Here is a 57,671-nt window from a genome sequence, read left to right on the forward strand (position 1 = left end):
AACAGATCTGCAGCGGCACTGATCACCAGCGCCACGTTCTCGTCGGTGGTTAAGCCATCATCCACCGCATCTGGCGGTGAGTTGGGCGGCAGAATTGTGCCATCTTCGTTTTCCAGCGGGCTGGCGGCGTTCTGGAAGTAATCCACCTGCGCGGTATAGCCCTCTGTGTCACCGGTGTTGCCTGCGAAGACCCCGACCTCTGTAACGGTCAAAGAATGGTCAAAGGTCCCTGCGGTTTTCCAGTTGATCCCGTCAGTGGAATATTTGAAAGTCCAGGTATCGCCCGTACGGTCGACCTGAAGATAAGGCGCGGTCCCACCCTTGATTTTGACCCGAATGGCCTGCGTCGACACACCGTCCACAGTGATCGCGGCATAAGCATAGAGCCGACTGCCGTTTGAATAAGTATCGAACCGCAGCCAGTTATCCGCGTCCTGTTCAACCAGCAGGCCCTGCAACTGATACTGCTCGGTTGGGGTGGTCAGGAACTTGGTTTCGATCTGAAAATCTTCATCGGTCGCGTTTTGCATGGCGCGCGCGGCATTGTTTTGCTGCCAGGCGTCATAATCGCCATCCGGCGTTACAAGCTCCAGATAAGCATCCGTCCCCGTCGTCCCAAGACTGGAAGATACCCCGGTCGGGCCCTCAATGCTCCACACCGAATCCAAACCGCCAGACGCAAAATCGTCGGAAATCGTCATTTATAACCACCAAAACATCGCTACTTGCTAAACTCGGCTAGTTTACACCATCTCGACCGGATAAACAAAGTCATATCACTCCAAAATTGAAGACTTGGACTCTAATTAGGACCCCACGCTTCAACTATCTCCCTTTAGCGGGCTTCCTCACCATCTCAGTAAAGCCGCTTTGTGGATGCGAAAGATTTCTGCGGTCGCAATTCTGTTTCTAAGCGGCCTAATTTGCTGAGGGCGTAGCGTGAACCAGGCTGTCCACAAAGGAGGCATGGTTCAACAACTCTAACGATCCCTGCAGCGACAAATGCCCCCCAATGCCATAAAAGACCGTTGTTTCAGCACCAACCCGACAACGCTCAGATTTGCAAAAGATTTTTTGCAAATTTACCACATCCACTCCTTTGAGCGCCTTGGCACCCTCAAGAAATTGTTGGACCTTCAACGATTCTAGGGAAAGTGCAGACGTATCATAATTGCATAAATCCATGTTTTTATAAAAGAACATTGACTTTCGGGCGCAATCCCCCGCATGCCCGTAGCTGGGCCAAGGGGGCGGAGAAATGATGAGAACCCCCACCCCTCGGGATGTGAGCATGGATAGGCTGTCAAAAAAGTAAGCGTCTACAGTAGACAGGCTGTGATGCGGTAGAATTTCCCCATCCTTTGTGAACAATTTCGATTCCATTAAATTAATAAAGGGTGACGAGATAATGACAGTCTCAATCGATGGGTTGGTGTCCAACACCGACAGCACACGGGCGTTGAAGTTCATGCAATCCTCGACCCAGCTATCATCATATCTCGGGTCTAACCTCACAATCCCGATTACCGGATTGCAGGCGCTTTTGGTGTATTGGGCAATTCCCGCCTCGGAAAATACTTCGGAGATAGCAGGCACAACCTGCATGGCGTAGCTGTCCCCCCAGACCAGAACTTGCGGCGTCTTCGTTGTTTTGCAATTGGTAAGTATGGGCGATTCACAATTTGTGGCCAGCCCTCTTACACGAACATCCGCTGCCTGTTGATCGGTCCGCGAATCGCTACCCACCGGAAACACCAACATAATAGCGGCAATTGCAACAATACCTGCACCCGCAGCTCCGCTTAGTCCGAAAATTTTATTTCTTGATCGGATGAAAGAGCGATTGCGGAAGGGCTGTTCTACAAATTTCCAACTCAGGCCCGCCAGCATCAGAGCGGTTGTCGCCAAGCCCATCATGAGTACAGGCGAGGGCTCAAACACACTGCGGATGCGTGCAAAAGCGAATAGAGGCTGATGCCAAAGATAAGCGCTGTAGCTAATGAGACCGATGGCAACAAAGGGCTTGGTGGACAGCAATGAAGTAACCCATGTCCCCGGTCCACTAAACAATATTATCAGCACCGCCCCCAGAACCGGAATCGAAGTATAAACAGAAGGGAACGGCGTTTCGTCGTCGAACATGAAAATGGCGTATGTTATTAGTAACAGGCCTATAGCTGCTAAAACGTCTGATTTTTTCTGCCCATGTTGGGTAATAATGAGCGCGCAGATTGATCCGCACAGCAACTCCCACACCCGGCTTGGTGCGAGATAAAAGTTGGCAATTGGGCTGTTCCGGGCACCCCACTCGCTCAGCAGAAAGCTCAGAATGGTACCGATCATCACTAGATACAGGGTCGGGCGTCGCCCAAACCGCCAGACTACGATCACAAACAGGGGAAATAGCAAATAATACTGTTCCTCCACCGCTAAACTCCAGGTGTGGAGCAACGGTTTTTCCTCGGCAGTTTCGGCAAAATACCCGCTTTCGCGCCAGAACAGGAAGTTCGAAACAAAGAAAATGACTGCAACCACACTTTGGGCAAAATCTACCAGCTGCACCGGTTGCATCCACATTACAGCGAAGGGGAAGCAGCAGAGCATAACCAAAAACAAGGCTGGCAGAATCCGCCGTGCCCGGCGTTCATAGAACCGGAGAATAGAAAACTCACCACGCTGCATTTCGATAACTATTAGAGACGTAATCAGGTATCCGCTGATAACGAAAAAGACGTCGACGCCGACATATCCGCCGCTGAACACATCAAGACCGGCGTGGAAAAGGATTACTGGCATTACGGCGATAGTGCGCAATCCATCGATCTCAGCGCGGTATTGCATCCGGTTTCCTGTAAACTCATTACGTTTCTTGTAAAAAAACACGCGGGCCGGTCATGTAAATTATTAACTCACTTTCAGCCGCATTAAAACATATTACAGCTATACTGACACTCAAAAAGCTACTTGCATTAGATGGGGCCGCCCCGAATATTGGTCCCAAAACTTTTAATTGGTATAATGAGAGAGAGAGTCCTTAAATGCTTTTCGATGCCCTTTCTGTCGGGCACCCCTCCGACCTTTCTTATGATATTTGCATCGTCGGCGCTGGAGCTGCCGGGATCGCGCTGGCGCTTGAATTTCTAAACACTCCAAATATTCGGGTTTGTTTACTCGAAGGCGGAGGGTTGGATTACGATGATGAGAGTCAGGATCTGTACCGTGGCGAAATCGTGGGGCGCGATTATGCAGATCTCGACACCTCCCGGCTACGCTATTTTGGTGGCACGACCAACCACTGGGCCGGGTATTGCCTTCCTTTTTCCGAAAATTCATTCGAGGCGCGCGCTTGGGTGCCACACAGCGGCTGGCCTATTACACGGCAGGATCTGACGCCGTATTATGAGCGGGCACACACCCTGTTGGGATTGCCGCGGGACGGGGATTGGTCCGCCGATGTAGGATGGACTTCCGAAGGTTTACAACGGTACTATGGGTTTCCTCGCCTGGAACAAAACTTTGAGTATTTTCAAGAAAATGCGCTCATGATCCACCCCTTGCGCATGGGCGAACATTTTCTGGAACCGCTTACCAATGCCAAGAATATTGATGTCATTCTGAATGCCAATGCGACTGAGGTTGAAACAAACGATCTTGGTGTACAGGCACGAGGGGTTCGGGTCAAAACTCTGGATGGCAAAGCCTTTATGCTGCAGGCTAATCTGGTTGTTCTGGCTGCTGGGGGGCTTGAAAATGTCCGGCTGCTACTGTCCTCGACTGCTGTACATGCTGATGGGATCGGCAATAGGAACGGTCTTGTAGGGCGTTATTTCTCGGATCACATCAACCTGGTTCCTGGCGAGATGACCGCAGTCAATCCCCGGCTTGATTTGGCCCTCTATCAACGTCGCAGTATTTCGGGCGAAACTGAATCCGTAGTCTGGCACGAACTCACGCCCGAGGCGCAAGAAACGTTTGAATTGATTCCGTGCTCGGTGCGTTTGATGAGCCGCAAAGAAGCCCTGAGTACGCAAGGCGGTCGGTCGCTCAAAGCGGTGTCCCGCAACTTGTCGCGCGGCAAGATTCCGGATGGGATCGGCGACCATGTGGCAAACATCATGATGGATATCGAACAGATCGGCTCATATTCCGCCACTTATCTTTGGCATGGGAACGCTCCCATCTCAAAAGTCGTCTACGAAATGTCGCTCGCACCCGCGCCGAACCCGGACAGCCGCGTTACTTTGGGGGCCGAGAGGGACAGGTTGGGTTTGCGTCGTCTCGAGCTCGATTGGCGGCTGAGTGATATTGATTTTAGGACTATACGCTGGGCCTCTTCGGCCTTCGCTGACACTGCTGCTGCCTACGGTATGGGCCGTTCAATGCTGGAATTGGACGACGCAGAATTGTCGGAGAATGTTCGTTGGACCTGGCATCACATGTGCACAACTCGCATGTCCGATAGCGCCACTCAGGGTGTGGTGGATAGCAATTGTCGTATTCACGACATGCAGAACCTCTATGTTGCCGGTAGTTCCGTCTTTTCGACTGCAGGATGGGGAACACCTACCTTTCTTATCATCGCACTGGCAATGCGATTAGGAGATCACCTAAAAGGACAGTTAGCTGCATGACACGGCCACGCATTCACCGCCGCTTTGTTCTCAGAGGCCTTGCCATTCTGGTTGCCGCGATATCGGCAAAACCTACGTTCGCCTTGGGCCGGTCGACCCAAGCCTGGGATTTGGCGCGACGTCTGACCGACTTGCTGCCGCATAGTGACAGCGCGGCAATCCTTGGTGCCAAGCTGGTAATGGACGGCACTGTTCCCGCAAGCTTGCCCAGCCTGGCGCAGGAGTTGCTGCGGGACGAAGAATACTCGATTATCCTCCCTCTCGGGGACGAAGAATTGCTTCGCCGCATGGCCCTCTTGTCACGCCGGGATTTTCTCGATGGCCGCACCGTTTCGGTTGCGGGCTGGCGTATTTCATGGACCGAAGCAACCTTGTCCGGACTAGTTTACCTGACCCTGCAGGAGCATGATCAGAGCGGGCTTCATTTATGACACTAGCTTCTGCCTTTACAGGGTTTTTTGGTGAAATCCTGGATGGACGTCTTGGGCGGTTGGGATTTTTGTGGCGATTTGCCGCCCTTCTCGGTATCTTCTTGGCTATATCTGTCGGGCTGGGGATGACCGGGGGAATTGCTCGGTTTGCCGGGGCCTACTTCGTTATTGTAGCCATCTTGGGCTTTACCATGGCCAACATATTTGCCAAGCGATTGCGTACCTTTGGCCTGTGGGGCTGGAGCACCCTGCTCTTGTTCATCGCGGCCGGCGCGTTGTTGGCCTCTTTTGTTCCCGGCCCTTTCGAAATTTACTATGCGTTGATCCTAGTCTTCTTGCTGGCATTTGTTCCGGGCAAATCCGGCAATCGGAGCGGAGCGTGAGCATTCCGCACGCCTTGAGTGTCAGCGTAATAATTCCGACCTACAATCGATGCGATCTTGTCTGCTGTGCGGTGGAGAGTGCGTTGGCCCAGACGCTTGCACCAACAGAAATCATCGTCGTGGACGACGGATCAATTGATGACACACGCGACACATTGCAGGCTCGGTTCGGTGGCCGTATTGAATATGTTGCTCAGCCCAATCAAGGGGTGGCGGCGGCACGCAATACTGGGATTGACCACGCATCCAGCGCTCTGATCGCCTTTCTCGATAGTGATGATGTCTGGACGCCCACAAAGTTGGAACAGCAGGTGCCACTGATGGCAGACGAAGAAATCGTACTGTCAGCGACGAATTGGGCGTGGCAGGGGGATGAACTCAGGGACCAGTACGGCAAGATCGGTCTGGCTTGCGGCGAGCCCGTCAAGGTCGAGCACGATCCGATTGTCAGGCTGTGCTCCAGAGGCGGGCACGGGCTTAACATCCAAACCTGTATTTGCCGCCGCGCTGATCTGCTGCGCTTCGGTGCCTTCAACACGAACTTGCGGATCAGCGAGGACATGGACTTGATCTTTCGCCTGGCTGACGAGGGCGCATTTGCAATCCGATCGGAAATTCTCCTCATCCGCGGTTCTGCCACCGGCGGTAACAATTTGACCAAACCGAAATCGGATGCCTGGTATGAGGAAAATATAGATAACATCTTGACCATTCTGGAAAACCGCAGATCTGCGCCAAAGAAGCGATCTCAACAATCCCGTAAGGCCTTGCGCCGCCGGATGACTCAACTCTGTGCGTTCCGTGCTAAGCTTTACGCGAAACGTAGAGATTATCGCCAAGCCCGACGTGTCAGCCGACAAGGCCTTTCCGGCATGGTTCCGTCAAAACACATGCTGGTCTGCGCAGCAGGAATACTCTGCCCACAACTCCTGCTTTTGAAGAGGCGCAAACCGTAGCGGAGTGACTATTTTCTGTTCGCTCCCAGCATCTTTCTACGCTGATGCGGATTTGACTCCCCGAACACAACAGTTTCCGCTGCAACCCGCACATTCTGCAGCAGTCGTCGTCGGCGTTTATAAGTTTCACGTAGCAGCGCCGAGTAACATTGCATTCGTGTAGAGAATTCGAGTTCAAGGCCGCGGGGCGTCTGCCAAGCCTCACGCATGAAATACCAATCGGGGAAAGTGATCTTTTGGGGCTGGCCAGTGAACCATTGTTGGTAGGCTTGGCTGTTCGATACCAACGCCGTTGACTGCTTGGCATGGCGTCGCAGCACAAATAGAGGTTCGGACACGATGCCAAAGGCACCCAACAGAGCGAGACGAAACAAAAGAACGTTATCCCCGCCACGATGGTTGCCGATCAACCGGGTTCGTTCCAGCGCATCCCGGCGGATCAAACCGAACACTTCGTAGCAGCGATGCCCTTTTTGCACAACCTGTCGGAACCGATCAGCAGCGCCCTTGCCCAACATGTCAATTTCTGGAACAAACAATTCCTCCTCACCGGTTTCGTCGTGCAGGATTTTTGTTTGCGAATGGCAAAGGACTAGATCGGGATTGCGTTCTAACTCTTCAAACGTTTTTTGCAGGAATTCTGGTTCTAACAGGTCGTCACAAGCGCACCATTTAAAATAGTCGCTGCTCGTGTCATAGAAGGAAAAATTGAAGTTGTTAGCCGCACCCACGTTTTCTTCCTGTACAAAGACCCGCACCCTCGAATCTTGCGCGGCATAATCCTGACATATTTCAGTCGTTCGGTCGGTTGAGGCATTATCTGAAATGGCGAGCTCGAAATCCCCGAAGGTCTGAGCCAGAATAGAATTTATGCACTCTTCAATGTACGCTTCCCCGTTGAAGACCGGAAGCCCAAGACACACTCTCTTCATTTACCGGAAAACCTTTCGTTGATCTGCGCTCGACATCTGCCGACCACGCAAACATCTCTTTTCCTCAATACCTGCAATCGCGTTCAAAACAGTTTCACCCCCGCACGTCAGACGTATTTGTGGACAAAAGAAGTATCCGCCGGGAAGCGCTCATAATCCTCACGCGTCTTAAGGGATGGGCAATATATATCATTTTTCCACTCATGTTCCGCGACGCCAAGACCGTTCAGGGTCGCCGCAATCATATCCGGGTTTTTTAAAGCTTTAGTCGCTATTGGATTGCGGTTTGCATGCGGCTTACTGACATGCGCTTCGCTTCCTAGAAAATCGGCAATCCGGGATGCGGCATCCGGGTCTCGGATAAAATTTATCAGCAATAAATCGTCAGGCCTATTCCTAAAATAGGACAGAACATCCAGATGGTATTCATCGCGACGACGCAGCCAAATACGGGCGGAACTCTCTTTGGCTGACCATAGCGGGTGCCGTTTCTTTTTCTTAGGTAAGCGCTTGATATGCTCTATTCTGCTATCAAGCCAAGCATCAAGATCGCGCACCTGCAAAATAAATTTCGAATTTGGAAACAATCGGTCAAGTTTGCGGATATCGTCAGGAGGGCCATCGGTAAAACAATCATAGCGATAAAAGATCGCCTGATGTGACGTATCGCGCCACTTTATCCCATGGTAAGAGCGATATCCAAGATCCTGAAAGATTTTATGGATCGAGGTTGTGCCGGTCTTGTTCTCACCTATTGCAAAGATTTTTCGGGCTTTTCGCCCCGCCAAGATACTTCGCAGTTGCATCGTCTGGTCCGCAATAAATCCAGTCAAATCTAGCATCACGCCAACCTTTCAATTCATAAAATCCAATCCGACGCAAATCTATGAAGACTCTTGCATGGTGCGCGCAGCATTCCAACCGCAATTCAAATGATGTACCGATACTCGATCGCATGGGATCGCCAGCTTGCCGTCATGATAGACAAACTATATGAAGTCTCATACTGCCTGCATCATACAAAAATCAGGACATTATTTTGGTAAAGTGGACAGACATTTCCTGTATTTCATGGCAGGAGTAAACGTTTACATGCGGACCAGAGGGCCATGAACGTGCCGCGCAACAACAGCGTAAGCCGTTTTGTAGTAAACGCAACCAGTTCGGTGCTAACTGTAATTCTTCGACTGACCGCCTTAGTCTGGGTCAACCAATATCTACTGCAGCGTATTGAGCCGTCAGAATATGCACTACTCCCAGTCATAACCTCACTGCTGATCATTGCTGAGTTGTTTCCCAATGTTTTTCTGCGGGGGCTATCACGCTTCATGGTCGAGGCCGACGCGCGTAGAGACGGCGACGCTTTAACAACTATTGTTTCTTCGATGTTTCCGGTGTTGGTCACTGTGGCGCTAGCGCTATTTTCCGCAGGCCTCTATTTGGCAATGCATATTGACTGGGTGATCAATGTTGATCCTCAATACCGAACCGAAGCACAAATGATGCTGTTGATGCTGGTCAGCATCCTGTGTCTGAGGGTCGCCACCACACCTTTTCGGGTCGGACTGCATGTGCGCATGCGCTTTGTCGAGCAGAACATTATTCTGCTGGGATCGGAAATTCTGCGGATCGCCATTCTTGTAAGCCTTTTATTCGGGATCAGCGCCCAAGTCTTGTGGGTTGTGGTGTCTACCACCATCGGGGGACTCGCCAATATGCTTGTGCTGATCCTCTACACCCTATCGATATTGCCGGAAGCCCGCTTCCGCCTGTCTCACATTTCGGGAGCAATAGTTCGGCGTCTGCTGAACTTTAGTCTTTGGACCCTGTTTGAAGGTCTTAACAAGATGGTTCTGCAAGCTGCACCTGCATTGCTGCTCAATCGCTACAGCAGTGCTATAGACGTGTCTTCGTTTCACGTTGGAAATCTGGCAAACACACAAATCCGCAAACTGATCCTCGCCGCTGAAACACCGGCCAAACCAGCGCTTACCACCATATACGCAACCGAGGGTGAAGACGCTCTACAGAGTTTCTACTATCGTGGCGGGCGTTACTATCTTTGGGCTGCGCTGTTCCTATTACCGCCCCTGTGTGTTTTCGCCACACCTCTGATCGAGCTTTATGCAAGCAAAAAATACATCTCGGCAGCAGGTGCAATGACACTTCTGCTTGCCACGTATCCGTTCATCTGGGCCAGTGCAATGTTTTATCAGGTTGCATATTCCATCGGTCGTATCCGTGCTTTCAACCTGTGCATGATGGCGCTCAGCCTGACAGCCCTCGTCGGAATGTGGTATTTCGTGGTGGTCCGGGACATGGGCGCGATTGGTGCGGCGCTGGGGCTTGGTGGTGCCTACGCACTTGTCCACCTTCTGATCATGTGGCCCTTTGGCCTAAAGTTGATAAAAGGCAAATGGTCGATATTTTTGCGCAAAACGCTTCTGCCCGGGCTGACCCCTTTTGCGCTAGCGACTGGAGCCTGTTATGGCTATCTACAGATTTCCCCGCTTGCTACCTGGCTGCAGTTCTTTGGCGGTTGCGCGGTCTCTGCCATTATCTATGCCCTAGTACTCTTCGGCACCTGTATCGATCATGAGGACCGAAAGCTTCTTCGGCGCGCACGCAACAAGATCGCCAGCCGCCTGAACCGTGACAAATAGGATGATCGGGAAACTGCCCTACCCGTCGTTCTGTAATTCCATTAGTCGGGTATGCGCGCCATAGCTTTCCGCCGGGCTGCCTTGCACGGGCCGCAGGTTGTAGATGGTGATAGGCTGGCCCTCCTGAAGCCCGGTGAACAAATCTGAATAGTAGAACCTGCCCTGTGGTTCGAGATGCTGCATGACGATGTTTTCATATTTCAGCGCTCCTTTTTTCCCGGATACGATATTAGATTGCACAATCGCACCGGAAGGCACCGAAATCCGTGTTGCTGGTCTTTTGGCGCTAAATGCGTTGATCAGCGTATTGTCCTGAACAGAAATATTCTTGCCATCTTTGACCCTGATCCCGTTGGCCATCCGTGTGTAGATGATGTTCTGCCGGATGCTGAGAGTGCTGTGTCCGCCTTCGCCCCCAAAAAAAATCCCTTGCATGTCGAACCGGTTCTGCAACAGCAGGATATTTCCGGTAATTTCGAGATTTTTGGACGGCGTTCCCTGGAATTGCATGAAGTCTGCATGCGTATCTTCGCTCGGGTAGAAATGCGTCGGCCCAATATTGTTGCGGATTATGCCATCGGAAACGGCCCCAAATTTGAACGCATCTGCTCCGATATAATCTATTCTGTTGTCAGCCAATGTGAAACGGGCCGTACCAAAGTTTCCGATCCCGTTCAGAACATCATGGATATAGCTGTTCGCAACTGTGATTTCTTCACTCTGGTCGCGGATTTCGATGCCAAACTTGACTGCATTCACCGGCGCAACACGATTAAGCGGGCCGCTAATGTCTGCGTCAACGATTTCTACATTCTGGCTTTGCATGATCCGCACGGCCGACCGCCCTCCTATGGCTTCGACCCGGATGCCGCTCAGCCGCAGGTTGCGGACCTCCGAAATATACAGCTGATCAAAACGGGCTTCGCCGTGGGCATTGAGGGTCACCATTTTATCAAAGGACAAACCATGCAAATGAACGCTGCCATAGTCACCGGGGGCCAAATCGATACGGTCTCCGGCCGCGGCTTGAGCCAGATCGTCCTGCAGGATAGTGGCTAGATCCTCAGCGCGCCCTAATCCTGCCCACACACTGATCATCATTAAAAAGCCTGGCAGCAGCAAAATACTCTGTCGCATTCCTCCCCCTCTTTCCTAAGTGCAATCAGTTCCAGACACGGTGGTGACAGGCCGAGCATGAAAGCGTCGTTCCATGCGCCGCCCAAAGCGCATCAATGGGCCTTCGAAGAGTCGAAACGACAACACAGCTTGGGCCTGTGTCATAATCAGTGCAACCGTTACAACCCCCCAAAACGACAGCACTGAAGCTGGCTGAAACACACCCGGTACTCTTAGTAGAAGTTCAATATTGAACAAGTGAAATAGGTAGGTGAAATAGGAATAGAATCCAATCGCCGAAAACCATGACAGCGCCTGACCTCCAGCGTCTTTATAATAAGTCTCACACACCACTATTAAAAGGCAGGTGATCAAAGCGATGAATGTGTACTTCAACGAACTCCAAAGCGCGACATCCCAGAATACGAAAAGGTATGATAGCCCTGCGAGCAAGGCCAGTGTCCAAATCAGCGGTGTGCTCGCCGCGCGGCGCTGCATGCAGACCGCGACAATCCCACCTATGGCGATAGAATCGATCCGGGCCGGCGGGAAGTTATAAACAGCTTCGAAGCCGGAAAGATTGAGGTGCAGCCGCAATGCCATTGAGGCGATGCTGATCAGAACCAAGAACGCGGTGAAATTCCGACGCAAAGTCCAGGCTGCCAACCCGAAGAGAATATAGGCGAACTCCTCTACCGAAAGTGACCATGTGATGGTGTAGGGAACGGCCTCAGGACCGTCGAAAAAGATCATCCACCCTGTAAGGAACAGATAGTTGATCCAGACCCGACCGACATTCTCCTGTTCGAACCCTAGAACCAAACTCGAGCACAGAAACAATGTCACCGCGACCATGTAGAGAGGCACAATCCGGAACACGCGACGCAAAAAGAAAACCTTAATACTCTCCGTATCCGACCGTCGCAGCAGGAAACCGGTGATCAGATAGCCGCTGAGTGGAAAGAATACATCCACCCCAAGTAGGCCGTAGCGCCGGGCAAACTGGGCTACTGGATCCAGATTGGCAGCGTCATAACGCGTGGCAACATGGTAGGCGAGAACGGCCAAGATAGCGAACGCACGAATGCTGTCCAACGGCATTGAGCGTTTTTTTCTGAATACGGCTTCGGGGGCAGAAGATGGCGGATTATTCGACATGCAGCCACCGCATCACTTCTGCACGATCATAGGCGCAGAACGCGTATACCGCACGGCTTGGGCAGGAAAACGGGAATAGCGCAGTGGTCGCTCTTCTTCGGCAAGGGCTGTTTCGATATGTGGATCCTGCTTCGGGTTGGCCGTTAAGAACCATAATCCACTTCCTAACATGAAAAGGACCATTGAATACACTTCGCCCCAGATTGCGACCGTGCCCAACACCAGCATGACACTGATAAGCGTGAATATCCATGACCGCCGCAACGCGACCAACTCAGGGTCTGCACTGAAATCGCGACGCCCAGCAAGAATCATAGCCACCACAAAGGCACCTGCCAGCAACAGAAATGCCGGCATCCCAAAACGAACTGCAACAAAGAGCCAAAAATTGTCGACACTGCCCGTCATCCATGCAGGCAGGGGCCAAGAATTGTACCCAACACCAAAAACCGGCGCGCGTTGAATCTGCTCAACGCCATAATTAAACAATATCCGTCGGGAGAAAGCAGTGGAGGGATTGAACGATATTCGCGTCACTATCGCATAGATAGCCGAGCGTGTTGAGGCCAATTCAGCCACCACATATGCGGAGATCGAAATTACCCAGAAAACGGTCCAACGATTGGAAACCCGCTTAAAAAGGATCGACCAACCGATCAGCCCGACTTGGGCCATCACGGCCAATACTGGCCCACTGGAAACCGAGAAAAAACAGCACACTCCAACGATACCAGTCAGTGCGGTACGACGAAACCAACCCAAGCGCTCCGTTAGCCCGACATATACTAGCGAAAACATCAGAGAGCAGTAGATTCCATAATGAATCGGGTGTGGGAATACAAATTGCGCACGCCACAGCCCGAACCGCGGGTCATGGTTGATATCTCCATGAGACCGAAGCCCGGGAAGCTGCGCAACCCAGCGCGGAATGGTGGTCTTGCTAGTAATCACCTCATAAAACACAAAAGGCAAAGATAGAACAACAATCCAGGCCAGAAAGCGGATCATGGCAACAAAAGTAGCCTTGTCCCGGATCGTCGCCCGCGCGGTCAGGTATCCGCCCAGCAAGATCACAGTATTCGAGCCGGTATACTCGATTGCCACACGGGGCGTGTGATTGACCAGCATGGCCAATGTCATCCATGCCGCATAGCCAAAAATCAGGAAATCCGGTGCCGACAACCGCCCATACTTACCGCGCAGCAGATTCACGGTCAGGACCGGGACAATAAAAAGGAACAACAACTTGGATGGTGTAAGAACGACCGAGCCCACCGAAAAAAAAGCGGGGAAAAGCAACGCGATCAGAACGAGTTTGGTCAGAAACGGCAGCCTTGCTTTTTCCCCCGCGCCCGACTGACCCGTCGCATCGTTGTGCGCTGGTGCTGCGCCTCTTTGGCTGCCGGTCACGGTCTGCATTACAAACCGCCCCGCAAAAACAGTTCCCGTTGAACTCCCATAGCTCCATGCCTAGCATTGCCTGTGACAGAATACAGGGCCGCGCAAGCAAATTTGATGGCCGATATCGACTGGAGATTATGTTTATGCCGATTACCCGCATCGGGCCCAAGCTGGTCTATTTTGCCCATATCCCCAAATGCGCTGGCAGTTCGGTCGAAGATTACATGAGCGAACGGTTCGGACCTCTGGCTTTTCTGGACCGGAAATATTTGTCCGTGGACCCGGACGGGCGCTGGTCCAATACCTCGCCACAGCATGTGGACTGGGCCATGCTGGAACGTCTCTTTCCCGTGGGCTTTTTCAGCGACATCTTCACCGTGGTGCGACACCCGCTGGATCGGGCCGTCAGCGCCTATCGCTTCCAATCCGAAGTTGAAGGAACTGTCGATCAGGGCACAAGCTTTGGTGAGTGGCTGCAATCCGAAGCCGATCTTTGGGCGACAAGCCCGTACAGGCATGACAATCACAGCCGTCCGCAAGCCGATTTCCTGCCACCGTCCGGAGGGCCTGATTGCGCCATTTTCCATCTCGAACACGGGCTGGATGCGCTTATTCCCTATTTTGACGCGTTGGCCGGAACGCAAGCCAAGCCGCGTGCCATGGGGCATGCCCTGCGCGCCAGCGCTCCAAAGAGCGGTGCGTTCAAACCGGACGCGGCCGACCGCGCGCTTGTCGCCAGGATTTATGCCGCCGATTTCGAGCGATTTGGATACGTGCCGGCCACCCGGATGCCACTGGCCCTTGCACCGGAGCTTTCCGCTGACTTCCTTGCGGAAAACGCGGCGGCGCAGGCGCAGGCGAAACGGCCGCTGTATCAGCTGGTAGCACGCGCGCGGCGCCGGGTTCGGAGATGGCAGGGGTGAAAAGAACCCGTTCCTGTGTTCAGGTATTCCCGGCATGGGATCAGCTTATCTTGCTCTTCACAAGCCGCCACAGAAATCCGGGGTTGTGCCGCAACCCTGTCAGATAAAAGCGACGCGCCATTTTGCTTTTGCCGTGCCGGGCCAGAATACGGCCAATGCGCCACATCATTATCCCATAGGCATCAGGATAACGCGCATAGGCCTCTCGGTTTCGCTTCACAATCCGGATCAACCCGATCGCCTTGGCACGTTTCAGTTTCGAGATGCCGTCGGGCGAGGAAAACGCCATGACCACCGGTTCGGGGTATTCCGCGATTTTCGTGTGTTGCGCCAGCGACGAACTGAACGCCCAGTCGGCGTTCGATCGGGTGACATCATCGAACCACAACGGCTCCGGATAACAATCGCGTCGAAACAAAGCGTTTTGCAGACTGATGCGGTTTTCGATCAGATATTTGCGAACCTGATCCTCATGCGGCTTCATGATGCGATGTGGCGGTGGCCGCATCGAAACCAGACCGACCCCATAGGAACCATCTGGCCCGCTGCCGTAAAGCACCTTGGAATGGATGACGGCCCCTACCTCGCGCGGGGCCGCTTCCAACAAATCCACCTGCATTTGAAGTTTGCCGGGCAGCCACAAATCATCGCTGTCCTGAAAGGCTATATAGCGCCCCTTGGCCGCAGTCAGGCCGGTATTGCGCGCGGCGGAGGCGCCACCATTCTTCTCGCGCTTGATGTAGCGAACCCGTGAATCCCCGATTCCATCTACAATAGGCTGCAAATCCTCGGTCGAGGCGTCATCGACGACAATCAATTCGAGATCACGGTATGATTGGTTAAGAACACTGCGCATCGAATCTTCAAGACTGGCGCTGCGATTATAAACCGGCAGAATAACCGAAACGGCTGCACTCATAGACTGCCTCACTTAAAAAATAACTGCGGTGCAGCATAACATGCTGCTGCGGCACGCACCATCAGCAACACCGCTCAATCCCGGAGGGGTGGACGTTCGCACAACAATACCTCACTTTTTCCAAAAATTTACATCACGAAGCAACAATGCCGCCATTTCAATACGGACCGCTAGGTTTGTTCTTGGGGGGGTTATAATATCATTTACAGGACCAGAGACATTAGATCATGCCCGACATCTTCCAGCTGAGCGTTATCATTCCACACCTCAATGCACCGGATGCCTTGCACAGATGTCTGACGGCGCTGGCGCAACAGGCAGATGACGGGGTTTCTTTTGAGGTCATCGTTGTCGACAACGGCTCGGCTGAAACGCCGGACGAGATCTGCGCCGCTTTCCCCTTTGTCCGCCTCGCCCATGAACCGACCCCAGGACCCGGTCCCGCGCGCAGTCGCGGGGCTGCGCTGGCCAGGGCTGAACTGCTGGCCTTCATCGATTGCGACTGCATTGCGCAGCCCGGCTGGATTAGCGGCATCGTCGATTATTTCAGCCACCAACCCGACACGGGCGTGATTGGCGGCGATGTCAGGATTTCACGCGTTAACCCTGATGCAGCCAACGCAATCGAGGCTTATGAAAGTGTCTACGGGTACCGCATGCAGCTTTATATTGTGCGGGATGGCTATGCTGCGACCTGCAACATGGCGGTGCGGCGCGAAGTGTTTCGCAAGGTGGGCGATTTTGCTGGAATCACAATCGCCGAGGATGTGGACTGGGGGCGCCGCGCCACCACGCTTGGAATACAAACTCGTTATGTGCCGCAAATTGCAATCAAGACGCCGGCGCGCAGCTCCTTCCGTGAGCTGACCCGAAAATGGGATCGTCATATTGGCCACGACTTTGCTGAAATTTCAGGCATCGACGGACAGCTGCGGTGGAGTGCTCGCGCACTGATGCTGGCGGCGTCCCCTATGGGTGAAGTGCTGCGCATCTTCCGCTCGGACCGTGTTTCGGGGGTGCGGGAACAGTTTCTGGCACTGTTTTGCCTGACACGTATCCGCCTTTACCGGTGCCGCCGCATGTTTGCGCTTTTGTTCGGCCGGGACGCGCAGGCCGCGTCTGCCTGGCGGCAAGGAAGCTGATCCGCATGTCACACAAAGCCCCATCGTCGCAAAACCGCTTGTTACTGAACCCAGATGGGGTACAAGTTTTCAAGCAGATTTATTTCAAGCAATCAGTGAAAATACAGCAAAGAGTGCCATGACCAGAGAAGCCATTTTTAACGATTTGAACGAGATTTTTGCCGACGTTCTTGATCTCGACGACCTGTCTCTGACAGAAACAACCACCGCGGACGAGGTCGAGGAATGGGACAGCCTGAGCCATATCCGCCTGGTTGTGTCGATCGAACAGCATTACGGGTTCAAATTCTCAACCGCTGAGATCGAGGCACTGAAGTCGGTGGGAGATCTTGTAGACTGCATTCAGGAAAAAACCGGTTAGCGGAGTGGATCATGGCTGTGTTCTCTATCGAAGGGCTCCACTGGTTGCGTCCTGCTCCATCAGATTTTCGCGCCAGGTTGCGCGCACTTGATCCCGCCACAGAAACCGGCGCGATGGCCGTGCTGGCCAATCACGCGCTTGATCTCAATAAGCTGACCCAACTGAACCGGGCGATGGACAAGGTGGACCCGGCACAGGCGAAAAGTGCATCGCTGTCCCCGGTTCGCCTTGCTGTGCTGGCGGATGCGACCACCGAATATACGGCCCCCGCGATCCGTGCCAGCGCGCTGCGCCACGGAGTTTTCGCCACGCTCTACGTACCGGACTATGGTCAGGCTACGCAGGAAGTGCTGAATCCTGAAAGCGGGTTGGCCAGTTTTGGCGCTGACATGGCGTTGCTGGCGCCGGACTATCGCAGTCTGGGACTGGCCACGGTGCATATGGACCCTGCGGCAGCCGAAGCAGCAGTGGCAGGTGCTATGGCCCATATCCGCAGCCTGCTTGACGGGCTGGCGCGCTCTGCGATCCCGACAGTTATCCTGCAAACCCTGCCTATTCCTCCCGATCCCTGGTGTGGGCACCATGATCGCCGGGCCCCAGGCTCGATTGCGGCACAGATCGCTGCCTTCAATGAAGACCTCCTGGCGCTGACTGAAGAATACTCCGTTACCTTGCTGGACATTGCTGCGCTGGCCGACACGGTTGGCCGGGCGCGCTGGTTCGATCCCGCTTATTGGCACCGGGCAAAACTTCCTTTCTCACTTGATTGTGTCCCCCTTTATGCTGATCACGTCGCCCGGATACTGGGCACATTGCGCGGCAAAGCGCGCAAATGCTTGGTTCTGGATCTCGACAATACATGCTGGGGCGGTGTTATCGGTGATGACGGGATCGACGGTATCCGCGTCGGGCAGGGTACGCCGGAAGGCGAAGCCTTTCTTGCAATTCAGCGATATGCGCTGGACCTCAAGGCACGCGGTGTGGTGTTGGCGGTCTGTTCCAAAAACGAAGAAGACGCGGCACGCCTGCCCTTCCAGAAACATCCCGACATGCTGCTGCGTGAAGACGATATTTCGATCTTCATCGCCAACTGGACCGATAAGGCCAGCAACATCCGCCATATTGCGCGGTTGCTCAATATCGGCACCGATGCGCTAGCGTTCCTCGACGACAATCCGGCCGAACGCGAGCGGGTGCGCCAGATGCTGCCCGAGGTCGCCGTACCCGAATTGCCGGACGACCCCGCATTTTACCCGACCGCATTGGCTCAGGCCGGGTATTTTGAGACCACCGGCCTGTCAGCCGACGATGCGCAGCGTGCCGAGCAATACCGTGCCAACGCCGCCCGCAGCGTTGCGATGGAAGCTATTGGTGACTACGGCGCGTATCTGGAATCACTCGACATGGTGTGTGAAGCGCGCGGTTTCGATGATGTCGGTCGAACCCGTATTGCTCAGTTGATTAACAAATCCAACCAGTTCAACCTGACTACGCGCCGCTATACCGAGGCCGAAGTGGCCCGCATGCAGCAGGATCCGGATCTGTTCACATTACAGATACGGCTGGCTGACAAATTTGGTGACAACGGCATGATCTCGGTGTTGATCTTCCGCAAGGGCCCTGAGGACTGGACCTGCGACACATGGCTGATGAGTTGCCGGGTGTTGGGGCGCCGCGTCGAAGAAGCTGCCCTGGGGCTTGTCGCCGAGGCAGCGCGCCGAGCAGGAGCCAGGCGGCTGGTCGGCGAATACATTCCATCCGAGAAGAACCGTATGGTGTCGGGACATTTCGAGAAGCTGGGATTTTCAAGAACCGCTGAAGACGCTGACGGGCGCACGGTCTGGCACCTTGATCTCACCAGCTATGACACCCCCACTGAATTGCCAATGACATTAAACGGCCCGCGCGCCGATGCAGCCGCCTGAAAAATTGGATTACTCGATGTCTTCGCCTTCTTCCGATCCCTCTTCTGACCTCCTGGCAGCTGACCAGCCCGCAACCCGTCGTATCGTCGAGGCAGTCATGGCGCTCTGGCCTGAGCATGAGCGCTATATTCGCAAAAGCCTTGCGGGTCGCGATGCCGATATGATGCGCACCACCGAAGCCCTGGCCGACGCGGTGCTGTTGCTGGTCGGCGACCGGCTGGACACCATCGCGGCACATTATCGCTGGACCTGCGACCGGTTGCGTGAAGAAGAATTGTTTTTCCACCGCGAAGGCCGGTATCGCCTGTCGACTTTCGCCGAAGCCGATGCAGAGGTCTATTCCGATGCCGACTATATGGAAAAATACATGGATGGGCTGCTGTTCAGTCAGGTGCTGTGGTTTAATCATGCGGCAAGCTGCCATTTCTTCCTGACCGAGGTACCCGCCCTTCTGCGCCCAGGCGGCCATCTGCTGGAGGTCGGGCCGGGTCACGGGCTAATGATGTCGCTGGCCCTGCGCGACTTTGGACTGTCGAGCGCTACCGCCTGGGATTTGTCGCAGGTCTCGCTGGATCAAACCCGTGCGGCACTGGAGCGGCTGGGTCATCATGATTGTCATTTTGCGGTTCAGAACGTCATGGATGTGCCCGCTGACTCACCACCGGCAGATCTGGTGGTACTGTCCGAGGTGCTGGAACATCTGGAAGACCCAAAATCGGTCATGCGCAAGCTGCACGCTCAGGTTCGCCCTGAAACAGGCCGCATCTTCATCAACGTGCCGATCAACAGCCCCTCGCCCGATCACCTCTACCTGATGCGGACGCCCGATGATGCGCGCGCGCTCCTTAACGATACCGGGTTCGAGATTCTGAAAGACGGTTTCTTCGCCACCCAAGGCACCGCATTGGAACGAGCGCTGCGCAACAAGATTTCCGTCTCGGCCTGCATGATTGCCCGCCCGGTCTGATCGTATCCGTTCATGCTGTTCAATTCCCTTCCGTTTGTTTTCATTTTCCTGCCACTGACGCTAGCCGGCTATTACCTGCTGATCCGGATGGGGCTGAAACAGTGGATTTTCCTGTTTCTGGTCATCGCCTCGCTGATCTTCTACGCAGTCTGGAATCCGCCCTATGTTCTGCTGCTGATCCTGTCGGTTCTGGGCAATTATCTCACCGGACTGTGGATCGAGCGGACACGGGATAACGGAAGCGGCTCAGGCTGGGCCCTGGCCCTAGGCGTTGTCGGTAACCTGCTGGTGCTGGGCTGGTTCAAATATGCCAACTTCTTCGTCGACAACGCGAATATACTGGGGGTCGGTCTGCATCTGGAAAGGATCATCCTACCGCTCGCCATCTCATTCTACACTTTCCAGCAGATAGCCTTTCTTGTGGATGTCTCGCGCGGCGAGATTCGCACAGGAGGAATCTGGCGCTATGCCACGTTCGTGATTTTCTTTCCGCAGCTCATCGCGGGTCCGATCGTGCATTACAAAGAGATGATGCCGCAATTCTTCGGACGCAATCCGGGGCGTTTTGTGACCGCGAATCTAACCGTCGGATTGGTGATATTCGCAATCGGCCTGTTCAAGAAGACGGTCATCGCCGATAGCGCCGCGCTTTATGCCAGCCCGGTTTTCGACGCTGCGCAGGCTGGGAGCACAATAGGCTTGCTGGCCGGATGGAAGGCCGCGCTGGCCTATACGGTGCAGCTTTATTTTGATTTTTCGGGCTATTCCGACATGGCCATCGGCCTGGCGCGCATGTTCGGTATCAAACTGCCGGTCAACTTCCATTCACCGCTGCGCGCCGCCTCGATTATCGAATACTGGCGGCGCTGGCATATCACCCTGCAGCAGTTCATCGTATCCTATATGTATCAGCCGCTGGTATTGCCCCTGTCACGGCTGGCCGCACAATGGCGGCTGGGGAAATGGGCATCCTTCTCGGTAACGGTCGCCGCACCCACGGTTGTTTTGTTTGTGGTGATCGGCCTTTGGCACGGGGCCGCCTGGACCTTTGTGTTGTTTGGTCTGATGCATGGCACATATCTGGCGATCAACGAGTTCTGGCGCGCGCTGCGGCGCAAGGCGCGCCGTAAAAGTGGCGTTCCCGGCTCCAGCATGGCGTTGTACCACGCCGTGACACTGATTGCTGTGATCTTCGCCAACGTCATGTTCCGCGCCGACAGCCCCGCTGCGGCGGCCGCTATCTGGCAGGGTATGACCCGCCTGGACGAGATCGCAAACTTGCCTGCTGTGCTGCCTGCCAAAACTGCCGAACTGATAACCGAGCCCGGGCTATTTCTGCTGGGTGCCGCCACGCTGATTTTCCTGTGCCCGAATACACAGCAGATCATGGGACGGTATTCACCGATCCTGCATTGGAATCGCTGGCGCACACGAGCCCCGGCGCTGCTGCACCTGCAATGGCGCCCGACCCTGCCCTGGATGATCTGGACCGGCGTGGTTCTGTTTCTTGGGCTTGCTTTCATCCTGCGCGGGCAGTCAGAGTTTATTTATTTCAACTTCTAGGATGCGCCGATGACCAAACCCCTGCGCCTGCGCACCTTCCTCACCGGCCTCTGGCTTACGGTGCTGGCCTGTATTGTGCTGGCATTCCTTCTGCCGCATGATCCCTATTTCCGTTACCAGGCCATGAGCGGTACGATCTTTGAGCGCGCCCGGTGGATCTATGAGCGTATTCATTTCGACGACACCCCAATCGATATCGCTTTTCTGGGCTCGTCACGCACGGCACGCGGCGTGATTTCCCCCGATCTGGAGGACAATCTGGCCGAAAAAGGGATAGATGCCCGCGTCGTCAATTTCTCGCTGCCCGCCTCCGGTTTCGATGTTCGCCTGCCGATCATCCGCGAATTGTTATCGGAGCATAAACCCAAACTGATCGTGATCTCGGTGGTTGAGCAATTCCCCCGACACGGGCATCAGGCCTTTGGCGATCTGGCCGGCGCTGGTGAAGTTCTGCAAAGCCCGTGGATCGTCAACCGGAACCTGCCGGAAAATCTGGCGCGCCTGCCGATCCGGCAGATGCAACTGGCTGCCGCCGATCTGTTGCCCGAAGCGTTCGGTTATCAGCCCGATTTCAACCCCGCCACCTATGCCGGCACAACGATTGACCCGCGGATTTTCAATCCCGGCAAAACATCCGGCCCCAAAAGCGCTGCCGATATCGAAGCGCTGGAAGGCGAATCCAAATTCCGCCGCCGTAACCTGACACGCCCGATCCTGCCTGAATCGATGGCCGGGATCGAGTTCGGTATTCCCCGCACCTATCTGCGCCGGATCGCCGAACTGGCTGAATCCGAGGGTGTGCAGCTTGCCTTCCTCTATCTGCCTTTCTATGGCGGCTATGCGGAACCCTTCGAGAAAGCATGGCTGGAACAATACGGACCGGTCTTCTCGGCGGATTTCCTGCGGGATGATCCAAATCTTTATAACGATGTGGCCCATGTCTCGGAAACCGGCGCCGTGCTGGTGACAGACTGGCTGACCGAAACGCTTACCCCGCTGCTCGCCCCTTCAACCGGGTCGTAAGAACAGGAGACGATCATGACCATAATGCAGAACTCCCTCCGTTTGCACCATGTGGGAATCGTGCAGCCAGACATGGAAAGTGCCGAAAATTACATGTCGCTGTTTGGTCATACCGAAGACTATCGCGGCTATGTCGAGGAATTCGAATGCTGGTGCCTTTTTTGTACAGCGCCCGAAAATGGCACCGCCGTGGAGCTTGTAGTGCCAACCGGCGGATCGCTTGCCCGGTTCAACCGTGGCGCCGGGGGGCTGCATCACTATGCGTTCGAAACACCGGACATTCTGGCGTTGCAAAAAGAGCTCGCCGCCCGGGATGTCACGATGTTGCAGGAAAACCCGGTTAAGGGCGCCGGGAATTTCCTGTGTAATTTCATCAACCCAATCGCTACACGCGGCGTTTTGGTGGAATATGTTCAGCCACTGGATGGCAGCGCCTGAGACTTAAACCCCATTGGGGCTGTTAAGAGGTCGGCCTGAAACCGGCTCCAAAAATGTTGCAGTCACAATACGACCGGACACAAATACGCCGGCGGAAGAAGTTTTTGGCGACGAAGGGCGTTCGAAACTGTAAACAGGCAGCATAACAATAAGAAAACAGGCTACCCCAGAAAAACAATGACGTATGCGGTGGCCAGAGCGGTAACTAAACGTAAGACTGAGGCACTTGTGAAACGGCATCTAATTTATCGCACCTTGTCGGTTAGCGCATGTTCGATCTGCTGTTTGTTGCCTGCTTCAGCCCAGGAAAACGGGACAGAACTGGTCTTCGGCTTCAATCAAAGCCTTGAAACCGACGACAACCTCGAACTCGATCCGGTCAGTGCTGGCAGAACCACATTTGCTTCCACCGGATTATCTCTCGACCTCAGCCATGAAACTCCTTTGGACCGGATCGGTGTGTCTGCTTCCGGCGTGCTGCGTGCCGTGAACGGACCAGGTGCCGAGTCGGGTTGGGACAATCAGCGCTTTCAGCTAGACTATGGCCGCGAAGGCGCACAATCTGCATTTGGTTTCAATACCAGTTATTTTCAATCAAATATCCAGTTTCTACGACCGCTAGAGGAGTTCAGAAATGACGAGGGCGAAATTGAATTGCCACCAGATCTCGATGATCTGAATGGCACCGGTAACAGGGAACGTTACAGGACTGGGCTTTCGCTTGAGCTTGGACAGGATGCGCCAATTGGCGCCGCATTCGACGCCGATTACCTTGCGCTCAGATATACGGACACCACCGATCCGGGGCTGAACGACAACGACCGGTTCAATCTGGGGACAGACTTATTCCTGCGGCTTTCCCCAGTGGTAGAAGGTACATTGGGGCTGGATTATCGGCTTTTTGAATCTGAAAATACCGAACAGACTAGGCGTGAAACCACTACGGGCTTTTTCGATCTGAACGTTGAGTTGTCACCAATTTGGCGCTTTGAGGCCGGTCTCGGCTATACCACTATCGACACGCGAGAATTCGGAGTCGTTACACGAACCGATGGACCCACAGGGCGACTACGGCTGGAGCGAGATATGCCTGATGGCTCCATCGGAGCCGAAATCGAACAGATCGTGACTGACGACGGTGATATCCGTAATTTCTTAATCAGCAGAAACATGGCATTGCCCGCCGGGGAGTTATCATTCACAATCGGCGTATCGGACTCTGAACTGGACAACGCTACCCCTATCGGATCCTTGAATTGGAGCCAAAACTTACCAAGGAGCGTAATCAGCGCACAAATCCGCCGGTCGGTAGACTTTGATCAGGAGAAAGGGAACGTCATCAGAACCGCCGCATTTCTAGGCTATTTTTACGAAATTAATAACATTTCGGGAATCAGTCTCAACGCTGGATATACGATTAGCGACGAGGTGACGGACACAATTGATCGAGCCAATTTTAGTGCCTCTTACCAGTACACCTTGACAGAAGACTGGGCGCTGAATACCGGGTACCGCTATCGGATGCGTGAAGATCTGACAGACCCGCGTGCGCAATCTCATGCCGTTTTTTTCACCATTGGCCGGGACTTTATCCTGCGCCCTTGACACAGCAGCTGATCAATATCCGAATTTTCGCAACACCGGACCCAGTTCGCGCTCAATATAGGCGACGTGATCAGGCTCCAGCTCTTTCCGCCACTGTCCGGATTTGCCGCTGCGCAGGTGAGATTTCCGGGCGACACCCCCGGTCTTTTTTCCACTCCGGCTCTTGGCCTCGAACAGCCGCATCAGGTCAGTGGCCAGGTCCAGATTCCGCCCCTCGAACCCGAGATGGCTGAACATGTCGCGATAGATGTCGGCACGGCCTTCGCCCATCAGGTCTTCGAACGACACCTCAAAAATATCCGGATCGCCCGTATCCCAGTTCAGCAATGTATCCCGGTAGAAGAAAATGAAGTGATCTATCTCCATGAACAAACCGTCATACGTATTGGCCGCATTCAGCTTGCTTTGATAGGTCTGTCCGTTCTCATCCGGCCGATGCACCCACGCTTCATGGGTCCATTTGTGGTAGTGATAACCTGACACGATCATGTCGCGCGGATCGCGCATCACGTGCACACCCCGGTAGGGAGCCAGCCGCGGCAGATCGAGTTTGCCATGCATCGACATGACCAGACGCGAATGCGGATCAGGATGCTCGATATGTACCTTTTGATAAGGCAGGTTCAGGCCATAACCCAACAGGCGCAGCACCGCCGTAAAATAGGTCGTCATCACCTTATGATGGGTCGCCACAAACATAACCGGGATTTCCTCTGGCACATCCGCACCCCGCATCCGGGTGGAGGTCAGACGGCCCAGCAAGGACCAGAATTCCGGGTTTATCAACAAGCCCCTGTTCTTTTTGATAAAGTTTGGTACCTCGCGCCGCAGATGATCCATCCGGGAACGGCGGACCGGCGGCCCGAATCCGGCTGCGGTCATGATTTTTCGATCCTGAAGATTATCCTGCAAATCAATCGTCCGAGAAAAAATAGAAATCCACCATAACGCAATCTAACCTGTCTTAAGAGGACGAACAGTGATTCCAGACCGCCCACACTATTTTTTGGACATTCTCCCGATTTTGGCAAAATAACTTCAATATTGGAAACTATGGACGTGTGACCAAAACCAGGATACGGCGGAACGCCTTATCACTTCAGTTTGAGTAGCCTTTGCCCGCCAATTTTCGTTAAGATCGGAGACGGAACTCCCGCCAGTACAGTTCGTAACGAGTATCAGGGGAAACAGGTGAGTATTACGACGTCTGCGGAAAACTCCGATCGGATAGGCCGCGACAGGATTTTCAATCCCGTCGGGCTGTTCTGGTTCGCATTGCTGGTTCTGGGCTCGATCCCGATTTTCTGGATCGGTATCGTGTCGCTGGGTCAGGCCTGGGCAACCGCTGAATACAGCCACGGCCCACTGATCCCGGTTATCTCTCTCTATCTGTTCCTGCGGGAGATGCGCAATTACCCGCCCCCGCCGGGCGAGGTCAGGGACCGCTGGCCCGGTATCCTGGTGATTGCGTTCGGGCTGGTTGTGGCAATCCTGGGCAATCTTGCCAGCGTCCCCGACATTGTCACCTATGCCATGATCATCTGGACCGGCGGTGTGGTGCTGACGGTGTTTGGCTGGAACATCGGGCGGCGGCATCAGTTGCCGGTGCTGCATCTGGTCTTCATGCTGCCCCTGCCGAATTTCATCTACTGGAAGCTGACAATCTTCCTACAAGGCATCTCTTCGGTCATAGGGGTCTGGTTCGTGCAGCAGGCAGGCGTTTCCGTCTATCTGGACGGGAATATCATCGATCTGGGCGTCTATAAGCTGCAGGTGGCCGAGGCCTGCTCAGGTCTGCGCTATCTGTTCCCAATCCTTAGTTTTTCTTATCTTTTCGCCCTGCTTTATCGTGGTCCGGTCTGGCACAAGGTGGTGCTGTTGATGTCGGCCGCGCCACTGACCGTGCTGATGAACTCGATCCGCATCGGCGTGATCGGGGTTTTGGTCAATCACCATGGAATCGAAATGGCCGAAGGGTTTCTGCATTTCTTTGAAGGCTGGGTGATCTTCCTGACATGTATCGCCATCCTGTTCGCCATGGCTGTCACACTGCAGCGCCTGACGCCAAACCCCAAACCGCTGGCCGAGGCAATTGATCTGGATACCCGTGGCCTGCTAAAAGTGGGCGAACGCATTTTTGCCATCCGACCCTCGCGCGCCCTGGCAGCAGGCGCTTTGCTCACACTGGCAGTATCGGTAGCCTGGGTTATGCAACCCAACCCAGACAAAGAGCCGATCGATCGCAGCCCCTTTGCACTTTATCCACGCCAATTGGGGAACTGGTCGGGGTCGGCAGCGCTTCTGGACCCGGATGTCGAACGAGTACTGGGCGCGACCGATTACCTTAACACCACCTATGCCGCGCCTGGACAGAATGGCTACATCAACATGTTCGTCGCCTTCTACGACAAACAAACCGAAGGCGACGGCATTCATTCGCCCGAGGTTTGCCTGCCGGTAGGTGGATGGGAAATCTTCAGCCTGGAGCCCTATCGGATCGACCCGGGCGTCCCCGCCTATGGCGCGTTCGAGGTGAACCGCGCGGTCATTCAGAAAGGCCTGCAAAAGCAGCTAGTCTATTACTGGTTCGAACAGCGCGGCAAACGCCAAACCAACGATTTCGCCGCCAAGATCGGGGTGGTGGTAGATGGTCTGACGATGGGTCGAACCGACGGCGCGCTAGTGCGCTATGTTACCCCGATCCGCGAAGACGAAACCGAGGCTGACGCGGATGCCAGATTACTGGGCTTTGTTGGGCAGAGCTTGTCGAAGCTGCCAAGGTTTGTGCCGATGTAATTTCCACAATTCCCGCCTAACCAGACAACAGAAACCGCTCTTTTCAGAGCGGTTTTTTCTCCGCCACCCTTCGGTAGGCACCGATCAGTGCGTCCACCTGATGATCCCAGCCCAGTTCTGCTTCGACCCGGGCACGACCAAAGCGACCCATCTCGGCCGATTGCTCCGGGTCGTTCAGCAGTTCGAGAATCTTGTCGGCCATGTCGGTCGTGTCATTAGGCGCGGCATACAGCGAAGACCGTCCTGCAGAATAGCGCCCCTCGGCCACGTCGAACTGTACGATGGGTTTTGAAAACGCCATGTATTCCAAAATTTTATTCATGGTGGATTTATCATTCATCGGGTTCACCCGGTCCGGATTCACACAGACATCCGCCGTCGACAGCACTTCGAACAGGTCCTGATCAGGCGCGCGCCCAGTAAAGGTCACGTGGTCGCCCAGCCCCAGCCCCTCGGCCTGCGCCTTCAGCCCGTCCAGCGCCGGGCCGCCGCCGACCAACACGAACTGCACATCATAGCCACGGTCTTTTACTATGATCCGCACAGAATCGAGCAACAGATCGATCCCTTCCTGATCTCCCATAACTCCCACATAGCCCACCATATACGCACGCCCGTTGCGCCACTTGGGGTTGGGGGCCGTTACAATCAGCCGATTGAGGTCGGGGCCCGAGCGCACAACAAATACATCCTCAGACGCAATCCTGCCGCGCTCCTGTGCTATCTCCCGATAGCTTTCATTGGTCGATATCACCACATCGGCGCTGCGAAATGTCCAGCGTTCGAACAGTACCATGAGCTTCCAGAAAAAACCGCGCTTGCCGAATTTAGCCTCGTAGAGCTCGGGATTGATATCATGGTGATCGAAGATGAACCGTTTGCCAAAAAGCTTGAAGGGCAAGGCCACCAGAAAGATCAGATCGGGCGGGTTGCAGGCCTGCAAAGTATCAAACCCGTGCCGGCGGGCGACCCTCAATGCCAACCGCATCTCTTGAAACAGCGCTGCCCCGTATTCTACCAGATATCCAAGCGCCCCGCTTGCATCGATCGGCAAATTGTGACGATAAATATGCACGCCATCAACTTCTTCATACAGGGCTTCATACCCTTTACCCGTTGGGCAGATTACCGCCACTTCGGCACCGGCAGCGCAGAGCGTACGGCATTCGTGCCAGACCCGTCGGTCAAAAGGCAATGGCAGGTTCTCGACGATAATCAGCACACGCCGACCAGCAAGCGGTTTTGCCTGCCGGGCCGCATCCATACGGGGTGTTTCAACCAAATCAACGTCTTTCATGGTAACTGACCTGTATGGCGGATCTCAGGGTTACCTGACAAGGTAAGCGCTTCAATCGTCGCATTTGACGCGATAACCCGGTCATAACGCGTTGTCTCGGCGTGGGTGCGATCGACCAGAAGACGTTCCAGGACCGGCAACTGGCTGTAGGCATAGCCTAGATTGGCCCCGACCAGCTTGGTGGCATCAATGCCCGGGTCATAAATATCCAACTCGTACCCCGCAGCCAGAAGTTTGCGAGCCAGATCAACATTTGGGCTTTCACGCAGATCGTCCGTTCCAGCCTTGAATGCCAGCCCGGCCAGCAGAATACGCGCCGGTTTTTTCAGCCCTTCAACCGCATATTCGAACAGGCGGTGCTTGTGCGCCTCATTTGATCCCAGCAGGCTGTTGATCAGCGGCAGGTTTGCCCCGGTATCCGCGGCTATATACTGCAGCGCCCGCACATCCTTGGGCAAACACGAGCCGCCAAATGCCCCGCCGGGCCGCATATAATAGGGTGAAATGTTGAGTTTGGTATCCGAGACAAAGATCTCATGCACCTGCCGAGCTGAAATACCCTGTGCCAGACAAACACGCCCGACCTCGTTGGCAAAGGCAACTTTGACCGCATGCCAGCTGTTATCGACGAATTTTGTGATTTCCGCCTCGCGGTAGCCGACGGTAAATGTAGGGGCCTCAATATTGGCGTTCAGTGCACCCATCACCGCATTGGAAGCACCATCCCGGGTTCCGATCACCACTTTTGGCGGGTTGAAATAATCTTCGACTGCGCTGCCCTCACGAAGAAATTCAGGGTTATAGACCACCTCGACCCGGTTTTGCATCGCCTTTCCCAGAACAGCCTCGAAGATTGGCAGAACAAGTTCCTCGACAGTACCAGGGCGAAATGTCGAACGATAGGCGACAACCAACGGGTGTACCCGGTCAGCGGTCAGCGCCATCGCTATCTGCCGGGTCACATCTGCGATGAACCCCATATTGTGCGATCCATCCGCAGCTGAGGGTGTGCCGACACAGACAATAGCCAGATCACACCCATCAAGATGCGCCCCTATCGTCACATCCGCTGAAATCCGGCCTGCCGTGACCCCTTCGGTCAGCATCTCCTGCACACGTGGCTCCACAATCGGAGCCTGGCCGGCCGTGATCTGACGCACCTTTTTCTGGCTCACGTCTATCCCGATGACCTCGTGACCTTCACTGGCAATACAACAGGCCGCCGTAAATCCGACATAGCCAAGACCCAATACCGCAACCTTCATTAAATTCTACCTAATTCTGGAAACTCGAAATCAACCTAAAATGAAGCGGCCGGATGACCCGCGCCCGCCTAGTCACCCCCTGTTATAAACATCCTCATACCGTACGATGTCGTCTTCACCCAGATAGGACCCGGTCTGCACTTCGATCAGATACATCGGCACCTTGCCAGGGTTTTCCATTCGGTGCACCGCACCCAGCGGGATATAAACGGATTGGTTTTCTGTCAGCAAGTTCACCTCCTCGCCCACGGTCACACGCGCCGTGCCGGCCACAACGATCCAATGCTCAGACCGATGCACATGACTTTGCAGACTCAGGATACCGTCCGGTTTGACCATGATCCGTTTGACCTGGAACCGATCCCCCAGACACAGGGTCTCATACCAACCCCAGGGGCGGTGAAAGCGGGGATAGTCCTCGGCCTGCGCCACCTTGTTCGCTTTCAGTACGCCAACCGCCTTTTTAACGTCCTGCGCCCGGTCCATATCGGTAACAAGTACCGCATCACGCATTGCGATAGCGGCAATATTCTTCAACCCAAGGCCTACTAACTGGATATTGGCATCTTCGCTGCGCAACAGCGTGTTCTGGCAATCAATCGCCGTGGCCGCCCCCACCTGAGCGACCCTGTTCTCATCCAGTGGCAGGGTCGCATGCAGAGTATCCCAACTGCCCAGATCAGACCAGTCAGCCTCTAGCGGGACAGCAACGATATTCCGGGCCTTTTCCATAATCGCATAGTCGATCGAAATCGGATCAATCCCCTCAAAAGGGTCCGCCGCCAACCGGAAAAACCCCAAATCCGTTTCCCCCTGCGACAGAGCCGCACGACACGGTGCCACCATTTGCGGCATATGTTCCTCGAAGGCCGCAATGATATCGCGGACACGGAACATAAACATTCCCGCATTCCACAGCACATTGCCACCTTGCAACAGCTGGACTGCTCGCGCCTTGTCCGGCTTTTCGCAAAACTCTGCAAGCGGGGCAGGCTGCCCGGGCGTCACCACACCATCCAGCCGCAGATACCCGTACCCTGTTTCAGGGCGGTCCGGCACCACCCCGAATGTGACCAACGCCCCGCCCTGAGCCGCTTTGGCCCCCACAGCCACGGCGTCGAGAAAGGCCTGAGTGTCGTGCACCAGATGATCCGAAGGTGCGACCAACATCAATGCATCAGGTATTTTCTCAAGACTCAACGCCGCAGTCAGAATAGCAGGTGCGGTATTACGCACAGCGGGCTCTAAGATGACCTGACCATCCGACAGGCCCAAAGCAACGGCCTGATCTTCCACCAGAAAACGGAAATCCTCGTTGGTTAGAAAGATTGGCGCATCGAATTCCGGTCCGGAAAGCCGTGACAGGACGCTCTGGAACAGACTTTGCTGACCGTCAAAAGATACGAACTGCTTAGGATACGCACGCCGCGAACTGGGCCACAGTCGGGTTCCCGAACCACCACAAAGAATGACCGGATAAATCATTTAACATACTCCAAATTTAACGAATGCACCTCTTATTGAAACTAGATTGTACCAACGGAAACGTCCTCGCAATCACTCACCAATCCGTACATTCCTAGTGGCACATCAACCGTACCCATAACCGTACCCATATCCGTAAATACTGTCAGTATAGTGGCATTTGTTCATAATCACGCCCATCACGTTGGTGAGTTCTGCTAATTGACGCTCAGCCACATCAATCTGATCAATCGTCGTGCGTTCAGCTTCCGTCATCAGCAGAGCGCAATCAGCGTTTTTGAGAAATCCAAAATTGTCGTCCGCCGCCAGTAACGGCGGCATATCAAACAAAACAAGATCGGGTTCGAATTCTGCCTCAATTGCCGCAATAACATCGCTGGCCTTCTGGCTTTGCAGAATTTCAGCTGCATCTGTAACGGCCCCACGGCTCAACCCCAGCGCCACGTTCTCCCCAACTCTATACCCGTGGTCAGAAAGTAACGCCTTGCCTTGCAGAATGTCACCCATCGTGCATTGACAGTCCTGCTTCAACATCAAGGACAAACCTGCCCGACGCAGGTCAAAATCCAAAACAACAGTGCGCAAATCAGTCTGCCGCCCGAAACTGAAAGCCAAGTTTGCGGCAGTGGTACTTTTACCGCATGCACTGTGTGGAGAAACCATCGCTACCCTCTTCCAGCCATTGACGCCAGCCTGCTGCAATATGCGTGTACGCAACATATCATAAGGCCCTGCTGCGGCACCGCCGTCGTAGCTGACAAGCCGATTTTGACTGATATCTGTTTTGGAAATATCGAGTGGCGTCAGGTCAAACCAGGGATCAGTAGTTCTGTTTGTAGACACCTCTTCTTGGATAGCCTTCTCCGGTACAACATCGGACTGAGCAGACGCCTTCTTGTTTCTCTGTGACCGTGCTTTTTCTATAGCTTTCTGCAGTTTTTCCATTCAGCACTATCCTTCCAGGACAAAGACTGTCCGTTTCGTCTCACCACCGGATACCAATTTTGTCCATAACCCGCTCAGCCAACAGATCCAGAGGCTGGTAGAATACATGAACCGCATAAACAGCCGCTGGCACGCCGACCACAATGACAAACACCCGCAACAACCTCAGCACCCTGAAACGCATCACTTCTCCAGAGGTCGAAATATAGGGAATAGTCGCCAGTGGCGTAATATCCAGTTTTGCAACCAAATCTTCTGGCCGGCGCAAAGTCCGATTCAGCAACTCCAGCAAAACAATTAGGCCAATCCCAGCCAAAATACCGAAAAAGCTGCCACCACCGGCGATCATCATCCGATTAGGCTTGGTCGGGCTACTTGGAGCGACTGGTGGTTCTATCACAGATATGCGCTGACCTTGCGCCGTCACTTCAATCCGCTCACCTGTACTGGCGCGGGCCAAGCTCTCGACCGCAACATTGTACTGCCCCTCTATATGCTGGTAGTCGAGCTCAAGATCATCAAGCCGGATCTGTTTTTCCGGCGTTTGATTAATAGTCCGGCGCAGTTCGTCTAATTGCAGATTCAAATCAATTTTTTGTTCTTCGGAAGCTGCAATTCTGGAATCCAGATCCGCCAACTGAACATCCAACAACGGATTCCCGGACTGCGGCTCGCTCTCTTCTACAAGTTGCGGCATTGAATCAACCTGTTCCTCAAGCTGTTTGATACGAGCTTCAAGAAGCTTAACACGCGGATTGGTAGTGGAATAAATCGCCAGGGCTTGATTGAGCTCCCGGCGCAGGCCCACCAGTTCCAGTTGCTCAGGGGTCTGATTAGGTATGCGGTTTCCCGAAACCTGACCAGTTGTCTCATAGATATCGATCAACCGGCTGCGCTGCGAATTCAGCACAGCCAAATCTCGGTTCAGCTGTGCCAACCTCTCTTGCAGAAGAGTCTGCTGATTCAGTCGGAAATTAAGTGTATCCGGTAACACACCCGCGTTTTTGGTTTTAAAAGCCAAAATCTGGGCGCTGCGTTCAGCCAGTGTCTCGCTCAACCGATCTACTTCTGTTCTGAAAAACTCGAGCGTTTGGGTAGCGCGCCCCGTTCTAGACTGCACGTCTTCCTTCTGGATCAGTGTTAGGTATTCGTTGAGAACACCCGCAGCGCTTGCGCCTGAAGGTCCCTCAAAACTAATTTCCATCAGCGCAGCTTCGTTGCGACCTGTGCGTATTTTGATGACTGTACGGACCCGCATACCCGCCACAATCCTATCAGCCGTCATAACAGAGGGGTCTTCGAAGACATTTTGCCGATTGGCTATCTCCAGCAAGTTGGCCCGGGTCAACAGCCTCTGTTCTATGATTTGCAGCTGCTCCGGTGCCGGTGTTCGCACCGTCGACGCAGCCAACTCATCCGGAATACGTGGCGATTCCACAATCAGCTTCATGCTGGACACGTAAGCCGGCGGCAGAGTCATCGCGATGATGACCGAGGCCGCGCTAATCACCGAGGCCACTATCAGGAAATAGGGCAAACGCCGCACAAAAATCGACCAGTAGTAACGAAAATCCACGTTCAGTTTTCCCGTTTTCCGTTCATCTGCGTCCGAATACTACTCATCCTGCTTTTTCCTCCGGCGGCACTTTTTGATGAGCTCCAAGCTTCAGCACCTGACCCGCCTCCTCCGGTTCAGATACAGAAATAGCACCAAAACAGACCTCGTCCTCCAGCACGCTTCTCACAATCTGCGAGGTGACCAAATGAAGCTCCTCGCTCCATGCATAAAGCATTGCAAACTCGCAGATCTGGTTCACCAACCGTGGCACACCTTCGGTCGCCGCATGAATAAGGTCACAGGCCTCGGCCGAAAATTCCTCTCCTGTACCGCCTGCAACCTTCAAACGATGTTCGATATAGCCAGCAACCGTTTCCGCATCCATGCGAGGAAGATGAAAACTGGCCGCAACCCGCTGCGCCATCTGACGCATCTTTGGCTGCAGTACAACGTCCCGCAACTCGGGCTGACCAACCAGAATTAATTGAATCAATTCGTCCTTGTTAGAGTTGATATTGGTCAGCATTCGTATTTCTTCCAGCCCCTCTCGCGACAGGTTCTGCGCTTCATCGAAGATCAGGACAACCCGTCGCCCCTCGGCATATTCGGAAATCAGAAAATTCGCCAATGTCTGGAACAATTGTACGTAGGGTGCCCTTGGAGTGGCTGGCACGTCCAGCGCGTTGAGCGCCCATTGTAACAACTCTCCACGCCCACCCTGAGCGTTTGAGACCAATCCGATCGTGATATCGTCATCGATCTGGCTGATCAGCTTTTGTAGCAACGTCGTCTTACCTGATCCGATTTCACCCGTGATCAATGTAATCGGAGCTTTAGAGATGATGCCAAATTCAAGGATCGAATAAGCGCGCTTGTGTTGTGTGGACCAATACAAAAAACCCGGGTCCGGCAACAATGTAAAAGGCCGCTCCCTGAGACCAAAATGTTCGATATAGAGATCACCCGTCGTCATGGTGACCCAGAAACTTTTAAAACCATCTACACAACAAACCTTTGCGATATGATCGGGGTAAGCCTGACCAGAACCGCGTACACTCCACACTGACATGGCCCGGCAGGGCTATTAATACAACCGTCTACCTCTTTTTATCACGCTCAGACCCCTGTTAACTTATGTGTGGCATCAATTTCAGGCAATTTTAAGGAGATGCACCAAATCACACAGAAACAATTTACAGCAAGGCACACCTTCGTTCACTGTACGACAACAAACCAATGAGCATACCAAAACTACTTCATTTCAAACTCTGGATTTATACTTCGGAGTTTAACTCTCCATAGGTGTTTTGGGTATATCTCTTACGCAGCGAGCATAGCCATATTACTGGCAATGCAACCAAAAGGATGCTGGCCAGCCCGGTAAGACAATATACACCCATTACCGCGAATGCCCCATAACCCGAGAGGAATGCTATGGCAGCACCGATAAAACCTGTCACTACTGCCAACACCAGAATTCCCATCGGAACACTCCAAGCTACAAAGATAGCGCGCCACCCTCATAAGTAGAGTAAATGTGCCGAAAATCCACTTTTGTCGCAACAGTTTTCCGGTACACCGCGCTCCCGTTAGGAGTAACTATTGCATCAAAAAGAGGCCACTCTATGGCAGCCCCTTGATAATTCAAAAAAATTCTTGAAATCAGGCGGTCGATCTGCGTCGACGCAATAGGCCGAAACCAGCCAATGCACCCAGCAGCATGAATCCGGCAGCCGGCAGCGGCACCGGTGCCACGGCAACCAGGTTCTGGTAACGATATGGCTGCGCAGTGCTTTCCAGAAAGCTCAGACGCCATTTCTTGTCACCAGTATAGTTCTGTGCCGCGTCAAGGTAAGCGTTAGCCTGGGTGATCACACCATTGACCCCCCCATATTTACCTACGGCATTAAAGCCGTCTCCGACTGCACCAGTGACGGTCCAGTCATCATCGTAGACGGCGTTCCACAAAGCTACCTGGAAAGCAGCCGATGTTGTCCTGTTGTCAGCGGCAACGGACTGGCTGTAATTCGCATCAAAAATCGCCTGGATGCGTTGAAGCCCACCATTAGAAATTAGGTCAACGCTGTTCGAGAATGGCGTCTTCGTGATTTTGTAATCATATCCCGTTCCAGTCCCGATCCAAGCTGCTAAATCTAGGCAGAACGCAACGAAATCGCCAAGAACATTGTTTGGTGCCGGAGTTGTTTCGGTCATATCATAAGCACCGGCGTTAACGCGGGTATCATGATAGCCAATGCTTGGAGCGGTCACCTTGACCTTTTTATAACCTCCAGCGGCAGGTCCATTGAGATTTAATGTTGCTGCCGTTGCCGGAACAGCAACTGCGATTGTGACAGCTGTCGCCGCCACGGCAACTTTCTGCAGAAAGACTTTCATAACCCCTCACACGACTTACTCGTTAAACGAGATTGAACGGTAGCCAAAACACGCTTCGCATCTCGTATCGCTTGACCATATTAATTATGTCAGAAAGTGACAATGAACTTGTTCATACTGCCGCATTCCGGCACAATACGCTGCACAAAATCACACCATAAACATCATTGTTTCCATTTTAGGGATATCTGGCTGACTGCATGCCTGATCATTCGACATGATGTGATTGCGGCGGCCGCTCTCCGGTGGCGAGCGAGGTCCGGTATGTTGGCCTCATGGATAAATGCCGTGAGGAGAACGACCATGAAGTACTTTGCTGGTTTGGATGTTTCTTTGAAAGAGATTTCCATGTGTGTTGTCGATGAAGAGGGGCGTGTCGTCTTGCGTAGAAGCTTGCCCTTTTGTCCGTTGGCCGTCCGGGATGCCTTGGAAAAGCAAGAGGTGGCGCCGCAGAGGATCGTGCATGAAAGCGGACAGATATCGATCTGGCTTCAGCGGCAACTTGAAGATTTGGGGCTGCCTGCGATTTGCATTGATGCGAGGTCAGCCCACAAGGTTTTATCAGCCAAGCTAAACAAATCTGATCGTTCGGACGCGGAAGGATTAGCTCAATTGGCCAGGATCGGCTGGTTTACCGCCGTTCACGTCCGCAGCGTAGATGCGGACCGTCTTCGTACAATCATTGGGGCTCGGGATCGCTTTGTGCGTCTCAGAATGGAGATTGAGGCTCATATGCGGGGGATCCTGAAGACATTTGGCATTCGCCTGACCGCAATCGGCAATGGGCGGCAGCGACAGCGGTTCAGAGATCAGCTGTCAGTTGCGCGGCAATCCGATCCGGCGCTAGCCGTCATCATCGATCATGTACTCCCCTCGCACGAGGCAGTGTGTTCAGCGGCGGCTGCGCTTGAGGATGAGATTGCCGCGATTGCCAAACGCCATGACCTGTCGCGTAGATTGATGACGATCCCAGGCGTAGGCCCGGTTGTCGCCTTGAGCTTTCTGGCGCTGATCGAGAACGCAGAGCGATTTCCTAAAACAACAAATGTAGGAGCGTTCCTGGGCTTAACGCCGAGGCGATATCAGTCCGGTGAGGTCGACTATTCTGGCCGCATATCCAAGCGAGGCGATGCCGCCATGCGTCGTCTGCTGTACGAGGCGGCCAGTACATTGATCAGTCGTGTGAAGCGATATTCGCCTTTGAAGTCCTGGGCTGTCCGGCTCGCCGCGAGGCGCGGTTTCAAAAAGGCCGCTGTGGCGACCGCCCGGAAACTCGCCGTGCTCATGTTGACACTCTGGAAAACCGGAGAAGAATTCCATTGGACCAAGGAGGCCGCTACCTGATCTAGATATCCGCCGGAAACGGTTGGACGCGAAGTCCCTGCGGGACGGAAGGCAGATCGATCTCGTTCGAGAACATGGGGCAAAGCATACCCCGCATTCGACATATGGAGACGTTCAGCCCCCGGAAGCCATTATGAGGCGACACAAGTCGACCTCGGAGAGAACAGTGCCCCGCAGCGACAATGCCGACTTCCGTTGACATCCCCGCAATCAGAGAACGGTTTTCCAAGAACAGGCATGGCCGCTTCCATGAAAGCGAATTGTTGCGGCATCTGTTCGAGACAACTGTCGCCCACTGCATCGCTGAAGATTTGGTCAGCGGCGGGCATCGATCCGGCAGATGCGCCCCGCGCCGTGCGTGAGTATCTAGACACACTGGATGAAGCTGCGTTTGGCGCCGCCAGCGAGAGAAAAAATCATCAGGAACAGAGCCTAACGAAGCATGCACACCCATATGCCATCGTCGTCGAAAACCTACAGATGCATGTCCAAAGTCAATCGTTTTTCAGTGTACGGCACCTCAGTGCATTGGTCTTCCAACCTTTCTCACAAGTGTTCGGCATGATGACTGGAATGTTGATCAATCCCGAACAATGGGCCCAAAACGGAAACATCTGTGATTGCCCATGCATGGAATGGAGCACTGCCTAAACTTTACTCAACGTGAAAATCATTGAAATATAACCACTTAAAAACTTCCTGACCTCTGTCATTCAATTTTTATGCAAAAACAAACTCAAAGCTGTTAAACCTTTGGTGGGGGAAATTACAAAGAACCATCGCCCATTTGTGTTATGCGCCAGTTTTAGGCGCGAATTTAATAGTGACAACGAGGTCTGAGCAGACTGTTGTAAGTGTTTGGGGTTATTTTGTTTATGACATCTCATGTAAAAGAATTCGCTGCGGCCGAAACGGCGTCCGCCGAGCGGCTTCGTCATCACAGCATCGCGACACAGCCTTCAAGATTCTATCGGGATCGCATCAAGCGTTTGTTTGACGTTGTTTTGGTTGTCCTGGTGGCACCGTTTGCTGTGCCTTTAGTGACCGTCTTCGCGCTTATTATCGTGATGACCGGGAGGTCGCCGTTTTTTCGCCAGCGTCGGATCGGCAAAGATGGCACAATCTTTGAAATGCTGAAAATCCGCACCATGGAACCCAATGCTAAAGAGAGGCTGGAGGCTCATCTGGCTGCTGATCCCAAAGCCCGGGCCGAATGGAACAGCACACAGAAACTGAAGAATGACCCCCGCATCACACCGATCGGGAAATTCCTGCGCAGATCGTCCCTCGACGAATTGCCTCAACTGTGGAACGTCCTGCGCGGAGATATGTCCATCGTCGGCCCCCGCCCCATGATGGAAGATCAGAAGCCCCTGTATCCCGGAAAGGTCTATTACGCCATGCGCCCGGGCATTACCGGGTCGTGGCAGGTTTCTGATCGCAACGAGACAACTTTTGCCGCGCGGGCTCGGTTTGACAAAAACTATTATGACAGTCTGACATTCAAAACTGACCTGTCGATTCTTGTAAAAACTGTGGGCGTTGTTCTACGCTGTTCGGGTTACTGACACGAACCGACAACGCATGGTTCCTGCATCTGGGGCTGGAAGATCAATAGCATGCTGCAAAACAGCTTACTGAGGTTTGCCCTTATCCTCGGGCTCGGTCTTCTGGCCGCCTGTGATACGGCGGAAGAACGGGCTGAAAAACACTTTCAAACCGCACTGGAGCATCTGGAAAACGGCGATTTCGAACGAGCCAAAATCGAGTTTCGCAATGTTTTCAAGCTGAATGGCACACATAAAGAAGCCCGTCTGACTTTTGCCCAGATGCAGCGTGAACTTGGTGCTATCCCCGAAGCATATGGTCAGTATCTGCGGTTGGTCGAACAATACCCGGACAATCTGGAAGGTCGACAAGCCTTGGCAGAGATGGCGTTAGAAAGCGGCGATTGGGAAGAGGTTGAACGTCATGGGCGCGCCGCTGCTGAAATCGCTCCAGAAGACCCGCGGGCCCGATCTATGCTGGCGGTGCTGAATTATCGCGATGCTACAAGTGATAGGGACAGTGCCGCGCAAACGACCGCCTTTGAAACCGCGCGGTCGCTTTTGGCCGAGAACCCGGATCTGATCGGCGCGCATCAGGTCGTGATTGACAAACTGATCCAGGGTCAGGACTGGCCTGCTGCGCTGGACGCGCTGGACGCGGCGTTACAAACATCTCCAGACTTCACACCCCTCTATACAATGCGTCTGGCAGTACTGAACGAGATGGACGACATGGCCGGCATCGAATCACAGATGCTGCAGATGACCGGGCAGTTTCCCGACGATCCGAACGTCGTTTCGCTGTTGCTGAACTGGTATCTGACAAACGAGAATTTCGAGGCCGCCGAAGCTTACCTGCGAGCCGAAGTCGACCCGGATGCAGAGACTCCCGACAACCGCATCCGGCTGATCCGGTTCCTCAATGAGTATCGCAGCCCCGAGGCCGCCCTGACCGAGCTGGATGCGGCCTTGGCGACCACCGGTCCTCATGACACCGCCTACCGGTCACTACGGGCCGTTTTCGCCTACGAAAACGGAAATGCCGAGGCCGCTATCGCCGAACTACGGGATGTCCTTGTCAAGGCCGAGCCCTCAGCAGAGACCAACAATATCAAAACCACACTGGCGCGCATGCTGAACGCTACTGATCGCACTGAACAGGCAAAAGCATTGGTTGAAGAGGTTATAACCTCGGATGCGCGTCATGTGGGGGCCGCAAAACTCAAGGCCCGCTGGCTCATAGAGGATGACCGCACCGGTGAGGCCATCGCACTGCTGCGCGCCGCCCTTGGGGAAAGCCCGCGCGACGCACAATTGATGACACTTTTGGCCAGCGCTCACGAGCGCGACGGCAACCGTGACCTGATGGCCGAGATGCTGTCACTGGCGGTCGAAGCTTCCGGCGCCGCCCCCGAGGAATCCTTGCGGTATGCGACATTTCTGGCCAGCAACGAACAGGGTCTAAACGCAGAATCCGTACTGATCGACGCGTTGCGGGCGCGGCCGGACAATATTGAACTGCTGGCGACCCTCGGGACACTGTACGTAGACCTGCAAGACTGGGGCCGGGCTCAGGGTGTCATCGACCGGCTGGACAATTTTGGCGAAGACACAGCCGGTATCACGAACAACCTCACGGCGCGGATGCTGGCAGGACGAGGCAATGAAGAGGCGCTGTTGTCCTTTCTGGAAACACTCTCACAAGACCAGACCTTCGGTCAGGTGGCCGAGGTCGGCCTGATCCGGTCCTATATCGGGCAGGGTGAAATCAACACAGCCCTGACCCGGGTCGAGCAAGCCCTGCAGGAGACACCGGACGACCCGGCACTGCGGTTCGTGAAAGGATCGATCCTGATTCTCCACAACCGCCCGGACGAGGCAGAAGCCGCCTTTCAGGCGCTTTTGGAGGACGCACCCGAAACCGAACAGGTCTGGCTGGCACTCTACCGTTTGAAAACCATTCAAGGCAATCCGGACGCAGCCGCCCAAGTCCTGGCTGAAGGCTTGGCAGCCCTGCCCGGCAACCTTAATCTGCGGTGGGTCAAAGCCGGAGCACTGGAACAACTCGGTGATATTGACGGTGCCATCGGAATGTATGAGGTACTCTACGCCGAAAACAGCCATATACCAATTTTTGCCAATAACCTGGCAAGCCTTCTGGCTTCATATAGGGACGACGCAGAAAGCTTGGAGCGCGCATTTACCATAGCACGCCGTCTTCGCGGTACAGACATACCTGCTTTTCAGGACACCTATGGCTGGATTGCCTATCGCCGGGGCGATTTCGACGATGCTCTGATTCATCTGAAACCGGCGGCACAAAATCTGTCTGGCGACCCGATGGTGCAATACCATCTGGGAGCCACCTATGCCGCGCTGAACCAGAACGCCGAAGCTCTGGAAGCGTTCCAAGCCGCCATCGAACTGGATCCCCCTGCCCCGCTGCTGGAAACCGTGACGGCTGCGATCGCAGGTTTGACATCGGAATTGGAAACAGTCCCGACAAACAGCGCAGATAATTGAATTCCAAGGGGCATTCCGGTCACAACCTGCGGACCACGACTCTGCCAGGTCTTACGGACTGCGTGGATACACGCTAACCTGCTCTCTCAACTTAAGCATTTATGAGGACCAGCTATGTTCAGGGTTCTGTTCGGATTTTTTACCATAATGCTCCTTGCAGTCTCAGCGCAGGCGCAAAGCAATTACCGGATCAAATCGGGCGATTCGCTCAATATTGAAGTGCTGGAAGACACCAGCCTCAACCGCAACACGCTGGTCTTGCCCGACGGATCGATCAGCTTTCCGCTTGCAGGCAGTATTTCCGCCGGCGGACGTACTGTCGATCAGGTTAAAACTGATCTGACAAGTGCACTGGCATCCAATTTTGCCGCTCCTCCGACCGTATTCGTCTCGGTTGGTGCCGTTGCTGTACCACCGCCTGCAGCCGCCGCCATCCCGGCCACAAAGGAAGTCTACGTCACAGGCGAGATCGCCAATCCGGGAAAACTGCAAGCTACCCCCAGCACCACAATTCTGCATGCAATCGCCCAGGCTGGCGGGCTGACCCGTTTCGCAGCGGACAAACGTATCCAGCTGCGCCGGGGTGATCAGGTCTTTTTGTACAATTATCGCACAAATGGCGGCGGCATCTCGGGCAGCACGGTTCTGGCCCCGGGCGACGTGATAGTTGTACCGCAGCGCAAGTTATTCGAGTAACACCAAATCACAATAGAGCCACTACCCCGAAAATCCGCGACGCCATTCCTGGCGGCGCTTCCATATTTCGGACCACACCTGCGCATTGTCTCCACCCGGACGCAGCACGGAGAAAGCCAACCGCCGGGTCAGAGGCCAGAACCCAAACAGCACCTTCGCTAGTGGTCTTTGCCAACCGGGAATATGGCGGTTTATCAGTTCGTTCTTGGCCTGCAAAAGACGCACCATCTTGTCGCTACGGACCTTCTCGGAAGCTCCGCCATAGTGCACAATCACAGCATCAGGGGTCATGCGCGGTGCGGCCCCGAGGGTTTGGGTCGCCCGCAGACATAGATCGGCCTCTTCGCCGTACATGAAAAATGTCAGATCAAACCCACCCAGCGACTGCCAGTCTTCCCGCCGGATCAACAGAAAGCAGCCCGTAACGATATCCACCTGGCGTTCGGCGCCACGGTCCCACCCGCCATAGGCCTCGGAGTTAAAAACCGGACTGTTCGGGAAAATACCGGTCAGCCCGAAGGTACGGCAAGAGATATTCCACAGGTTCATCCGGCGCCAACAGGAGGTGGGGTTGAGGCTGCGGTTGCCGTATAGCGTACGCCCGCCCCAAACGCGGGCGTCAGGCCGGGTCTGGGCAAAGGCGACCAGTTTGTCTATGGCCGCGTCCAGAACCACGGTATCCGGATTGAGCAGCAGGATATATTCCCCTAGGGCCCGCTCGGCGGCGATATTATTGGCCTTGGCAAAACCATGATTTTCCCCCTCAGCCAGAAGAGTGATATTGGGAAACTCGCGGGCGATCGCCTCAGCGGACCCATCGGTTGAAGTGTTGTCCACCACGAGCAGTTCATAAGACAATCGGGTTTCAGCCTGAACCGAACGCAGACACTCCAGCGTCATTTCGCAGGTGTTGTAGCTGATAACTATAATGGAAACTTTGGGCACAGGTGCTGACACGAAACTCTTCCACAAACTAAAACTTAAAACGGATCATACATTCTCAGAGTTATGGCCAGCCCTACGATACAACGCAAGCTCCTGAACCGTGATGTTTCGCGCGCGAAACACTTCAGAGCTGATCGGCCAGCCACGCTTTCAGCCGTGTGTGCAGATCATCGGTCATCCCAGTCAGTATCAGGGATTTACCATTGGTAGAACGGGTCAGAGTGACGGATCCAATAGTTTCACCTGGACAGGCTGGCATATTAGAACCCTTGTATAGAGCCTGTTTCTTTGCCTGAGACAGCCGATTCAGCAGCGCTGCCTCGCCCTCAACTGTATCCGGCTGCGCCCTGCCCAGTTCCCGGGCAATACGGGGCCCCAGAGCAGGATCTTCCTTCAATGCCTTCGACAGGCTCAGTCCGAGCCTTTCCGGGATTGCCGCAGCAAAACGCAGATGGTCGTCCAATGCGTGATAGATGACAATGAAGGATCCGATCTTGGATCGTTTCGCCCGGCTGACGGAGGTGAACAAGCCGCGCAGGGCGGCACCCTCATTAGTATAGACCCCCTGCTCGGCCGCGCGGGCCGCAATCCGGGCCCGTTCATAATAGGACAGCCCGACGCGGATTTCGTTTTCCTCGACCATCGCCAGATAGGCATCCGAGGCGCTCTCAGGCCGTCTGAGAAGGGTTTGTACAGTGGCAAAGCGCTCTTCTCCTGTTTCCGAATAAAGGGCCTTCAACGCGGTTAGGCGGCGCCAACCGGAAATCAGGCCGAACCGCCCCTCAGCCAGTTTCACCACTTCGATCGGAGTCTGCTGGCCACGCGCACGCAGGCTTTCGACCAGAGCAGCCATCTCATCCCCGTCCACCAGAATGCGGTCACGTACCAGATGGGTTTCCTCAATTGCGTCCAGAGGCACCTGCTGCACCAATCGGCCCTCCGCACGGGCGGAGCGAATTTCGGTGCTCAGATCATCCACCGCAGCCTGTAAGGCCGTATCTCCAGCGACCTGCGCAATCGGTGGAGCCGATTGAACCGTTGGAAACATGGAATTTGTCTCGGGTGCTGCGCCCGTGGCACCAGCAGGCAGAAAATCGGTACGAGCCGGGGTTAGCCGTTTGCGTTTTGCCATCTCAGGTTTCTCCTTGTCCGGCTGTCATAGACTCTGTTGCGCGCCGTTCGGTTACCACTGCGTGCGGTCTTCCGAGCGACCCAGACGGAAGACAGACATGTTTCGCGTGCGAAACATTACACGGGCAGGGCAGGGGTCTCATGGCGCGGGTTCCGGCTGCTGTTCGGCCTGCGAGGCCAGTTCCTCGCGCCGCCAGACGCCCACAACCAGCCGTTTGAAGGCCGCATAGGTTTCGTCAAAGGTCTCGCGCCCCCGTGCATAGGTTTCACGATTGAAATCCCGGTAGTCGGCCTCATAGATACCGTTCACCTGCTCACCCGCCTGACCGATCAGCGCCGTGAATTCCTGCCGGTGGGGCGACAGAGCGCTACCCAGATACGATTGCATCAGCCCCGCCAGTTCGGCCTGCTGAGTGCCGTCATACCGGGTGATCACCGTACGCACCGCATCCCATTCAAAGGCCATCTCTTCGCGCCCCAATGCACGCGCGGCCATGTTTTCCCCTTCTTCGATTGACTGAAAGGTGGAATGCAGCATGTCGAAGAACCTACCCGTGGAATCAAATTCCAGAAACGAGGCACCCATGGGCACCAGCAGAATATCCGCCGCCGACAAGCCATTGATCGTCAGATACCCAAGCGCGGGCGGGGTATCGATGAAGATCAGGTCATAGTCGTTAAGGATGCCATCCGCCTCAAGCGTCTCGGTCAAGGCGTCCCACAGTTTCCAGCCGCGCGCCTGCATCCGCCAGACAGGGATCTGGAATTCGGCCCAGTACAGGTTCAGCTGCGCTCCGATCAAGTCGATATTGGGCCAGTGGGTTTTCTGGATCAGACCATCGGCACGGGTTTCCAATGCTTCCATCAGCGTGTCGTCGATGGGGTGGGGGGCTTCTCCGCGATCCAGCCGGCCCTGGTTTTCCCGCCGCAGATATCCGGCGTAATGGCGGGCTAGCAGGGGGAATACTGTTTGCCATTCATCCGTGACCTTGCCGCCAAAGATCGATGTCATCGAGCCCTGACTATCCAGGTCGATCACAAGCACCTTGTAACCGTCCAGCGCCGCCGACATGGCCAGATGGGCACAGGTCGACGTCTTGCCCACGCCGCCTTTGAAATTGGCGACCGAAACCAGCTTGGCCGGCACCCCCTCGGGTCGATATGGGCGGTACTCCTTCGCCTTAGATCCTTCCGATGCGAAATGCGTTCTCAGCTGCAACACCTCGTCCAGCGTAAACCACTTGGCGCCGCCTTCGGTTTCGGATCGGCCCTGCGGCAAACCCGGGTTGGCGCGTAGCACCCGCCGGAAGTGGGGGGCCGCAACCGGGATCAGATAGCGGGTGATTTCCCAGGTTGAAAACAGACGAAGCTGCCGCGCTTCGCCATCCTCCAAGCCCCGACTGGACAGGTCTTCGCGACCAAGTGCGCAAGCACTGGCGATTGCGGCAAAACCCGCTGTTGTAGAAGGTTCGCCCAATTCGGAAAGTGCTGTATCCGGATCAATATTGAAATAAGGCGGAAGCCTGTCTTTCGATGATGTGGCCATGTTGTTTCTGCTCGATGTGCCGTGTTTTTCTCAGTGTATCATAAAACACAGCATACGGAAGAGCTTTGAATACTCAGATACAATTTTATAAGAAAATCAATGGCCTGTGATCATCTCAATCGGGGCTTCAGAATGTCTGCTCAAATTTTTTTTTAGTTAGAATATGGTTATATATTAGTTACGGTTTTCGATCCTGTCACTTAAAGCTTTGAAAACCAACAATTCTGAGAGCTTTTTCGGGGGCTTGGTGAATCTGATCCCACGATAATGCGATTCTGATCCCACGTTGGACCGACTCTGATCCCACGATCTGATGCTTTACCCGACCTGTGGATAACTCTAGGGTGAGCGTCAATAAAACCACGATAAAAGATTCGGGCAGGTCAGGGGCAGAAATATGGGCTGGAGCGCTTCAGTTCTGATTGATTTTTCATGAGCAGCGATGCAACTGCCGGGGCAGGGGGGCTGCTGCCGGACCGGTATCCAACAGCTGATTTCTTCGTCTGCGATATTTTCGATGCGCTGCCCAAGACCGACATGGGATCGATGGAACATCCGATGTTCTCGCTGTCGACCCGGCCTGACCGCCGCATCCTGAACTATGAACATAACGGGGTGGAAATCACCGTCACGCCTTCGGTGCGGGGGTTGGCGACGATCCATGACAAGGACATCCTGATCTTTTGTATTAGCCAGCTGATGGCTGCGATCAACGCCGGGAAACAGGTCAGCCGGGTGCTGCATCTGAAGGCGCATGATCTGCTGGTGGCCACCAACCGCGAAACGTCGGGGGATGGCTACAAACGGCTGCGCGAGGCGTTCGAGCGTCTGGCCGGCACCCGCATCACCACCAACATGGTCACCGGCGGCGTCGAGACGACCACGGGCTTCGGCCTGATCGAAAGTTGGGAGATCGTGCGCCACACACGGGCAGGGCGGATGGTCAGCGTCTCGGTCAAACTGTCGGACTGGTTGTTCCGGGCGGTGCTGGCGAAATCAGTACTGACGCTGAGCCGGGACTATTTTCGCCTGCGCAAACCGCTGGAGCGGCGCATCTATGAGCTGGCCCGCAAGCATTGCGGTCGTCAGCCCGACTGGCGGGTCTCAGTCGAGACGCTGCTCAAAAAATCAGGGTCGGCTTCTCCGCGCCGGGTGTTCCGCAAGATGCTGCGCGACATGATCGCCGCCGATCATCTGCCGGATTACGTGTTGACCGAAGAGCCGGGCGACATCATCCGCGTGTCGCGTCGCGCTGTGGTAATCGAGACAGGCGACGGCCTGCCCCTGAAACCCGAAACCCTTGAAGCCGCGCGCGCTTTGGCGCCTGGCTGGGATGTCTACGCGCTGGAGGCCGAATGGCAGGGATTTTGGGCCAGCTCCGGTCGCAAGGCGCTGCGCAGCCCGGACAAGGCGTTTCTAGGCTGGATCAAAAAGCGGGTGGGGTAGACAACAAGTAGGTGGGCTTTACGCAACATTTGTATCCCCACGATTGAGAATCGGGTGCTCCGAAACCCTCTCTCAAATGTGAACAATGGCACATTTCTCCTTAAATTGTTCACAAACCTTTAAAAAGAGCAGTCATAACATCTTAATGAATCCTTAATCTTATAGGTAAGCCTCTCTGAAATGAGGTTATTGTGTGTCGATGGGCAACCTTTCACTTTTTGGAATGTGTTATTTCTGCTAAGATGAATGAAAGGAATTTAACGTTTTAAATGTTGCTAGGGGTTAAAATGCACCGAATTCTCGCGATAGCTTTCGTCATACTGATGATGGCCATGGGCGCGCATGCCGCCACTATCAACCTCATGAACGGTGGTGATCTTCACATTTCGGGTGCCAAAGGCACATTCAACGTGGACGGTGTTTCGGGCACAGTCACAGCGGGTTCACTTGCCCACAACCCCAGAATTTCTCAGTTCCGTAATGGTATTGGAGTGCGCACGAAATGGGATGACACATCCACTCTGGATGGCCTGTTTGATGAATGGCTGACATTCGCCTTTAACAAGGCGGTGCGTTTTGTTTCGGTGACCTTCTCACATGTTGATGACAAAGACGACTGGGATATTTATGTGGGTCACACGATCGCCGCTGATGAGAATACCCAAAATTCATTCCATTTCGGTGGCGTGATTGCGAGGGCCTTTACCGTTCTGGCGGATGGACATACATGCAAATACCATATCTTCTGCGTATCGGACGATAACTTCATCATCAAGAGCGTTGAGGTTGCCCCCGCTCCCGTACCGCTCCCAGCAACCGGTCTTCTGCTGATTGGTGGCTTGGCGGGTCTCGGCTTTATGCGTCGGCGTAAGCAGCAAGCAGCCTGATTGCCCAAAACTTAAGTTTCGAGTGGCGGCAAACTTGCCGCCGTTCTTTTTTGTGGTCGGAATTATGTTCCGAGGCCTCATTTGGATATGTGGGAAAATCGACAGCCTTAGCTATTATTTCTAAAATGCAGAGTTGCAAAAATACAAATTTGTAACGCAGTCACCTTATCCTGCCATGCCGCGATTTTTTAGGTGCTCAGTCGGCCCTACACACCACACAGATTTCTCTGGCATACGTGACAGGCTTGGGGTGTCACAAATATCTGCGTGTGGTTGTGCCGCTGGTTTTTGCGCGGTCTGCGGCTTTCGGGGAGATACCGGTCGAACTGCTCGTCACGGCCATCCTTGATATAGGCAAAACGGTAGATTGTCTCATGGGATACACGGATCGGATGACGTTCCAAGCGTATACGCTCCGTGATCTGTTCCGGAGACCAGCCAGCTTTGCGGCTACAACTTTGCATCCGGTAAGATTTATTATGTTAATAGTAAAGGTTTTTTTGCACATGCTGCTCAAAACTAAATCGGGCCGGAAACCCTGTGATTTCCGGCCCGATTTAAGATCAGTTCCTACCGCATCTCTTTTACACGATCAGGTCAATATCCTGTGGTGTGTATACTTCGTCGAAGATCGCAACATCAGAGATTGTACCGTCAAAAGCATATCCCACGGCATCATCGCCAGTGTCACTAGCCCAGCCAAGACCGCCAACCTGCAGATATTCAGCATTATCGGTCCAGTCCATATTCAGGACTTCGGTTCCGAGTAGTTCACCATCCAAGTACACGCCAACCTCGCCCTGTTGGAAATAGGCGGTGACTTCGTACTCTTGGTTGGCTTTGATGTTATCAACCTTGAATAGGGCATCATTTTCGCCATCCTGGAAACGGACATATAGGGTCCCCTTATGTATCCAGGCCGAGAAATGATCGCCACCACCTTGGTAGCCTGACGCGTCCTTCGACATCAGGCCCTGGCGGGCGTTGACGCTGTCGGCATTAAAGCTGAAGGAAATGGTACCTTCGCTGAGTTCGAAAGCCGACTTATGCGCTTCATTGACGATATCTTTGGTGAAACCGAAAAATTCGCTATCACCCTCCATGCTGAAGACAGAGTTTGGATAAACAGGCGGTTCGTCCACGACCGGTGAGTCCTGATCACTACCAGGTGAAGTTCCCTCTCCGGCCATGATTGCCCCCATCTCGTCCGGGGTTTTCAGTCCTTCTACAAGTACAACATCTGAAATGGTGCCATCAAAAGTGTGCTTGAACCCGTCTTCGCCTGATTGGGAAGCCCAACCAATGCCGCCAATCTGCAGGTATTCCGTATTCTGCGACCAGTCCATATCCGTAGAGACTGTTCCGGCAATAGAACCGTTCAACCAAACGGTTGCTCCGCCTTCGCCAACTGCCACCTGCACATCATAATCAGTGTCGGCTTTGATACCTTTGACTCGGATCGTTTCAGTGTTCTCACCATCCTGGAAACGGATGTAGAGACTGCCTTGCTTGATATAGCTGGTAAAATGATGGCCGTCGCCAGAAGCATCCTTGGAGACCAGCCCCTTCGTGCCCGAGACCGTATCGGCATTGAACGAGAAGGCGAGTGTTCCGGAAGATACTTCCAGATCTTTGGAATGTGCGGCTTCCAACACATCACCAGATCCGGCAATTTCGCGCTCGCCCATCATCGCAAATATGGTGCCCTGTGTCGGGGTGACGACGGACCCTTGGTCAGTGTTTCCGCTATCCGGTTCCGGCGTTGGTTCTGGTTCCGGCGTTGGTTCTGGTTCCGGCGTCGGCTCTGGTTCCGGGGTTGGTTCTGGTGTGGGCTGACTTCCGGTATTGTCACCCTCTGTTCCGTTGAGCAGTTCCATGAGGCGGTCATAAGCACCATAGCTTTCCGCTAGGCTACCTTCGACGGGCTGCAGGTCTTCAATCGTGATGCCCTTGCCGTCCAGCAGGCCAACGAACAAATCCGAATAGTAAAACTCGTCACTCGGATCGAGGTGTTGCATAACAATGTTATCGCCGCTGAGTTCGCCGTTCTTTTTGGAGTGGATATTATACTCCACAGTTGAACCCGAGGGGGCAGCGATCCGGGTGACCGGGCCGGTCGTGCTGAGTGCATTGATTAGTGTGTTGTGGGAGATCGTGATTGTGCTGCCATCACCATCATTGATGTAAATACCATTTCCCATCTGGGTATAGATGATATTCTGCTCGATATTCAGGTTGTTATGGCCGCCTTTGCCGCCAAAGAAGATGCCCTGCATATCAAATCGGTTTTGAAGGAGCAGGACGTTACCCGAAATGTCCAGATTACTGGACGGGTTGCCCTGAAACTGCATGAAGTCGGCATGGGCATCGTCGGAGGGATAGAAATGAGTCGGCCCGATGTTATTCTGGATCACGCCGCCGTCGACTCCGCTGAATTTAAACGCGTCTGCGCCGATATAGTTTACGTTGTTTTCGGTCAGCGTCAGGTTGGTGACTGCAAAGTTAGCGACACCGTTCAGAACGTGATGAATGTCGTTGCCTGAGATCGTGATCGTATCACTGTTGTCGTGAGAATAGATACCAAAAGTCGGACCTTCGATCGGATACGGTTGGTCGGTGGGGCCGTGGATCTCAGAGTTAATGATAGCGATGTGATCACTGGCGGAAATCTCAATAGCAGATTGAGCCATTGGTGACGAAACTGTTACACCATCAAGGCGTATGTAGCTTGACCCAAAAAAATCGACAGAATCAAATTCTGCCCCCATATTGCCGTCTGCGGATTTGATGGTCACATAGTCATCGAATTTCAGACCATCTAACTTTATTGATCCGTAATCACCGGATTTCAGCAGGATTGTGTCGCCACCCGACGCTTTGGAGAGTGCCGAGAGCAATTCTGCCTGGCTTGATACGTAGATTTCTGACATGGTAGTTTCTCGTCTTCCTGATTGAAGCTGCCATCCCCGAGCGAGGGTTCCTGCGCGTGAGTGGGCGCTTGTGGAAATTCCCCCGCAGCTTTCAGGCTGCATTTGTTATGCACATTTGGTTCAGTCACACAGAAACACGCCCATAAACACGTCATGCTGACGGGCAAAATACTCACTAAGTTGGCAAGATGATCGAAGTGCCGACCCACCTGTCAGGTCGACTTCTGTCCTTCTGATACTACTCACCCCCAATGCTTACTTGGTCGCATAGCAATAGGACAAAACTGGGGCAATTCTTGTCCGTTTTGATGTAACAATTTAGGCGGCGAGTTGCTCAGAGCATGTGAGATTGGAAGAAGTTTTCCGCCGGTAGCCACACTTCACGGCGAAGTTGACCTTAGGGAATGCCAATAAGTAAAAAACCCTTAAAGTCGGATAGTGAAAATTCATACATGTTAGAAAAGGGGGCCGTATGGTATCTATACGAAAGAATTTTTTGGGTGGCCCTTTTTTTGAGGCCTATCTGGATGTGAGTTATTGTTTCCATGTTTCGTGATCCAAAAGTACCAAATCTCTTTGTAACCGGAGTTCCCAAAGCTGGAACCACTTCGTTGCTGCGTTGGTTGGGCGACCATCCACAAATCGGACGAAGCACAGAAAATGAACTACGCTTCCTAATGGATTCGGACGATCCACTGTGCCGTCCGGACGGCTATTTAGCGAAAGGGTTGGCTGGGTATGCCCGTTTTTATCGCCGGGATTTAAGTCAGGATCGCACCAAATATCTACTCGATGTTTCGCCACAATATTACTATCAAAAAACCGCACAATCGGTCATTGGCAGCATTCCGGACAGCCGGGTCATCTTCATTCTGAGAAAGCCATCGGCTCGAATCTATTCTCTCTATAACTATGCCAAGAACAACAAGGTGGCGCTCGATTCGGATATGGGGTTTGCCGACTTCGTGCATGAAATTAGACGCGCCGAAAAATCGACGGTTCTGCGCCATCGGCCAATGTTGCAGCATGCGATCGATCACAGCAAGTATGCACCCTACATTCAAAAATGGCAGGGCATAGTTGGACCGGAGCGCCTGAACGTGTATCTGTTCGAGGATCTCGTGGCAGATGCTCCTGGCATGTTGCGCAACATTGCGCAGCAGCTTGGATTGGATGAATCCTTCTATGACAGTTACGGTTTTCCGGTACAAAATGAGAGCATCACTTTGAGGAATCGCGGGTTGCACAAGCTTTTGCACCGTTCCCGAAAAAAACTGCCGCGCTGGATTCGCAGATCACTTAAGCCGGCGTACCTCTACTTCAACACCCGCAAACCGGGTCGTACTAAATCGGATACCGAACGGGATCTCCTGGCGCAGCTGGATATCGAATTTCAAGAATCAGAATTGGATCTTGCCAAAACATTGGGGCGGACAGTGCCCCTCTGGCCGCATACCCGGCAAAATGCAGAAGATCGGCTCAATCTTCCTGTAACACAGGAAAGCTGATTAAGACTCGCTATCTCGCGATGACAGAGAATTCCGGGTTCAGACCCATGCCGCGCACCTGTTCGGTGATTTCGGTCTCATAAAGCGCGTTTGAGATCAGGACCAGATCGGGACTGATACCCGGCAAGGCCTCGGGGGCGATAACCGGCAGGGCCACACCGGGGGCCACCAGCCCGTGTTTGCGGGTGTTCAGATCAATCAGCGCTGCTAGCGGACGGGCCGCATCGCTCAGAGCGTTGGCAAAAGTGATACCTTTGGACCCCGCCCCCCAGATGACCACATTGCCGTCAAAGCCCGATAGCCGGCCACGCCAACGATCCAGTTCTGCTGTGGCAGCCCGGCCAAAGGCATGGGCGGCGCGTGCGATCTCGGCGGCTCCGGCGTCCAGATAATCCGGTTCACGGGTGGCAGGCCGTGCTTCGACCATCAGGAACTGGTCGCCGTATCCGGCACTGACCGAGATCGGCTCAAACCCGGTGCGGCGGAACAGGGTGGTTATGGCAGGGGCGCTCCAGTACCCGACATGTTCATAGATCACATCCCACATGGACACCGCATCCAGCATCCAGCCGGCATTGGGCACTTCGAAATAGACCGGCACGTCGCGGCCCCCGATGGCACGGCGGATATCGCTTAGCAGTGGAACGGGTTCATCGACATGTTCCAGCACGTGGCGACAGAGAATGGCGTCGAACGGACGGTCCAGTTGATCCGAGCGAAAGTATTCCCCCACGATCTCGACATTGTCGCGAGCGGTAAAGGGCGTCTCCTGTCCTTCCATCGACGGATCAAAACCGGTGGCGGTGGCCACGCCGTTCTGGGCCATCAGGTCAAGGATATGCCCGTCGCCGCAACCGATCTCGACTACATGTTTGCCCTTCAGATCATGGCGGGCCACCAGCCCGGCGACCAAATCTTCGGCAAAAGCCTGAAACTTGGGCGAGAAATGCAGGGCGTTTTCGTATCCCGGAGCATAGACCATGCGCGCGGGGTCAAAGGCACCGTTCCAGATGAACCCGCAATCTGGGCACAGTTTCAGATCCACCATGCCGGCCGGGGCCGCGCGGGCGGCGGCGGTATCTGGCCAGAGCTGGTTACAGATCACCGGAACATGGTCCAATCGGAAGATATCCTGCGCCTTGTTTGCGGCGCATACGGGGCAGGTCATGCTCATACCGCGACAAGCTCCGGTTTCAGGCCCATATTGGCCAGTTGTGCCTCAATCTCGGGCAGGTAGATCGGGTTCATCACAATCACCGTGTCAGGCGGGGCGTCCTTCAGGCTTTCGGGACCACTAACCAAGTGCCCGGTACCTGGCAGGTACTTGCCCTGTTTGAACGGGTTGATGTCGATGACCTGTGCCACTTCGCCCCCTAGATCATTGGTGGTCAGGAAGGACACGCCCTTGGACCCACCACCCCAGATTGCCACCCGTTTGCCCGCACCGTGGCGGGAGCGGACGAAATTGGTCCAGTAGGTGCGGATCTCGGCCACCTTTTGTGGGAAGACGGCGGCCAGTGCCCGCACCGCACCCAGATCATCCTCTTGCTGCAGCGCCGGACGACCGGCCGTCGGTTCGGCATATTGAATGATGTATTGATCATCATAGGCCAGATACAGCTTTGTCACATCGAACCCAGCGCGCCGGAACAGCCGGGCATGGCTGCCCTGAGTGAAGTATGAACAATGCTCGAAATAGATATCCCAGAACGCGCCTTCGGCCAGCACCCTGTACACATCCGGGGTCTCGAAAAAGACGCCCACATCGGGCCGTCCGTCGATCACCTGCGCGATCTCATGCATGAACCGGCCCACTTCAGGGATATGCTCCAGCGTGTGACGGCAGGCAACGAAATCAGGGGTCTTGGTAATGGTGGCGGGGTCGAAATATTCGCGCTGAAATGTGATCTCGTGCCCATCCGCGCCGGGCAGGCGCTCGGGGATGAAACCGGGATCGACACCCAGCCCAATCGTACCGGTCTGGTCCGCCAGTTCCTGCAGGAACTCGCCCTTGCCACAACCAATCTCCAGCGTCCGCTTACCCTTAAGATCGTAAAGCGAGGCGACCTCGGCCGCCAGATCACGGGCAAACCGGTTGAACGTGCCGGAAAAATGCTGGCTTTCTTCGGTGGTCGAGGCGTAATCCACCTTGGACAGATCAAAAACCGAATTGAAGACAAAGCCGCAATCGCCACAGAATTTCAGCACCAGCGGGTGGCGGGGGAAGTTGCGCGCCTCGTCTTCGGTGTCCAATAGAATGCAGCTTTGCACCGGGATGGCATCCAGCCGGTAAATTTCTGACAGGGACTGCCCGGCACAAGCCGGGCAACAGGTCAGTTCACTCATAGATGTACCCTCCGCCGTCAGGATTCGACAATTTCCAGTTCGGGGATCGGTACGACAAACTTGCCGCCCGCCTGCAAAAAAGCCTGCTGCTGGCGGATGATCTCGTCCCGGAAATTCCACGGCAGGATCATCACATAGTCAGGCTTGTCCGCCATCAGCCTCTCCGGCTCATCAATGCGGATGCGCACGCCGGGCATGTATTTGCCCTGCTTGTGGATGTTCTTATCCACCGCATATTCGATGGCCCGATCGTTGAGCTGCAAAAAGTTCAGCATGATCGTGCCCTTGGCTGCCGCACCATAGGCCGCGATGCGTTTGCCGTCCGCTTTCAGATTGCCCACCAGCTTGCGGGCCTGATCACGGAAGGCGCGGACACGAGCGCCGAAGCTTTTGTAATAGTCGAAGCGGTCCAGCCCCAGGTCATGTTCTTCGGCCAGAATGTCGGTTACAGCCTGCGTGGGCGCTGCGGTTTTGCCAAAGAACAACCGCAGAGATCCACCGTGAATTGCCACCCGGCGCACATCGTTCAGATACAGACCGTGCCGTTCAAACAGGGTCTTGGCCGAACCTACCGAGAAATAGCACAGATGCTCGTGGTAGATCGTGTCGAACTCGATGAAATCGATCATGTCACGAACATAAGGGAACTCGACCACAACCTGCCCGTCATCGGCCAGCAGTTCGGCCATGCCCGCCACCAGATCATTCTGATCGGCCACATGGGCCACCACATTATTGGCGATGATGACATCGGCGCGCTTGCCTTGTGCACGCAGCTCACCAGCAACGCGGGTGCCAAAGAAATCGATCACCGTATCGATGCCCTTTTCACGCGCTGCCGTAGCAGGTTGCGAGGCCGGGTCTATGCCCAGAACCTGAATCCCTTCGCCCTTGAAGTTCTGCAGCATATAGCCGTCATTCGACGCGATCTCGACCACCAGGTTATCCGACCCAAGCTTGCGTTTCTCGATCAATTCCAGCGCGTTTGCGCGGGAATGTTTCAGCAGATCTTCGGAATAGGACGAGAAATAGACATAGTCGTCGCCGAACATTTCCTCGGCCGGACGGGTCTCCAGCAGCTGCACCAGCGTGCATTCAGGGCAATATCCCAGCCGTAGTGGCACCAGAGACTCTTTATGGGCCAAACCGCTTTCCTCCAGAAGGCCGTCAGACCGCGGCATCAGGCCGAGATCGAGAATGGGCTGCAGTCCTTTGTGACCGCAGGATATGCAACAGACCTTCGCACTGTCGGTCACGAAATCCGAAGGTTCGGCCTCTTGTGTGTTTTCAGGGGTGCGCGCGGACAGGCCATTCTCGGTATGTTTCAGGGTGACGTCGATGATGTCATCGGCGATCAGTTTCTTGATATGACCGATCCGCTGGTACCGGGGGCCTTCGAACTCTTCCAGCGTCAGTTCCTGCGCCAGATAGGATTCATACAGCGACTGCGCCCCCTTGCGGGCGTCCCATTGCGGTTTGAAATGCGGCATGATCCGTTGGATCTTGTCGCAGTTCACCCGGTAGGACCGTTTGTCGGGGCCAGCATCATCGGCAAAGGTCACTTCGCAACCCGGAACCACATCGGCGACGATCTCGGCCAGTTCGCGGATCTGGTAATTGTGCTCGGTCACGCCGACGTTGAACGCCTCGTTGCGGATTTTTTCGACGGGTGTGTCCAGCGTTGCCAGGAAAGCGCGGCTGATATCTTCGATATGGGTGATTGGCCGCCAGGGCGTGCCGTCGGATTTCATATGGATGTTGCCGGTGGTCACCGCCCAGGCGACGAGGTTGTTCAGCACCAGATCAAACCGGATGCGCGGGCTGACACCATAGGCCGTGGCCGAACGCAGGAAGGTCGGGCAGAACGTGTCATCCGCCATCTCGGCCAACGCCAGTTCGGACTTGACCTTGCTTTCGCCGTAAGGCGTCACCGGGTTGAACGCCCCGGTCTCATCGATGAAATCCGATCCCGACGCGCCATAGTTCGAGCAGGAGGACGAGAATACAAAGCGTGACACTCCAGCTGCCTTAGCAGCGCGGGCTACATTCATCGTGCCTTCGTAATTGATTTCATAGGTGGTTTCAGGGCGGAAATCGCCCAGCGGATCATTCGAAAGCGCCGCCAGATGCAGAACGGCATCAAAACCCAGTAGATCGGCCGCCTCGATGTCGCGGATGTCCTTCAGGATCGTCGGGACCTGTGGCATCTCTCCGCCCGGCGCGAAAGTGCAACGCTCGTACAGATCGCTGTCGATACCCGCAACCTCATGTCCGGCAGCCTCCAGCATGGGGGTTAGCACCACACCGATATACCCACGGTGACCAGTTACCAAAACACGCATAATTACTTCTCCCAAACCGCCCAGGGGCGCTCACCAGAATCCCATAGCTTTTGCAGATTGTGCTTGTCGCGCAGAGTGTCCATCGCTGCCCAGAACCCGTCGTGGCGATAGGCCATCAGCTGGCCGTCCTTGGCCAAATTCTCCAGCGGCGCATGTTCGAACATGACCATGTCGCCTTCGATATAGTCGAACACCTGCGG

Annotated in this window: 46 protein-coding genes and 2 pseudogenes (1 of these 48 running past the window's edge); 23 read left to right on the forward strand and 25 right to left on the reverse strand. The window is 54.4% G+C overall.

Translation table 11 applies throughout. From position 1 onward, the window contains the following. Positions 1-701: DUF1349 domain-containing protein (locus AC2FI9_RS20370; RefSeq protein ID WP_496770203.1), on the reverse strand; the 701-nt coding region annotated here is incomplete at its 3' end. A gap of 217 nt (positions 702-918) precedes the next feature. Further along, positions 919-2,841, reverse strand: a complete 1,923-nt coding sequence (locus AC2FI9_RS20375; protein ID WP_496770205.1) for an acyltransferase family protein — start codon at positions 2,839-2,841, stop codon at positions 919-921. 197 nt (positions 2,842-3,038) lie between these two features. Between AC2FI9_RS20375 and AC2FI9_RS20380 the strand changes: the two genes are divergently transcribed. From AC2FI9_RS20380 to AC2FI9_RS20395, 4 genes are read left to right on the forward strand one after another with little or no spacing between them, the layout of a single operon-like run. Next, positions 3,039-4,631, forward strand: coding sequence for a GMC oxidoreductase (locus AC2FI9_RS20380; protein WP_496770207.1), 1,593 nt, complete (start codon positions 3,039-3,041; stop codon positions 4,629-4,631). Continuing rightward, the gene (locus AC2FI9_RS20385; protein WP_496770209.1) at positions 4,628-5,062 is read left to right on the forward strand and encodes a hypothetical protein; all 435 of its coding nucleotides are present in this window, start codon (positions 4,628-4,630) and stop codon (positions 5,060-5,062) included. The genes AC2FI9_RS20380 and AC2FI9_RS20385 overlap by 4 nt, the downstream gene beginning before the upstream one ends. Continuing rightward, entirely contained in the window at positions 5,059-5,445 is a 387-nt protein-coding gene (locus tag AC2FI9_RS20390; RefSeq protein WP_496770213.1) for a DUF805 domain-containing protein, read from the forward strand. Before AC2FI9_RS20385 ends, AC2FI9_RS20390 begins: the two co-directional genes overlap by 4 nt. Beyond that, positions 5,442-6,401 carry a glycosyltransferase family 2 protein gene (locus tag AC2FI9_RS20395; protein ID WP_496770215.1) on the forward strand — a complete coding sequence of 320 codons (960 nt, stop codon included), beginning with the start codon at positions 5,442-5,444 and terminating at the stop codon, positions 6,399-6,401. The genes AC2FI9_RS20390 and AC2FI9_RS20395 overlap by 4 nt, the downstream gene beginning before the upstream one ends. Before the next feature lie 8 nt (positions 6,402-6,409). On the opposite strand, the gene AC2FI9_RS20400 is transcribed toward AC2FI9_RS20395, so the two are convergent. Then, the gene (locus tag AC2FI9_RS20400) at positions 6,410-7,333 is read right to left on the reverse strand and encodes a glycosyltransferase family 2 protein (RefSeq protein WP_496770217.1); all 924 of its coding nucleotides are present in this window, start codon (positions 7,331-7,333) and stop codon (positions 6,410-6,412) included. A 107-nt stretch (positions 7,334-7,440) separates the two neighbouring features. Continuing rightward, positions 7,441-8,175, reverse strand: coding sequence for a sulfotransferase (locus AC2FI9_RS20405; RefSeq protein ID WP_496770220.1), 735 nt, complete (start codon positions 8,173-8,175; stop codon positions 7,441-7,443). Between the two features lie 267 nt (positions 8,176-8,442). Between AC2FI9_RS20405 and AC2FI9_RS20410 the strand changes: the two genes are divergently transcribed. After that, complete coding sequence (locus AC2FI9_RS20410; RefSeq protein WP_496770222.1) at positions 8,443-9,996, forward strand: lipopolysaccharide biosynthesis protein; 1,554 nt, start codon at positions 8,443-8,445, stop codon at positions 9,994-9,996. Between the two features lie 18 nt (positions 9,997-10,014). On the opposite strand, the gene AC2FI9_RS20415 is transcribed toward AC2FI9_RS20410, so the two are convergent. From AC2FI9_RS20415 to AC2FI9_RS20425, 3 genes are all read right to left on the reverse strand, one after another. Further along, complete coding sequence (locus tag AC2FI9_RS20415) at positions 10,015-11,133, reverse strand: right-handed parallel beta-helix repeat-containing protein (protein WP_496770224.1); 1,119 nt, start codon at positions 11,131-11,133, stop codon at positions 10,015-10,017. Between the two features lie 15 nt (positions 11,134-11,148). Beyond that, complete coding sequence (locus AC2FI9_RS20420; RefSeq protein ID WP_496770226.1) at positions 11,149-12,213, reverse strand: acyltransferase family protein; 1,065 nt, start codon at positions 12,211-12,213, stop codon at positions 11,149-11,151. 69 nt (positions 12,214-12,282) lie between these two features. Continuing rightward, entirely contained in the window at positions 12,283-13,689 is a 1,407-nt protein-coding gene (locus AC2FI9_RS20425) for an O-antigen ligase family protein (RefSeq protein ID WP_496770228.1), read from the reverse strand. A gap of 125 nt (positions 13,690-13,814) precedes the next feature. Here AC2FI9_RS20425 and AC2FI9_RS20430 point away from each other — a divergent pair, with 125 nt between their 5' ends. Next, entirely contained in the window at positions 13,815-14,594 is a 780-nt protein-coding gene (locus AC2FI9_RS20430) for a sulfotransferase family 2 domain-containing protein (protein WP_496770231.1), read from the forward strand. Between the two features lie 40 nt (positions 14,595-14,634). Here the strand turns inward: AC2FI9_RS20430 and AC2FI9_RS20435 are convergent, their stop codons facing one another. Continuing rightward, complete coding sequence (locus AC2FI9_RS20435; protein WP_496770233.1) at positions 14,635-15,513, reverse strand: glycosyltransferase family 2 protein; 879 nt, start codon at positions 15,511-15,513, stop codon at positions 14,635-14,637. 227 nt (positions 15,514-15,740) lie between these two features. On the opposite strand from AC2FI9_RS20435, the gene AC2FI9_RS20440 reads away from it, so the two are divergent. From AC2FI9_RS20440 to AC2FI9_RS20475, 8 genes are all read left to right on the forward strand, one after another. Further along, on the forward strand, positions 15,741-16,655 hold the full coding sequence (locus AC2FI9_RS20440) for a glycosyltransferase family 2 protein (protein ID WP_496770238.1): 915 nt from the start codon (positions 15,741-15,743) through the stop codon (positions 16,653-16,655). 118 nt (positions 16,656-16,773) lie between these two features. Next, entirely contained in the window at positions 16,774-17,016 is a 243-nt protein-coding gene (locus tag AC2FI9_RS20445) for an acyl carrier protein (protein ID WP_496770242.1), read from the forward strand. Between the two features lie 11 nt (positions 17,017-17,027). Then, the gene (locus AC2FI9_RS20450; RefSeq protein ID WP_496770245.1) at positions 17,028-18,941 is read left to right on the forward strand and encodes an HAD-IIIC family phosphatase; all 1,914 of its coding nucleotides are present in this window, start codon (positions 17,028-17,030) and stop codon (positions 18,939-18,941) included. Positions 18,942-18,957: 16 nt separating this feature from the next. Then, positions 18,958-19,908 carry a class I SAM-dependent methyltransferase gene (locus AC2FI9_RS20455; RefSeq protein ID WP_496770248.1) on the forward strand — a complete coding sequence of 317 codons (951 nt, stop codon included), beginning with the start codon at positions 18,958-18,960 and terminating at the stop codon, positions 19,906-19,908. 12 nt (positions 19,909-19,920) lie between these two features. Beyond that, positions 19,921-21,471 carry an MBOAT family O-acyltransferase gene (locus tag AC2FI9_RS20460; protein ID WP_496770250.1) on the forward strand — a complete coding sequence of 517 codons (1,551 nt, stop codon included), beginning with the start codon at positions 19,921-19,923 and terminating at the stop codon, positions 21,469-21,471. A 9-nt stretch (positions 21,472-21,480) separates the two neighbouring features. Beyond that, on the forward strand, positions 21,481-22,494 hold the full coding sequence (locus tag AC2FI9_RS20465; RefSeq protein ID WP_496770252.1) for a hypothetical protein: 1,014 nt from the start codon (positions 21,481-21,483) through the stop codon (positions 22,492-22,494). A gap of 15 nt (positions 22,495-22,509) precedes the next feature. After that, positions 22,510-22,932, forward strand: a complete 423-nt coding sequence (locus tag AC2FI9_RS20470) for a VOC family protein (RefSeq protein ID WP_496770254.1) — start codon at positions 22,510-22,512, stop codon at positions 22,930-22,932. Between the two features lie 177 nt (positions 22,933-23,109). Further along, positions 23,110-24,537 carry a hypothetical protein gene (locus AC2FI9_RS20475; protein WP_496770257.1) on the forward strand — a complete coding sequence of 476 codons (1,428 nt, stop codon included), beginning with the start codon at positions 23,110-23,112 and terminating at the stop codon, positions 24,535-24,537. 12 nt (positions 24,538-24,549) lie between these two features. On the opposite strand, the gene AC2FI9_RS20480 is transcribed toward AC2FI9_RS20475, so the two are convergent. Next, a complete protein-coding gene (locus AC2FI9_RS20480; protein WP_496770258.1) occupies positions 24,550-25,419 on the reverse strand; it encodes a sulfotransferase domain-containing protein in 870 nt (289 codons plus the stop codon). A 309-nt stretch (positions 25,420-25,728) separates the two neighbouring features. Here AC2FI9_RS20480 and xrtD point away from each other — a divergent pair, with 309 nt between their 5' ends. Further along, entirely contained in the window at positions 25,729-27,333 is a 1,605-nt protein-coding gene (xrtD, locus tag AC2FI9_RS20485; RefSeq protein ID WP_496770260.1) for a VPLPA-CTERM-specific exosortase XrtD, read from the forward strand. Between the two features lie 43 nt (positions 27,334-27,376). Here xrtD and AC2FI9_RS20490 read toward each other — a convergent pair whose 3' ends face one another. The 7 genes from AC2FI9_RS20490 to AC2FI9_RS20520 form a co-directional block, all read right to left on the reverse strand. Then, positions 27,377-28,630, reverse strand: coding sequence for a glycosyltransferase family 4 protein (locus AC2FI9_RS20490; RefSeq protein ID WP_496770262.1), 1,254 nt, complete (start codon positions 28,628-28,630; stop codon positions 27,377-27,379). Continuing rightward, on the reverse strand, positions 28,627-29,895 hold the full coding sequence (locus AC2FI9_RS20495; protein ID WP_496770264.1) for a nucleotide sugar dehydrogenase: 1,269 nt from the start codon (positions 29,893-29,895) through the stop codon (positions 28,627-28,629). The genes AC2FI9_RS20490 and AC2FI9_RS20495 overlap by 4 nt, the downstream gene beginning before the upstream one ends. A gap of 72 nt (positions 29,896-29,967) precedes the next feature. Further along, positions 29,968-31,380: a mannose-1-phosphate guanylyltransferase/mannose-6-phosphate isomerase gene (locus tag AC2FI9_RS20500; protein WP_496770267.1), complete on the reverse strand. Its 1,413-nt coding sequence runs from the start codon at positions 31,378-31,380 to the stop codon at positions 29,968-29,970. A gap of 105 nt (positions 31,381-31,485) precedes the next feature. Continuing rightward, entirely contained in the window at positions 31,486-32,325 is an 840-nt protein-coding gene (locus tag AC2FI9_RS20505) for a CpsD/CapB family tyrosine-protein kinase (protein WP_496770268.1), read from the reverse strand. A 40-nt stretch (positions 32,326-32,365) separates the two neighbouring features. Further along, the gene (locus tag AC2FI9_RS20510) at positions 32,366-33,901 is read right to left on the reverse strand and encodes a GumC family protein (protein WP_496770272.1); all 1,536 of its coding nucleotides are present in this window, start codon (positions 33,899-33,901) and stop codon (positions 32,366-32,368) included. 43 nt (positions 33,902-33,944) lie between these two features. Next, positions 33,945-34,856, reverse strand: coding sequence for an ExeA family protein (locus tag AC2FI9_RS20515; protein ID WP_496770274.1), 912 nt, complete (start codon positions 34,854-34,856; stop codon positions 33,945-33,947). Positions 34,857-35,545: 689 nt separating this feature from the next. Next, positions 35,546-36,280: a VPLPA-CTERM sorting domain-containing protein gene (locus AC2FI9_RS20520; protein WP_496770277.1), complete on the reverse strand. Its 735-nt coding sequence runs from the start codon at positions 36,278-36,280 to the stop codon at positions 35,546-35,548. A gap of 303 nt (positions 36,281-36,583) precedes the next feature. On the opposite strand from AC2FI9_RS20520, the gene AC2FI9_RS20525 reads away from it, so the two are divergent. The 5 genes and pseudogenes from AC2FI9_RS20525 to AC2FI9_RS20545 all read left to right on the forward strand — a co-directional run bounded on the left by AC2FI9_RS20525 (position 36,584) and on the right by AC2FI9_RS20545 (position 42,390). Then, on the forward strand, positions 36,584-37,624 hold the full coding sequence (locus AC2FI9_RS20525; protein ID WP_496770282.1) for an IS110 family RNA-guided transposase: 1,041 nt from the start codon (positions 36,584-36,586) through the stop codon (positions 37,622-37,624). Positions 37,625-37,845: 221 nt separating this feature from the next. Continuing rightward, positions 37,846-38,038: pseudogene (locus AC2FI9_RS20530) on the forward strand (IS5/IS1182 family transposase); the annotation flags it as partial. Positions 38,039-38,499: 461 nt separating this feature from the next. Further along, the gene (locus AC2FI9_RS20535) at positions 38,500-39,192 is read left to right on the forward strand and encodes a sugar transferase (protein WP_496770285.1); all 693 of its coding nucleotides are present in this window, start codon (positions 38,500-38,502) and stop codon (positions 39,190-39,192) included. A gap of 51 nt (positions 39,193-39,243) precedes the next feature. Continuing rightward, complete coding sequence (locus tag AC2FI9_RS20540) at positions 39,244-41,694, forward strand: tetratricopeptide repeat protein (RefSeq protein WP_496770287.1); 2,451 nt, start codon at positions 39,244-39,246, stop codon at positions 41,692-41,694. A gap of 147 nt (positions 41,695-41,841) precedes the next feature. Further along, the gene (locus tag AC2FI9_RS20545; protein WP_496770290.1) at positions 41,842-42,390 is read left to right on the forward strand and encodes a polysaccharide biosynthesis/export family protein; all 549 of its coding nucleotides are present in this window, start codon (positions 41,842-41,844) and stop codon (positions 42,388-42,390) included. Positions 42,391-42,411: 21 nt separating this feature from the next. Here AC2FI9_RS20545 and AC2FI9_RS20550 read toward each other — a convergent pair whose 3' ends face one another. The 3 genes from AC2FI9_RS20550 to AC2FI9_RS20560 form a co-directional block, all read right to left on the reverse strand. After that, entirely contained in the window at positions 42,412-43,347 is a 936-nt protein-coding gene (locus AC2FI9_RS20550) for a glycosyltransferase family 2 protein (protein WP_496770292.1), read from the reverse strand. A 112-nt stretch (positions 43,348-43,459) separates the two neighbouring features. Beyond that, positions 43,460-44,467: a ParB/RepB/Spo0J family partition protein gene (locus tag AC2FI9_RS20555; protein ID WP_496770295.1), complete on the reverse strand. Its 1,008-nt coding sequence runs from the start codon at positions 44,465-44,467 to the stop codon at positions 43,460-43,462. Positions 44,468-44,605: 138 nt separating this feature from the next. Further along, on the reverse strand, positions 44,606-46,012 hold the full coding sequence (locus AC2FI9_RS20560) for an AAA family ATPase (protein WP_496770301.1): 1,407 nt from the start codon (positions 46,010-46,012) through the stop codon (positions 44,606-44,608). Between the two features lie 432 nt (positions 46,013-46,444). On the opposite strand from AC2FI9_RS20560, the gene AC2FI9_RS20565 reads away from it, so the two are divergent. Together AC2FI9_RS20565 and AC2FI9_RS20570 are read left to right on the forward strand one after the other, a co-directional pair. Continuing rightward, a complete protein-coding gene (locus AC2FI9_RS20565) occupies positions 46,445-47,458 on the forward strand; it encodes a replication initiator protein A (RefSeq protein ID WP_496770306.1) in 1,014 nt (337 codons plus the stop codon). A gap of 323 nt (positions 47,459-47,781) precedes the next feature. Then, positions 47,782-48,345: a VPLPA-CTERM sorting domain-containing protein gene (locus AC2FI9_RS20570; protein WP_496770309.1), complete on the forward strand. Its 564-nt coding sequence runs from the start codon at positions 47,782-47,784 to the stop codon at positions 48,343-48,345. 260 nt (positions 48,346-48,605) lie between these two features. Here AC2FI9_RS20570 and AC2FI9_RS20575 read toward each other — a convergent pair. Continuing rightward, positions 48,606-48,800 (reverse strand): annotated as a pseudogene (locus AC2FI9_RS20575) (IS30 family transposase); the annotation flags it as partial. Between the two features lie 129 nt (positions 48,801-48,929). Continuing rightward, positions 48,930-51,275, reverse strand: a complete 2,346-nt coding sequence (locus tag AC2FI9_RS20580; protein WP_496770310.1) for a LamG-like jellyroll fold domain-containing protein — start codon at positions 51,273-51,275, stop codon at positions 48,930-48,932. Between the two features lie 545 nt (positions 51,276-51,820). On the opposite strand from AC2FI9_RS20580, the gene AC2FI9_RS20585 reads away from it, so the two are divergent. Then, on the forward strand, positions 51,821-52,783 hold the full coding sequence (locus AC2FI9_RS20585) for a sulfotransferase family protein (protein ID WP_496770312.1): 963 nt from the start codon (positions 51,821-51,823) through the stop codon (positions 52,781-52,783). Positions 52,784-52,793: 10 nt separating this feature from the next. Here the strand turns inward: AC2FI9_RS20585 and AC2FI9_RS20590 are convergent, their stop codons facing one another. The 4 genes in view from AC2FI9_RS20590 to rfbF are tightly spaced (at most 17 nt apart) and all read right to left on the reverse strand, a layout consistent with a single transcriptional unit that may run on beyond the window. After that, complete coding sequence (locus AC2FI9_RS20590; protein WP_496770315.1) at positions 52,794-53,951, reverse strand: class I SAM-dependent methyltransferase; 1,158 nt, start codon at positions 53,949-53,951, stop codon at positions 52,794-52,796. Between the two features lie 2 nt (positions 53,952-53,953). Next, positions 53,954-55,129, reverse strand: coding sequence for a class I SAM-dependent methyltransferase (locus AC2FI9_RS20595; RefSeq protein WP_496770318.1), 1,176 nt, complete (start codon positions 55,127-55,129; stop codon positions 53,954-53,956). Positions 55,130-55,146: 17 nt separating this feature from the next. After that, a complete protein-coding gene (locus AC2FI9_RS20600; protein WP_496770321.1) occupies positions 55,147-57,471 on the reverse strand; it encodes an NAD-dependent epimerase/dehydratase family protein in 2,325 nt (774 codons plus the stop codon). Between the two features lie 2 nt (positions 57,472-57,473). Beyond that, a protein-coding gene (gene rfbF / locus AC2FI9_RS20605; protein WP_496770325.1) for a glucose-1-phosphate cytidylyltransferase crosses the window boundary here: on the reverse strand, positions 57,474-57,671 show its end. Its footprint extends 579 nt past the window's final position; only the last 198 of its 777 coding nucleotides appear in the window; its start codon lies off the right edge, out of view; it ends in the stop codon at positions 57,474-57,476.

This window comes from Ruegeria sp. CDSA246 (assembly GCF_059611225.1).

Excerpts from the sequence above, each read along its gene's own strand:
- AC2FI9_RS20375 (WP_496770205.1), bottom strand. The coding sequence starts at position 2,841 with ATGCAATACCGCGCTGAGATCGATGGATTGCGCACTATCGCCGTAATG.
- AC2FI9_RS20380 (WP_496770207.1), top strand. The coding sequence starts at position 3,039 with ATGCTTTTCGATGCCCTTTCTGTCGGGCACCCCTCCGACCTTTCTTAT.
- AC2FI9_RS20385 (WP_496770209.1), top strand. The coding sequence starts at position 4,628 with ATGACACGGCCACGCATTCACCGCCGCTTTGTTCTCAGAGGCCTTGCC.
- AC2FI9_RS20390 (WP_496770213.1), top strand. The coding sequence starts at position 5,059 with ATGACACTAGCTTCTGCCTTTACAGGGTTTTTTGGTGAAATCCTGGAT.
- AC2FI9_RS20400 (WP_496770217.1), bottom strand. The coding sequence starts at position 7,333 with ATGAAGAGAGTGTGTCTTGGGCTTCCGGTCTTCAACGGGGAAGCGTAC.
- AC2FI9_RS20405 (WP_496770220.1), bottom strand. The coding sequence starts at position 8,175 with ATGCTAGATTTGACTGGATTTATTGCGGACCAGACGATGCAACTGCGA.
- AC2FI9_RS20410 (WP_496770222.1), top strand. The coding sequence starts at position 8,443 with ATGAACGTGCCGCGCAACAACAGCGTAAGCCGTTTTGTAGTAAACGCA.
- AC2FI9_RS20415 (WP_496770224.1), bottom strand. The coding sequence starts at position 11,133 with ATGCGACAGAGTATTTTGCTGCTGCCAGGCTTTTTAATGATGATCAGT.
- AC2FI9_RS20420 (WP_496770226.1), bottom strand. The coding sequence starts at position 12,213 with ATGCCGTTGGACAGCATTCGTGCGTTCGCTATCTTGGCCGTTCTCGCC.
- AC2FI9_RS20425 (WP_496770228.1), bottom strand. The coding sequence starts at position 13,689 with ATGCAGACCGTGACCGGCAGCCAAAGAGGCGCAGCACCAGCGCACAAC.
- AC2FI9_RS20430 (WP_496770231.1), top strand. The coding sequence starts at position 13,815 with ATGCCGATTACCCGCATCGGGCCCAAGCTGGTCTATTTTGCCCATATC.
- AC2FI9_RS20435 (WP_496770233.1), bottom strand. The coding sequence starts at position 15,513 with ATGAGTGCAGCCGTTTCGGTTATTCTGCCGGTTTATAATCGCAGCGCC.
- AC2FI9_RS20440 (WP_496770238.1), top strand. The coding sequence starts at position 15,741 with ATGCCCGACATCTTCCAGCTGAGCGTTATCATTCCACACCTCAATGCA.
- AC2FI9_RS20445 (WP_496770242.1), top strand. The coding sequence starts at position 16,774 with ATGACCAGAGAAGCCATTTTTAACGATTTGAACGAGATTTTTGCCGAC.
- AC2FI9_RS20450 (WP_496770245.1), top strand. The coding sequence starts at position 17,028 with ATGGCTGTGTTCTCTATCGAAGGGCTCCACTGGTTGCGTCCTGCTCCA.
- AC2FI9_RS20455 (WP_496770248.1), top strand. The coding sequence starts at position 18,958 with ATGTCTTCGCCTTCTTCCGATCCCTCTTCTGACCTCCTGGCAGCTGAC.
- AC2FI9_RS20460 (WP_496770250.1), top strand. The coding sequence starts at position 19,921 with ATGCTGTTCAATTCCCTTCCGTTTGTTTTCATTTTCCTGCCACTGACG.
- AC2FI9_RS20465 (WP_496770252.1), top strand. The coding sequence starts at position 21,481 with ATGACCAAACCCCTGCGCCTGCGCACCTTCCTCACCGGCCTCTGGCTT.
- AC2FI9_RS20470 (WP_496770254.1), top strand. The coding sequence starts at position 22,510 with ATGACCATAATGCAGAACTCCCTCCGTTTGCACCATGTGGGAATCGTG.
- AC2FI9_RS20475 (WP_496770257.1), top strand. The coding sequence starts at position 23,110 with ATGACGTATGCGGTGGCCAGAGCGGTAACTAAACGTAAGACTGAGGCA.
- AC2FI9_RS20480 (WP_496770258.1), bottom strand. The coding sequence starts at position 25,419 with ATGACCGCAGCCGGATTCGGGCCGCCGGTCCGCCGTTCCCGGATGGAT.
- AC2FI9_RS20490 (WP_496770262.1), bottom strand. The coding sequence starts at position 28,630 with ATGAAAGACGTTGATTTGGTTGAAACACCCCGTATGGATGCGGCCCGG.
- AC2FI9_RS20495 (WP_496770264.1), bottom strand. The coding sequence starts at position 29,895 with ATGAAGGTTGCGGTATTGGGTCTTGGCTATGTCGGATTTACGGCGGCC.
- AC2FI9_RS20500 (WP_496770267.1), bottom strand. The coding sequence starts at position 31,380 with ATGATTTATCCGGTCATTCTTTGTGGTGGTTCGGGAACCCGACTGTGG.
- AC2FI9_RS20505 (WP_496770268.1), bottom strand. The coding sequence starts at position 32,325 with ATGGAAAAACTGCAGAAAGCTATAGAAAAAGCACGGTCACAGAGAAAC.
- AC2FI9_RS20515 (WP_496770274.1), bottom strand. The coding sequence starts at position 34,856 with ATGACGACGGGTGATCTCTATATCGAACATTTTGGTCTCAGGGAGCGG.
- AC2FI9_RS20520 (WP_496770277.1), bottom strand. The coding sequence starts at position 36,280 with ATGAAAGTCTTTCTGCAGAAAGTTGCCGTGGCGGCGACAGCTGTCACA.
- AC2FI9_RS20525 (WP_496770282.1), top strand. The coding sequence starts at position 36,584 with ATGAAGTACTTTGCTGGTTTGGATGTTTCTTTGAAAGAGATTTCCATG.
- AC2FI9_RS20535 (WP_496770285.1), top strand. The coding sequence starts at position 38,500 with ATGACATCTCATGTAAAAGAATTCGCTGCGGCCGAAACGGCGTCCGCC.
- AC2FI9_RS20540 (WP_496770287.1), top strand. The coding sequence starts at position 39,244 with ATGCTGCAAAACAGCTTACTGAGGTTTGCCCTTATCCTCGGGCTCGGT.
- AC2FI9_RS20545 (WP_496770290.1), top strand. The coding sequence starts at position 41,842 with ATGCTCCTTGCAGTCTCAGCGCAGGCGCAAAGCAATTACCGGATCAAA.
- AC2FI9_RS20555 (WP_496770295.1), bottom strand. The coding sequence starts at position 44,467 with ATGGCAAAACGCAAACGGCTAACCCCGGCTCGTACCGATTTTCTGCCT.
- AC2FI9_RS20560 (WP_496770301.1), bottom strand. The coding sequence starts at position 46,012 with ATGGCCACATCATCGAAAGACAGGCTTCCGCCTTATTTCAATATTGAT.
- AC2FI9_RS20565 (WP_496770306.1), top strand. The coding sequence starts at position 46,445 with ATGAGCAGCGATGCAACTGCCGGGGCAGGGGGGCTGCTGCCGGACCGG.
- AC2FI9_RS20570 (WP_496770309.1), top strand. The coding sequence starts at position 47,782 with ATGATGGCCATGGGCGCGCATGCCGCCACTATCAACCTCATGAACGGT.
- AC2FI9_RS20580 (WP_496770310.1), bottom strand. The coding sequence starts at position 51,275 with ATGTCAGAAATCTACGTATCAAGCCAGGCAGAATTGCTCTCGGCACTC.
- AC2FI9_RS20585 (WP_496770312.1), top strand. The coding sequence starts at position 51,821 with ATGTTTCGTGATCCAAAAGTACCAAATCTCTTTGTAACCGGAGTTCCC.
- AC2FI9_RS20590 (WP_496770315.1), bottom strand. The coding sequence starts at position 53,951 with ATGACCTGCCCCGTATGCGCCGCAAACAAGGCGCAGGATATCTTCCGA.
- AC2FI9_RS20595 (WP_496770318.1), bottom strand. The coding sequence starts at position 55,129 with ATGAGTGAACTGACCTGTTGCCCGGCTTGTGCCGGGCAGTCCCTGTCA.
- AC2FI9_RS20600 (WP_496770321.1), bottom strand. The coding sequence starts at position 57,471 with ATGCGTGTTTTGGTAACTGGTCACCGTGGGTATATCGGTGTGGTGCTA.